The following is a 56,819-nucleotide window of genomic DNA, read 5'->3' as shown; positions in this document are numbered from 1 at the left end:
CCGGATGCCGTGGTCGCGGGCGACCTTGGGCAGCAGGGCCGTGAACCGGGGGAAGTCGACGGCCTGGATGCGCAGGGCGCCCTCGGCGTGGTCGACCTCGATGCCGGATGTCGACGGGTCGGCGATCAGCGCCGCGGCGAGGGCCCGGTCGTCGCTGGAGCGCACCAGGTAGCGGTGCGGCCGGTCGGTCATCAGGCGGCGGATCTTGCGGAAGTCACCGCTGGCCGCGTGGCGTCCGGCGACGATGACCTCGATGTGCCAGGCGAGCTGTTCGACCTCCTCGAGGATGTGCGAGGAGAACAGCACGGTGCGGCCCTCGTCGCCCATGCGGCGCAGCAGGTCCATCAGCTGCATGCGCTGGCGCGGGTCCATGCCGTTGAACGGCTCGTCGAGCAGGAGCAGCGAGGGCTGGTGGACGAGGGCGGAGGCCATCTTCACGCGCTGCCGCATGCCCTTGGAGTACGTGGCGATCTTGCGGTCCTGCGCGTAGGCCATCTCGACCGTGGCGAGCGCCTGGTCGGCCGCCTTGGCGCCGAGGCCGTGCAGTTCGGCGTTGGCGAGGACGAACTCGCGGCCGGTGAGGAAGTCGTACATCGCCTCCCGTTCGGGGACGACGCCGATGTGCCGGTAGATGGACTCGTTGCGCCAGACCTGCTGTCCGTCGAGGGTGACGGTGCCGGTGGAGGGGGCGAGGAAGCCGCCCATCATGTTGATGAGGGTGGACTTCCCGGCGCCGTTGGGGCCGAGGAGGCCGGTGACGCCGGGGCCGATCGTCATGGTGATGTCGTTGACGGCGACCACGTTGCCGAACCAGCGGGAGACGTGGTCGATGGTGAGCGTGGTCACAGTCCCACCTTCTTGTAGCGGCGCAGCAGGAGGCCGTAGGCGCCGGCGATCAGGCCCAGGGTGACGAGGACGTACACCGCGCCCTCCGCGGTGCTCGGCCCGCTTCCGCCGGGGAAGGAGGACGTGGCGCCCAGGAAGGCGGACTGCACGCCGTCGATGAGGGTGATCGGTGAGAACAGGCCGATCCAGGCGATGGCGCCGGGGCTGTCCTGGACCTCCGCGATGGCCTGGAGCGTGGAGACGGCGCCGTAGGTGATGGTCAGGACGGCGATGACGGCGGCGATGCCGAAGCCGCGGCGCGGGGTGACCGAGGCGACGACCAGGCCGAGGCCGGCGAAGAGCAGCGAGAGCAGTGCCACGGAGACGAGTCCCTGTGCGAACCCCTTGGTCTGGTCCGCGAAGTCGAGTTTGGCGAGCAGGGCGCCCACGTAGAGCACCAGCAGGGGCGCGGCGGTGAGGATGAAGAGGGCCGAGGCCAGTGCCGCGTACTTGGCTCGGACGTAGTCGGCGGTCTCGATGGGCCGCGAGAAGTAGAGCGGCACGGTCTTGAAGCGCAGGTCGCGCGAGACGGACTGGGGTGCCTGGGCGGCGACGTAGAGGCTGATGACGGCCTGGAGGACGATCGCGTAGCGCGTGTAGCCCAGGGGCAGGTCGTCGGCCTTGGTGGCGACGGCGACGGCGACCATGATGCCGGCGGGCAGGCACATCACCACGAACAGGAGCATCGGCAGGACCTTGGACTTGGCCGAGCGGCCGAGGCCGTAGGCGCCGCGCAGGGACTGCGAGTACAGGGAGCGGCGGGCGTAGGCGCGGCCGAGGCGGGGGCCGTCGTAGCTGCGGTAGCCGATGTTGTGGATGCGGGTCTGGTCGCCCGGCATCGTGGCCGGTGCGGGCAGGGGCTGTTCAGTTGCCATGTCCGACCGCCTCCTTCCGTGCTGCGTCGCTGTCCGTGAAGACCTCCGAGATGTGGTGCCTGCGCTGCTCCATGCGCACCAGGCCGAGGCCGAGGTCCGCGATCACGTCCCGGACGAGGTCGTACGTCTCGTCGCCCGACGCGCTGAGCAGCAGGACGTGGCCGGCGCCGGGCAAACCGCTGCCGTCCTCGGTGGTCACCCCGCGCGCGTGGAGCGCGTCGCGCACCGCACGGGTGCCGTCGGGGTGCTCGTCGGTGTCGGTGACCTCGATCGCGAGGGTCGTCGTGGTCTGGGTGAAATCGGTGGTGGAGCTGGAGCGCAGCAGCTTGCCGCCGTCGACGACGACCACGTGGTCGCAGGTGCGTTCCAGTTCGCCGAGCAGGTGGGAGGTGACGAGAACCGAGATGCCGAAGTCGGTGTGGACGCGGCGGATGAGGCCGAGCATCTCGTCGCGGCCGACCGGGTCGAGGCCGTTGGTCGGCTCGTCCAGGAAGACCAGTTGCGGGTCGTGGACGAGGGCCTGGGCGAGCTTCACGCGCTGCTTCATGCCGGTCGAGTAGCCGCCGATGGGGCGGTAGCGCTCCTCGTACAGGCCGACGTGGCGCAGTGTGTCGGCGGTCCGTTCGCGGGCGGCGGTCGGCGGCAGGCCGGACATGCGTGCCATGTGGACGACGAACTCGGTGGCCGAGACGTCGGGTGGCAGGCAGTCGTGTTCCGGCATGTAGCCGACCCGCTCGCGGATGTCGGCGCCCTTGGTGGCGACGTCGAGGCCGAGCACTTCGGCCCGGCCCTCGGTGGCGGGAGACAGACCCAGCAGGATCTTGATCAGGGTGGACTTGCCGGCGCCGTTGGCACCCACGAGTCCGGTCACACCGGGTCCGATGTCCACGGAGAGCCGGTCGAGCGCGGTCACCCGGGGGAACCGCTTGCTCAGGCTTTCGGTCGCGATCACAGTCACGTCCACGACAGTAGTGACGCCCGCCACTCGGGTCGTCAGACCGGAGAGCCGTCTTGGGGTCAGACTCGAGTAGTACCGGCCCGTAGGGGACGCCGTACCCGAGGGGCACGGCGCTGGCTCCGGGGCCCGCACCGTGACGCCCTATTGACGCTCGGTCTAACAACTGGGAGATTCGGCGGCGTCACGGGACGAGCGAGCAGGGCGGTCGGCGGGGGCGGCCGGGACGGGTGGCACGCAGAGCGCCTTCTGACTGGACGACGATCTGCCGCACGTGCGGCGCTGGGCGGAGGAGAGATGACGGTGCTGGACGGTGCGCGGGAGCGCTGGGTGCGCTCGGGCGATGTGGAGCTGTGCGTGGCCGAGCTGGGCGACCCGCGGCAGCCGACGGTCGTCCTGGTGCACGGTTACCCGGACAGCAAGGAGGTCTGGTCCGAGGTGGCCGCCCGCCTCGCCGGCCGGTTCCACGTGGTGCTCTACGACGTCCGGGGCCACGGCCGGTCCAGCGCGCCGAGCCCGCTGCGCGGCGGGTTCACGCTGGAGAAGCTGACGGACGACTTCCTGGCCGTCGCGGACGCGGTCAGCCCCGGCCGGCCCGTGCACCTGGTCGGTCACGACTGGGGCTCCGTGCAGTCGTGGGAGTTCGTCACGGTCGAGCGCACCGAGGGCCGGATCGCCTCCTTCACCTCGATGTCGGGGCCCTCGCTCGACCACTTCGGCCACTGGATCAACCGGCGGCTCAAGCGGCCCACCCCCCGCCGGGTGGGCCAGCTCCTCGGCCAGGGCGCCAAGTCCTGGTACGTCTACCTGCTGCACACGCCGGTGCTGCCCGAACTGGCCTGGCGCGGTCCGCTCGGCAAGCGCTGGCCGGGCATCCTGCGGCGCGTGGAGAAGGTGCCCGGCGGCGACTACCCGACCGCGTCCCTGCCCGCGGACGCCGCGCACGGGGCCTGGCTGTACCGGGACAACGTCCGGCCCCGGCTGCGGCACCCGCGCGACGACGCCTACGCCCATGTGCCCGTCCAGCTCGTCACGCCCCTCGGTGACGCGTTCCTGTCGGAGCGGCTCTACGACGGACTGGAGCAGTGGGCGCCGCGGCTCACCCGCCGCACCCTGCCCGCCAAGCACTGGGTGCCGCGCACCCGGCCGGACCGGCTGGCGGACTGGATCACGGAGTTCGTCACCACCGTCGAGGGCGGGCGGACCGAGGTGGCGGCGAGCGGCCGGCACGCCGACCGCTTCGGCGGCCAGCTGGTCCTGGTCACCGGGGCCGGCAGCGGCATCGGACGGGCGACGGCGGTCGCGTTCGCCGAGGCCGGCGCGCGCGTGGTGGCCGTCGACCGGGACGCCGAGTCCGCGGCCCGCACCGCGGAGCTGTCCCGGCTGATCGGCGCCCGGCAGGCCTGGGCGGAGACCGCCGACGTCTCCGACGAGCAGTCCATGGAGAAGCTCGCGGCCAAGGTCGCCGCGGAGTACGGCGTGGTGGACGTCCTCGTGAACAACGCCGGGATCGGCCTGTCGGGCTCCTTCTTCGAGACGACGCCGGAGGACTGGAAGAAGGTCCTCGACGTCAATCTGTGGGGCGTGATCCACGGCTGCCGCCTCTTCGGCCGGCAGATGGCCGAGCGGGGGCAGGGCGGCCACATCGTGAACACCGCGTCGGCCGCCGCCTTCCTGCCCTCCAGGGTGCTGCCCGCCTACAGCACCTCCAAAGCGGCCGTGCTGATGCTCAGCGAGTGCCTGCGCGCCGAACTGGCCGGGCAGGGGATCGGCGTCACGGCGATCTGCCCCGGCATCGTCAACACCAACCTCACCTCCACGGCGCGCTTCGCCGGGGTCGACGCCGGCGAGGAGAAGCGCCGGCAGCAGCGCAGCGCCCTGCTGTACGGGAAGCGCAACTACCCGCCGGAGAAGGTCGCCGACGCGATCCTGGAGGCCGTGGTGCACGACCGGGCCGTCGTCCCCGTCACGCCCGAGGCACGCGGCGCCCACCTCCTGTCCCGTTTCCTGCCGAGGGCATCGCGCAGGCTCGCCCGGGTGTCTCCGCCGCTGTAGTTTCCACAGGAACGCCCCCAAGGCCTGTGGACAACCTCATACGGCTGTGGATCAAACCTCGGCGGCAAATCGATCGCGTGATGCGTGTCCCTCTCGGCACGCTGGTCGTATGGACAGAGAACAGATGGACGACAGACGCACCGTGAAGGTGTCCAAGTACCTGTCGAAGCATCTGCGGCACCAGCCGGACCGGATCGGGCTCACGCTCGACGAGGCCGGCTGGGTCGAGATCGACACACTGATCGCCGCGGCGGCCGCGCACGGCTTCCGCTTCACCCGGCAAGAGCTGGACCACGTGGTCGCCACCAACGACAAACGGCGCTTCGCCGTCGAGGGCACCCGCATCCGGGCCAGTCAGGGCCACAGCATCGACGTGGAACTCGGGCTGCCCGCGGCGGACCCGCCTGCGTACCTCTACCACGGGACCGTGGCCGCCGCCCTCGACGCGATCCGCGCCGAGGGCCTGCGCCCCATGAACCGGCACGACGTGCACCTCTCACCGGACCGGGAGACCGCCACCCGGGTCGGTGCCCGCCGCGGCCGGCCGGTCGTGCTGTCCGTGGACGCCGGCGCCATGCACCGGGACGGCCATGTCTTCCACGTCAGCGCGAACGGGGTCTGGCTGACCAGGGCCGTCCCTCCGCGCTATCTGCGCTTCCCCGGAAAGCACTGACCCTCCGTGCCGCCGCGTGCGACGACGGCCGTGGCCGTTTCACGTGAAACCTGCTCGTCCGCTTAGGCTCGGTGGCATGAGTCTGCGTCTGAGCACCGTGATCCTCCCGTACCGCCGCTGGCACGACGGCGGCCGTTCGACCTGGACCCGTGCGGAGCAGCTCGGTTTCCACAGCGCGTACACCTACGACCACCTGTCCTGGCGGAGCTTCCGGGACGGCCCGTGGTTCGGTGCCGTGCCCACGCTGACGGCCGCCGCGGCAGTCACCGAGCGGATGCGTCTGGGCACGCTGGTGACCTCGCCGAACTTCCGGCACCCGGTGACGCTCGCCAAGGAGCTGATCTCCCTCGACGACATCTCGGGCGGCCGGGTCACCCTGGGCATAGGAGCGGGCGGAACCGGCTTCGACGCCACGGCGCTCGGCCAGGAGTCGTGGACGCCGCGCGAGCGGGCCGACCGGTTCGCCGAGTTCCTCCAGCTGCTCGACCGGCTGCTCACGGAAGAGGCGGTGTCGTACAAGGGCGACTTCTACGCGGCGCACGAGGCGCGCAACATCCCTGGCTGCGTACAGCGGCCCCGGCTGCCGTTCGCGGTGGCCGCCACCGGCCCGCGCGGGCTGCGGCTCGCCGCGCGGTACGGACAGGCATGGGTGACCACCGGCGACCCCAAGCTGTACGAGGACGGCACCCCGGAGCAGTCGGTGCGGGCCCTGCGCGGACAGGCCGAGAAGCTGGCCGACGCCTGCGCCGAGATCGGCCGCGACGTGGGTGAGCTCGACAAGGTCCTGCTCACCGGCTTCACGCCGGACCGCGGCCGGCCGCTGGAGTCCGTGGACGCGTTCGTGGACTTCGCGGGGCGCCACCGGGACCTGGGCTTCACCGAGATCGTCGTCCACTGGCCGATCCCCGGTTCGGACTTCGCGACGGACGACAAGGTCTTCGAGAAGATCGCCATGGAGGCACCGGCACAGCTGCGGTGACCGATGCGACCGACGGATCCCGCCGGGCCCGGCTGCCGGAAAGGGGATGGCACCGATGAGAGCCGTAGCTCACAGATGTGCGGACTCCCGCACGGGCGTGCGGGCATATGCGTGACAATGGCCGGGTGACCTCAGCGACCCGACAGCCCGAGACCCCGGCCGCCGCCGTGCGCCCGCGACTGATCGCCACCGACCTGGACGGCACGCTGCTGCGCGACGACAAGTCGGTCTCCCCGCGCACGGTCGCCGCCCTGGCGGCCGCCGAGAAGGCGGGGATCGAGGTCTTCTTCGTCACCGGCCGCCCCGCCCGCTGGATGGACGTCGTCAGCGAGCACGTTCACGGGCACGGCCTCGCCATCTGCGGCAACGGCGCCGCCGTGGTCGACCTGCACGGCGGCCCCGGCGCCCACCGCTTCGTGAAGGTCCGGGAGCTGGCCCGCGAGAACGCGCTGGACGCCGTACGGCTGCTGCGTGACGCGGCACCCGGCACGCTGTACGCGGTGGAGCAGACCTTCGGCTTCCACCAGGAGCCGGAGTACCCGAGGATGCACATCGAGGTGCCCGACACCCTCGCGTCGGCCGAGGAACTGCTGTCACCGGACGGGCACGCCGCCGCCGAGCCGGTGCTCAAGATCCTGGCCTTCCACCCCGACCTGGAGCCCGACGCCTTCCTCACGCTGGCCCGCATCGCCATCGGCGACCGCGCCAACGTCACCCGGTCAAGTCCCAGCGCCCTGCTGGAGATCAGCGGCCCGGAGGTCTCCAAGGCCAGCACCCTGGCCCTGTGCTGTGCCGAGCGCGGGATCTCGCACGAGGAGGTCGTCGCCTTCGGCGACATGCCGAACGACGTCGAGATGCTCACCTGGGCGGGGCAGTCCTACGCCATGGGCAACGCGCACCCGGACGTGATCGCCGCCGCGTCGGGGCGGACGGTCGCCAACAACGACGACGGGGTCGCGGTCGTGATCGAACGCCTCCTGGCGGAGAGGGCGTAGGAGCGGATCCGAGCCATGTGGTGACCCGGTCAGAGCCGCGCCCCGCGCTGTCTCAGCCACGGCACCGGGTCCAGGGCCGAGCCCATCTCAGGGGTGACCCGCACCTCGAAGTGCAGGTGCGGCCCGGTGGAATTGCCGGTGCTGCCCGACTGTCCGATCCACTGCCCCGCTGCGACCCGCTCCCCCTGGTCCACGGCGACGGCGGCGAGATGGGCGTACTGCGTGTAGTAGCCGCCCGGGTGCTGGAGCACGACCTGGATGCCGAAGGCGCCCCCGCACGCCACCTTCACCACCCGGCCCTCGCCGACCGACCGCACCGGTGTCCCGACCGGGACCGCGAAGTCCTGCCCGGTGTGGCGGTTCGCCCACCGCGCCCCGCCGCTGCCGAAGGACGCCGACAGCTCGTACGTCTCCACCGGTGTGACCCACGCCGGTGAGGAGCGTGTCCCCGGCTGGTCCAGGCGGACCGCGCCCGGGCAGGAGCCGGCCGCCACCGAGGCGTCCGCCTGCCCCTCCAGCCGGGCCCGCGCCGCCAGCAGTTTGCCCTCGATCTTCGTCTTGAGGTCCGCGAGCTCACCGTTCCGTTTCTCCAGCGCCTGCCAGGCCGCGGTCGCCCGGGCCTCGGCCGCGGCGAACCGGGCCTCGGCCCGCAGGCTCCGTCCGATGGCCGTGTCGACGGCCAGATCGGCGCGTCGCAGCGCGTGCTGACCACGCATCAGCTCGTCGGGGTCGTCGGTGAGGATCATCCGTGCGGTGAGCGGAAGGCCGCCTCCGCTCCGGTACTGGGCGCGGGCGATGCTGCCCAGGTCCTCGTGCATGGCGGCGATCTCCTGCCGCTGCTCGTCGAGCAGTTCCTCGTAGTGCTGGGCCTTCGACCGCTGCGTCTCGGCCTCGCGCCGGCCCCGCTCGTACTGCTCGGTGGCCTTGGCCGCCTCCTCGTACAGCTGTGCCACCCGCGTGCCGACGGCGGTGCCTGAGCCGCCGTCCCCGTCGGTGGCCCCGGTGGGGCGGGCGGCGAGCACGGCGAGTGCGCACAGCACCACCGGAACGAGCAGCGGATGGCGACGAGATGAGCGCATGGCAGCGATCGTGGCCCGGAAAGCCGCCCACGGTCCTGTTCACGTCGTACGGGCGGGGGACCGGTTGCTGCACACGGCCCAGCGTGCTTACTGCACATGGGGCAACACGCCCCTGACGCTGCCTCAGGACGGTGGCGGGTCCTGACGCCGCCTCAGTACGGGGCTTCCCACAGCACCGTCGTCCCGTTGCCGTCCGCGCCGATGCCGGGGCCGACGCGGCTGACGCCGCCGAGTGTCTCGGCGCGGCGTTCCAGATTGCGCAGGCCACTGCGCCGACCGCCCTCGGGGATGCCGACGCCGTCGTCCGCGACGGTCAGCCGGACGCCCGGCCGCCCGTCCGGCAGGGTCGCCTCCGCGTCGACGACCACGTCGATCCGGGTGGCCCGGGCGTGCCGGAAGGCGTTGGACAGGGCCTCGCGCAGGGCGGCGATGAGGTTCTTGCCGGTCAGGTCGCCGACCGCGCCGTCGACCGGGCCCACGAAGCGGTGCGAGGGCGTGAAGCCCAACGGCACGGCCGCCATGGTGATCTCGCGCAGCACCCGGGCGCGCAGCCCGGCGGGCGCCTCGGCGGGCTGCCGCAGCGCGAAGATCGCCGAGCGGATCTCCTGGATGGTCACGTCGAGTTCGTCGACGGCCCTGCCCACTCCGTCGCGCACCTCGGGCGCGAGCGGTCCGCGCTGGGCGGTCTCCAGCATCATGCCCGTGGCGAACAGCCGCTGGATCACGAGGTCGTGCAGGTCCCGGGCGATGCGGTCGCGGTCCTCGTACACGGCGAGCCGTTCCCGGTCACGCTGCGCGTCGGCCATCATCAGCGCCAGCGCGGCCTGGGCCGCGAACTGGCCGCCGAGGGCGCGCTCCGTCCGCGTGAACGGGCGCCCGCCCCGCGCCCGGGGCATGACCAGGCTGCCGAGGACCTGCCCGTCGCTGCACAGCGGCAGCAGCATGATCGGCCCGTAGGCGCGCACCGGCCCGGAGTCCAGCCGCGGGTCGCCGGCCGCGTCGTCGACGAACACGGCCCGCCCGGCGAGAAGTTCCGCGACCACGCCGTTGTCCGGCGGGATGACCGTGCCCAGGGCGTCCGTGGGACGCGGCGCCGCGACGGCGGCGATCTCCATGCCTCCCCCGTCGGCGGTCAGCAGCACGATTCCGGCGGCCGCTCCGGAGAGCCGGCGGGCCTGTTCCGCGACGACCTGGAGGGCGTCGTCGGTGTCGCCGCCCGACAGCAGCGCGGTGGTGACGGCGACCGACCCGTCGATCCAGCGCTCCCGCTGCTGCGCCGACTCGTACAGCCGCGCGTTGCCGATGGCGATACCGGCCTCCGTGGCGAGGACACGGACCATGGCGAGGTCGTAGTCGTCGAACGACTCGCCGTCCCGCTTGTCGGTCACGTAGAGGTTTCCGAAGATCTCCCCCTGCACACGGATGGGCATCCCGAGGAAGCTGCGCATCGGCGGGTGGTGCTCGGGAAAGCCGCAGGAGCGGGGGTCGCCGGTCAGGTCCGTGAGCCGGACCGGCTCCGGATCGCGGATGAGGGCGCCCAGCAGGCCCTTGCGGCCGTCGGGCAGGTGGCCGATCCGCCGGGCGGTCGCCTCGTCGATGCCGTGATGGACGAAGTCGGCGAGACCGTCACCGTCCTCGGCGACGACGCCGATGGCCGCGTACCGGGCGTCCGCGAGATCGGCCGCGGTCTCGCAGATCCTGTTCAGCGTGGAGTGCAGCTCCAGCCCGGTGCCGACCGACCGCATCGCCTCCAGCAGCTTCGGCACCCGGGCCAGGAGCTCGGCCGAGACGCCGTCGCGGGGCGGCGGGCGGCCGGGGGGCGGGGCTGAGGGCATGGACCGAGACTAATCAGACGGTTTTGTTCAGGAAAGTCGGCATAGCTGAGCATCGTGCGCGGATACGGCCGCTTGCCCGTCCGGGACGGTCCGGCGCCCGCCCCGCGTCCAGCGGTCACCGGGCTCCCACCAGCAGCTCCGACGCCGCCTCCCGCTCGGCCATCGTCCGCAGCGGTCCCTCCACGGCTGCCAGCTCCGCGTACGTGCCCCGCTGCACGACCCGGCCCTCGTCCAGCACGATCACCTCGTCCACCGCGTCCAGACCCGCCAGCCGGTGCGTGATGAGCAGGGTCGTACGGCCCTCGGTGGCGGCCAGCAGATCGACGGTGAGCGCGTCGGCGGTCGGCAGGTCGAGGTGCTCGGCCGGCTCGTCGAGCACGAGTACGGGGAAGTCGGCGAGCAGCGCCCGGGCCAGGGCCAGCCGCTGCCGCTGGCCGCCGGACAACCTGGCCCCGTGTTCGCCGACCAGCGTGTCCAGGCCGTCGGGCAGACTCTCGGCCCAGTCCAGCAGGCGGGCCCGCGCCAGCGCGGCGCGCAGCTCGGGCTCCGTGGCGTCCTTCCTGGCCAGGAGCAGGTTCTCGCGCACCGAGCTGTCGAAGAGGTGCGCGTCCTGCGCACACAGCCCGACGAGCCGCCGAACGTCGTCGCCGGCCAGGGCACCGGCGTCCGTGCCGGCCAGTGTGTAGGAGCCCGCGCCGGGGTCCAGGAACCGCAGCAGCACCTGGGCCAGCGTGGTCTTGCCGGAGCCGGACGGTCCGACCACGGCGACGCGGCGGCCCTCCGCCAACGTCAGATCGAGCCCCGCGAGGGCCTCCCGTCGCTGCCCGGGGTGGCGCGCGGCCAGTCCTTCGACGACGACCGGGAACGGTGACGCGGGCGCCTCCCGTGGCCGCTCGGGCTCACGTACGGGCTCGGGCGCGTCGAGCACTTCGTACACCCGCTCGGCGCTCCTGCGCACGCGCTGGCGGTACTGCACGGCCAGCGGCAGTCCGAGGACCGCTTCGAACGCGGCCAGCGGGGTGAGGACCACGACGGCCACGGCCACCCCGGCGAGGCGGCCGTCCGCTACCGCCTGAACGCCGGTGAGCGCGGCACCCGCGACGGTCAGCCCGGAGATCAGGGCGACGAGGCCGTCGCCCAGCGCGGTGGCCGTGGCCGCCCGCGAGGCGATCCGGGTGAGCGTGCCGTCGGCCCGTCGCGCCTCGGCGGTCCGCCCGGGCAGGGCCCCGGCGACGGTCAGTTCGGCGGTGCCGGTGAGGAGGTCGGTCACCCGGGTGGCCAGTACGCCGCGAGCGGGTGCCAGCCGGTGCTCGGCCCGCCGTGCCACGGCCCCGGTGATCAGGGGTACGCCGACTCCGGCCGCGAGCAGCCCGACGGCGAGCACGGCACCGGCCTCCGGCAGCAGCCAGGCCGTGAAGCCGACCGACGCGGCACAGACGGCCACCGCGGTACAGGCCGGCAGCAGCCAGCGCAGCCAGTAGTCCTGCAGCGCGTCGACGTCGGTGACGAGCCGGGACAGCAGGTCACCGCGCCGGCTGCGGCGCAGGCCGGCGGGGGCCAGCCGCTCCAGCCGCCGGTAGACGGCGACCCGGGTGTCGGCCAGCATCCGCAGCACGGCGTCGTGCGAGACGAGCCGCTCGGCGTAGCGGAACACGGCCCGCCCGATCCCGAAGGCTCGGGTCGCCGTCACGGCCACCATCAGATAGAGCACCGGCGGTTGCTGCGAGGCCCGGGAGATGAGCCATCCCGAGGTGGCCATGAGTCCCACGGCACTGCCGAGGGCGAGGCTCCCGAGGAGCAGCGCGAGGCCGAGCCGCCCGCGCCGGGCGGCGGACATCGCCCGGACCCGGGCGAGGACCCCGGCCGGGGAGCCGTGCGCCTGGTCCGGTGTGCCCGGACCGCCGGCCGGAGCCGGGGCAGTGGCATCCGGCACCTCCTCGGCCGGGTGGTCCACCGTGGGCCTCGGGACACCGGCGGCCGCGGGAGCGGCGACCGGGTCGTCCAGGCGCACCACGCGGTCGGCCACCTCCAGCAGGGCCGGCCGGTGCACCACCAGCAGCACGGTCCGTCCGGTCGCCAGTCTGCGTACGGCGGCCACGACCTCGGCCTCGGTCGCCCCGTCCAGGGCGGCCGTCGGCTCGTCGAGCAGCAGCACCGGCCGGTCCGCGAGGAACGCCCGGGCCAGGGCGATCCGTTGCCGCTGCCCGGCGGACAGTCCGGCACCGTCCTCGCCGAGCACGGTGCCCGTCCCCTCGGGCAGCGCGTCCACGAACTCCAGCGCCCCGGCGTCGCGCAGCGCCCGCCGCACGGCCGCGTCGTCCGCGTCGGGACGGGCCAGCCGTACGTTCTCGTCGACGGTGCCCGCGAACAGGTGCGGACGCTGCGGCACCCAGGCGACGCGGGCGTGCCACTGCGCCGGGTCGAGGCCGGTGAGATCGGCCCCGCCGATCCTGATCCGCCCGTGGGACGGACGGACAAAGCCGAGGAGGGCGTGCAGAAGCGTCGACTTGCCGGCCCCGCTCGGCCCGACGAGCGCGACCGTCTCGCCCGGCTCGACGACGAGGTCCACGTCCGACACGGCATCCGCGGCGCGCCCCGGGTAGCGCACGGTCACGCCCTCGAAGGACAGGGCGCCGTCCCTCGGCACCGGCCCGCTCCCCGACGCCGGCGCGGGTGTCTCCAGCACCGAGAAGATCTCCTCGGCGGCGGCGAGCCCCTCGGCCGCCGCGTGGTACTGCGCCCCCACCTGCCGCAGCGGCAGATAGGCCTCGGGCGCGAGCACGAGCACGACCAGGCCGTCGTACAGGGCCATGTCGCCGTGGACGAGCCGCATACCGATGGTCACGGCGACGAGCGCCACCGAGAGGGTGGCGAGCAGTTCCAGGGCGAAGGACGACAGGAAGGCGATCCGCAGGGTCCGCATGGTCGCCTGCCGGTACTCGCCGGTGATGCGTTTGATCGACTCGGCCTGCGCCTTGGCCCGGCCGAACACCTTCAGCGTCGGCAGCCCCGCGACCACGTCCAGGAAGTGCCCGGACAGCCGGGACAACAGCCGCCATTGCCGGTCCATCCGCGCTTGCGTGGCCCAGCCGATCAGCATCATGAAGACCGGGATGAGCGGCAGGGTGGCGACGATGATGGCCGCCGAGACCCAGTCCTCGGTGACGATCCGGGCCAGCACCGCCACCGGCACGACCACCGCGAGCCCCAACTGCGGCAGGTAGCGCGAGAAGTAGTCGTCGAGGGCGTCGACGCCCCGCGTGGCCAGGGCGACGAGCGACCCGGTGCGCTGTCCGCTCAGCCAGCCGGGGCCGAGCGCCGTCGCCCGCTCCAGCAACCGGCCCCGCAGCTCCGACTTCACGGCCGCACTGGCCCGGTGCGCGGCCAGCTCGGTCAGCCAGCCGACCAGAGCACGGCCGCAGGCGACGGCCACCAGCAGCGACAGCGGGGTGCGGAGTTCGGCGGCCGTCATGCCGTGCTGGAAGGCACCCACCACCGCTTCGGCGATGAGCATCGCCTGGGCGACGACCAGCCCGGCCCCGACGGCGCCCAGGACGACGACCGCCGCCAGGAAGAGCCGGGTGGCGCGGGCGTACCGCAGCAGCCGTGGATCGATCGGTTTCACGTGAAACACACCCCGCCGGACTCAGTGCGCGGCTTCGGCGATGTGCTGGGTGCCGATCCGCTTGCGGAACACCCAGTACGTCCACCCCTGGTAGAGCAGGACGGCCGGCATGGCGATCACGGCCAGCCAGGTCATGATCTTCAGGGTGTACGGGCTGGACGAGGCGTTGGTGACGGTGAGGTTCCAGTCCGCGTCGAGCGTGGACGGCATGACGTTCGGAAAGAGCGTCAGGAAGAGCATCGCCACGGCGGCCACGATGGTGACACCGGACAGCGCGAACGCCCATCCCTCGCGGCCCGCCTGGTTCGCCGCCAGCGCGACGACCAGGGCGGCGACGGCCACCACCAGCGCGACCAGGCTCTTGCCGTCGCCATTGTCGGCCTGGGTCCACAGCAGGAAGGCGAGGGCCAGCACGGCGGCGACGAGACCCACCCGCAGCGCCAGCGTCCGTGCCCGTTCGCGGATCTCCCCCACGGTCTTGAGCGCGGTGAACACCGTCCCGTGGAAGGTGAACAGAGTCAGGGTGACCAGGCCGCCGAGGAGGGCGTACGGGTTCAGCAGGTCCCAGACGGTGCCGACGTACTCCAGGTCCCGGTCGATCTTCACTCCGTGGACGATGTTGCCGAAGGCGACGCCCCACAGGAACGCCGGGATCAGCGAGGTCCAGAAGATCGCGGTCTCCCAGTTGCGCTGCCAGTGCTCCTCGGGCCGCTTCACCCGGTACTCGAAGGCGACGCCCCGGACGATCAGGCAGAGCAGGATGACCAGCAGGGGCAGGTAGAAGCCGGAGAAGAGGGTGGCGTACCACTCGGGAAAGGCGGCGAAGGTCGCCCCGCCGGCCGTCAGCAGCCACACCTCGTTGCCGTCCCAGACGGGACCGATCGTGTTGATCAGCACCCGCTTCTCGGCCCGGTCACGGGCGAGCAGCCGGGTGAGCACGCCGACCCCGAAGTCGAAGCCCTCCAGGAAGAAGTAGCCGGTCCACAGGACGGCGATCAGGACGAACCAGACGTCGTGAAGTTCCATGACTGTGCAGCTCCCTCGGCCTAGTACGAGAAGGCCATCGGCTTGTCGGCGTCACGGGCGTCGCCGCCGATCTTCGTGGGCGGGTTGAGGTCGGCCTCGGTGAGCTCGGGCGGCCCGGCCTTGACGTACTTCACCAGCAACCTGACCTCGATGACGGCCAGGACGGCGTAGAGCAGGGTGAAGGCGATCATCGAGGTGAGGACCTCGGCCGTGGAGACACCGGGGGAGACCGCGTCGCGGGTCTGGAACAGGCCGTAGACGACCCAGGGCTGACGGCCCATCTCGGTGAAGATCCAGCCCCAGGAGTTGGCGATCAGCGGGAAGGCCATCGTCCAGACCGCCAGCAGCCAGTACAGCCGGGAGAGCTTCGACCCGAGCGGCTTCTTCAGCAGCACCAGGTGGGGCACCTCGTCGTCACCGGTCCGCCAGGCCGCCGGCAGCATGAACTTCTTCCGGGTCAGCCACAGCCCCAGCAGACCGAGCGAGAAGGAAGCCATGCCGAAGCCGATCATCCACCGGAAGCCCCAGTAGGCGACGGGGACGATGGGCTTGTAGTCACCGGGCCCGAACTTCTGCTGCTCGGCCTTGTTGGTGTCGTTGATGCCGGGCACGTACGAGTCGAAGTCGCTGTGGGCCAGGAAGGACAGCAGGCCGGGGATCTCCAGGGCGACCTTGTTGTGGCCCTCGTCGACGTCGCCGTAGGCGAAGACGGAGAAGGGCGCCGGCTGCTCGCCGTCCCACAGGGCCTCGGCGGCGGCCATCTTCATCGGCTGCTGCTCGTACATGACCTTGCCGAGGGTGTCGCCGCTGATGGCGGTGAGCAGGCCGCCGACGGCCAGGGTGACCAGGCCGAGCCGGAGCGAGGTCCGCATCACGGGGATGTGCTTCTTGCGCATCAGGTGGAAGGCGGCGATGCCCACCATGAAGGCGCCGCCCGTCAGGAAGGCCGCCGAGAAACTGTGGAAGACCTGGTTGAGCGCGGTGTTCTGGGTGAGTACCTGCCAGAAGTCGGTGAGTTCGGCGCGGCCCTTCTCCTCGTTGATCCGGTAGCCGACGGGGTGCTGCATCCAGGAGTTGGCGGCGAGGATGAAGTACGCCGACAGCAGCGTGCCGATCGAGACCATCCATATGCAGGCCAGGTGGACCTTCTTCGGCAGCTTGTCCCAGCCGAAGATCCACAGGCCGATGAAGGTCGACTCGAAGAAGAAGGCGATCAGCGCCTCGAACGCGAGCGGTGCGCCGAAGATGTCACCGACGAAGCGGGAGTAGTCGGACCAGTTCATGCCGAACTGGAACTCCTGCACGATGCCGGTGACGACACCCATGGCGATGTTGATCAGGAAGAGCTTGCCCCAGAACTTCGTCGCCCTGAGGTACTTCTCCTTCTCCGTGCGCACCCAGGCGGTCTGCAGCCCGGCCGTGAGGGCGGCCAGCGAGATCGTCAGCGGAACGAAGAGGAAGTGGTAGACGGTCGTGATGCCGAACTGCCATCGCGCCAGCGTCTCCGGCGCCAAAGCCATGTCCACGTCGTCGGCCTCCTTGCATCGCCGTGGTTCCGGCAGTTTGTGCGTGTATGTGCCACCTATTGCGGGAGCAACCCGACACGCTTGTGAACGCGTTCACATTCACAAGCAATTATGACCTACAGCTTTTCGACGCCGGAAGGGGGGTCCCCTGTGACGTCAACCCCTTGGCAAGGACTTCAACATCTTGTTGAATCCGCGGCATGAACACCACGGAGACACAGGAGCAGTACGCACGGATACGCATCTCATGGCCCGCGGGTCACCTCACCGCGACCCTCGGGGACACCCCCACCACACAGGCCCTCCTCAAGGCCCTGCCGCTCACCGCCTCCGCCCACACCTGGGGCGAGGAGGTGTACTTCGACACAGGTGTGTCGGTTTCATGTGAAACGGGCGCCCGGCAGGTTGTCGAGCCCGGCACCGTCGCCTTCTGGACCGACGGCGACGCGCTGGCTCTCCCGTACGGCCCCACGCCGATCTCGCGAGGCGACGAGTGCCGCCTCGCGAGCCCGTGCAACGTCCTCGGCCGTCTCGACGGCGACCCCCGCCGGCTGGCGTCGGTGCGCGACGGCGACCCGATACGCGTGGAGGCGGTGGACGCCTGACGCCCACCGCCTCGCCGGACACCTGAGGCTCGCTGCCCCGTCAGATCTCCTTGCGGAACGCTTCCGACACCTTCAGGAAGATGTCGTTCGCCTCGCTCTCCCCGACCGTCACCCGCACACCCTCGCCCGGGAACGGCCGTACGACCACGCCGGCCCGCTCGCACGCCTCCGCGAAGGCGACCGTGCGCTCCCCCAGGCGCAGCCACACGAAGTTGGCCTGGGACTCCGGCACCGTCCAACCCTGTGAGCGCAGGCCGTCGACCACACGGTTGCGCTCGCAGACCAGCGAGCCGACCCGGCCGACCAGCTCGTCCTCGGCCCGCAGCGAGGCGATCGCCGCCTCCTGGGCGATCTGGCTCACGCCGAAGGGCACGGCCGTCTTGCGCAGCGCGGCCGCCACCGGCTCATGGGCGATCGCGAAGCCGACCCGCAGGCCGGCGAGGCCGTACGCCTTGGAGAAGGTCCGCAGCACACAGACGTTGGGCCGCTCCCGGTAGAGCTCGACGCCGTCCGGCACCTCGGGATCGCGGATGAACTCGCGGTAGGCCTCGTCGAGAACGACGAGCACGTCACTCGGCACCCGGTCGAGGAAGCGCTCCAGCTCGGCCCGCCGCACCACCGTGCCCGTCGGGTTGTTCGGGTTGCAGACGAAGATCAGCCGCGTCCTGTCGGTGATAGCGGCGGCCATGGCGTCCAGATCGTGCACATCGCCCGGCGTCAGCGGTACCTTCACGGACGTCGCACCGCTGATCTGCGTGATGATCGGGTACGCCTCGAAGGAGCGCCAGGCGTAGATCACCTCGTCGCCGGGACCGGAGGTCGCCTGGATCAGCTGCTGCGCCACGCCGACCGATCCGGTACCGGTGGCCAGGTGGGAGAGCGGGACGCCGAACCGTTCCGACAGCTCGTTCATCAGGGCCGTGCAGGCCATGTCCGGGTACCGGTTGAAGGACGAGGCCGCGGCCGCGACCGTCTCCATCACCCCCGGCAGCGGCGGGTACGGGTTCTCGTTGGAGGACAGCTTGTAGGCCACCGGCCCGTCCGCCGCGGCGGGCTTGCCCGGCTTGTAGGTGGGAATTCCCTCCAGCTCGGCGCGCAGCTTGGGGCTCGTCTCGCTCACCGCAGTCCTCCTCGTGACCACCACCGGCATCGAATACTTCTCACCTTATGAGGATTCGGCGCCGCTGCGTATAGGGGCGGTCAGACCTCCTCCGTCACATCGGCATCAGGGGCATCGGCAGACGAAGGCGCACGATTCGGGGGGCGCGCTGCACATATATCTACGCGCCGGTGGCTTGCGCCGTGGCGCGCATCCCTCGTGCAGGTGAGTTGAGACCTCTTCGCAACATCGGCCAGTCGGCAGGCCCTCTCTCGCCGACACGACAGGTACTGGGACGGGAACCGTCAACTTCCTTGTTTTCTAAGGCTGTTAATGTCTCTTGATCATGCAGAATCGTGCCTGTCAACGCGTGCATATGCGTCCGCCCTACCCCGCCGCATGAGCCCTACTATCGGCTCGCCATGACAGCAGCAGGGAAGCATCAGGTGAGCCGCGCGGAAACCTCACGCCGAGGCAGCCGGCCGGGCCGGGCCGGTATCAGAGACGTGGCCGCCGCCGCCGGAGTATCCATCACGACCGTCTCCGACGCCCTCAACGGCAAGGGCCGACTCCCGGATGCCACCCGGCGCCATGTCCGTGAGGTCGCCGACCGGCTGGGCTACCGGCCGTCGGCCGCCGCCCGTACGCTCCGCACCGGCAAGTCGGGACTCATCGGCCTGACCGTGACGACGTACGGGAATGAACCTTTCACCTTCACCGAGTTCGCGTACTTCGCCGAGATGGCGCGCGCCGCCACCTCCGCCGCGCTCGCCCGCGGCTACGCCCTCGTGATCCTCCCGGCGACCTCCCGCCACGACGTGTGGTCCAACGTCGCACTGGACGGCACGGTCGTCATCGACCCCTCCGACCAGGACCCGGTCGTCAGCGAACTGGTCCGGCAGGGCTTACCGGTCGTCTCCGACGGCCGCCCGGCCGGAGCGCTTCCCGTCACCGCCTGGGTCGACAACGACCACGAGGCCGCCGTACTCGGCATCCTCGACCACCTGGCCGCCGCCGGCGCCCGCCGGATCGGCCTGCTCACCGGCACCACGACCGACACGTACACCCGCCTGTCGACCACCGCCTACCTGCACTGGTGCGAGCGCGTCGGACAGGACCCGGTCTACGAGGCCTACCCGGCACACGACCCGTGCGCGGGGGCGGTGGCCGCCGACCGGCTGCTCGCCCGGCCCGACCGGCCCGACGCCGTGTACGGCCTGTTCGACCCGAACGGCACCGACCTGCTCGCCGCCGCCCGCCGCTACGGTCTGCGCGTCCCTGAGGACCTGCTGCTGGTCTGCTGCAGCGAGTCCACGGTGTACGCCAGTACCGAGCCGCCCATCACCACCCTGTCGCTGAAGCCCCGCCGCATCGGCACGGCGGTGATCCAGCTCCTCATCGACGCCATCGAGGGGCTCGACTCCGAGCAGACGGTCGAGCAGGTGATACCGACGGAACTGATCGTGCGGACGTCCTCGCAGCGCCGCCCGCCCCGGACGACGATCAGCCCGCCGCGGTCACCCGATCACGGGTAGAGGCCGGGACGCGGGCCCGGACCGGAGGGAAATCACACCGGGCAGGCCCCGTACGGTGAAGATCACGCCGACGTCACGGACGGGCGAAGCCCGTCCCAATCGGGGCGAAAGCCGCGGCGAACCGGAGTCCTGCTCTGATTCACCACCCCTGGGTCATCACACAGAGCGATCCGCATTCCTATGATGGGCCCACACACCGCGGGCCGCTGCGACCAGGCAGTCCGAAGCGGTGCAGATGCGGCGCGATGGTGGAGGGGTCGATGACTCAGGGGGCCGGTCAGGGACCCGAGGTGGAGCGGACGGCGACGGTGCGCGACTTCCGGGTGCCCGCGTACGTCCACGAGGCCGCTCCGTACACCGCCCTCGGCACGCACGCCGACGAGGCCGCGCCCCCCTCCGAGGAGGGGTACGAGGATGCCTATCCGGAGGGGTACACGCCCACTCAGCGCGATCTGCCCGTCATCCGTAGGGGTGACACGGTGCAGGTGGCCGTCGAGCCAGAGCCGGCCCCGGCAGCACAGCCCGCCACGGGCCAGGGGCCGCTGTTCGTCGTCGGCGACGTGCACGGCTACCTGGACCAGCTGGTCGCCGCCCTCCAGGAGAAGGGCCTGATCGACGCCGCCGGCCAGTGGTGCGCGGGCACCTCCCGCCTGTGGTTCCTCGGCGACTTCACCGACCGCGGCCCGGACGGCATCGGCGTCATCGACCTGGTGATGCGGCTGTCCGCCGAGGCCGCCGCGGCCGGCGGTTACTGCAAGGCGCTCATGGGCAACCACGAGCTGCTGCTCCTCGGTGCCAAGCGGTTCGGTGACACCCCCGTCAACTCCGGCGCCGGCACCGCCACCTTTCAGGCGGCCTGGCTGCTCAACGGTGGCCAGAAAACCGACATGGACCGCCTCCAGGACCATCACCTGCAGTGGATGGCCCGCCTCGACGCGCTCGAGGAGGTCGACGGGCATCTCCTCGTCCACTCCGACACCACCACCTACCTCGACTACGGCCGCTCCATCGAGGAAGTCAACGACACCGTCCGCGAGACGCTCACGCGCAACGACGCGGAAGAGGTGTGGGACCTGTTCCGCAAGCTCACCAAGCGATTCTCCTTCCGCGACGAGGGCGGCGCCGACGCCGTGCGCTCGCTGCTGGACACGTACGGCGGCACCCGTATCGTCCACGGCCACAGCCCCATCCCCTACCTCCTGGGCGAGGTCGGCTCCGAGGACGGCGAGGACGACACCCGTACCGCGGTCGAGGGACCCCACGTCTACGCGGACGGGCTGGCCATCGCGATGGACGGCGGCGTGACCATGGCCGGAAAGCTGCTGGTCCAGCAACTCCCGCTGGACGCCTGACCCTTCGACGGGCCGTCCGTTCCTCCGCGGCGGCCCTACAGGTCGGCACCCAATTTCTGGAAACCCCCTGTCACCGCGCGCCGTCGCCGCTCTACCATCGGCTTATCCGTAGCAGGCTCCCCTCCGTTTCTGCCCGACGGCTCGTTGGCATGCGAGCCCCAAGCCCTACGGAGCATCGGGGGATGCACATGAACAGCGTTCCGCAGCATCTGTCGAACGAGGACCGCCAGGAGTACGAGCGGGTCCTCGACGAGGCGCTGCGCTCCGCACCACACCGCCCGGAACTGGCCGCTGTCGGACAGCGGCTCAACGCCGAACAACTGCGCACCATGGCACTCAACGCCACCGCTCTGATCACGGCGGCAGCCACCACGGAGTACCAGCACTACGTGAAGGTCCGCGAGGAACTGCGTCATCCGACGCCGTCCGCCTCGTCGTCCGCGCGCGACTCCGGCTCCGACGAGCCGGGCACGGGCGCGGTGGGTCTCGCCGCCACCGTGGGGGAGGCCGCCGAGGCCGGCGCGGGCGCGGTCGCGGTCGTCGCCGTCCTGGCACCCGTCCTGGCCGGCACCGCCGCGGCGATCTTCCTGCTCGTCGGCTACATACTGAGGATGCTCGACCCGGGGCAGGCGTTCGCGCAGACCATGCTCACCACGGGATGGGTGTTCGGCGGTGTGGCCGCCGTCGCCGTCCTCGTCGCGGGGGTGGGGCTGCTGCTCACCGCGCTGCGCAACCGGCCCTCCGCCGAGTCCGGCCGCTACGGCGAACTCGACGGGGAGGTGGCCCGGGCCAGGGAAGCCTGGCACGACGCCCTGCTCGAGCGCGGCATCCTGCCGTTCCTGCGGGAGGCCCTCACCGATCCGAACGCGGCGGTCGCGCTCCACCCGACGGGACCGGCGGCGCCGGCGAGCCGGATGCCGCACCTGGGCTACGACCGTCCGGGGTTCACGAGCCCCGACGACGGCCGGGAGGGGTCGCGCCCGAGCTACTCGAGCCCGGACTACAGCAGTCCGGACTTCGGTGGCCCGGAACACCGACCGGAATAGCCACCGGCCGGGGCGGGCACGTCAGAGAATGCCCGCCCGGCCGGCGGCAGTGATCCAGGACGGGAACTCGGACAGCAGGCGGTCGTACAGCTCCTGGTCGGGGACGGTGCCGATGTCGTCGACGGCGAAGAAGCCGACATTGTCCACGCGGCGGCCGGGCAGCGTGTCGAACCGCTCCAGCACCCCGTAGTTGGACCGGCCGAGGCCCACGAACTGCCAGAAGACCGGCTCCTCCACCGCGTCCCGCAGCTCCCGCTCGATCTCGCTGTTGCGGTAGACACCGCCGTCGGAGAAGAACAGCACCAGGGTCGGTGCCTGCGCCGGGTTGTCCCGGACGTAGGCCCGGACCTCGGCGATCACCTTCTGCTCCTCGTTCTGGATGCCGACGTCCCGCATGTCGACCTGGTCGGCGTGCAGTCCCTTCTTCCTCCCCCGGCGGAAGAGCCCCACCTCCCCCACCCGCACATGCAGCCGCAGCCACTCGGGGAGGTCGCCCAGCCGCAGGTCGGGCAGCCGCGCCGGGTTCGACGCGAAGGTCCAGGCCTGCATCTCGCCGTCGTCGTCCAGTTGTGCGGCGACGGCGGCCATGCGTTCCACCACGTCGGCCACCACGCCCTTGGAGTACAGGAAGGACATGGACCCGGAGGCGTCGAGGACCAGGACGACGCGCGCGGTGACACCGGCCGCGCCGTGTTTGCGCAGGCTGACCGCGACCTGTTCCTTGCGCAGGGACAGTCGCTTGCGCATGTCGACGGGTAGGTGCTCCTCGCCCTTGGTGAGTCGGGGACCGGCCGCCGCGGCCGGCGGTGCGGGCGGCGCGGGCGGCACGGAAGGGCTCGGCGGCACCGGGGGAGCCGGCTGCGGGGGCCGGGCGTGCGGCGCGGGAGGCGTCGGGGTGGACGGGGCGGCGGTGGTCGGGGAGGGCGGGGCCGCGGTGGTCGGAGCGTCGTCGACCGTGATGCCGAAGTCGGTGGCCAGACCCGCGAGTCCGCTGGCGTAGCCCTGCCCCACCGCCCGGAACTTCCACTTCCCCTGGCGCAGGTACAGCTCACCGCCGACCATCGCGGTCTCGGTGCCGGCCGCCATGTCGAAGCGGGCCAGCTCGGCCCGGGTGGCCGCGTCCAGCAGCCGCAGCGACAGTCCCGGCACCTGGCCGAACGTCCCGCCGTCGGAGGAGGCGCACAGGGCGATGCGCTCGACGCCCGGTTCCAGCGCGTGCAGGTCCACCTCGACGGTGTCGGTCGTGACACCGGACGCAGGCCCGGAGCCGGTCTCCTTCCCCAGGTGCCGCACCGCGCCGGACGCGTGCCGGGGCTGGTTGTAGAAGACGAAGTCGCCGTCGTCCCGTACGCGTCCGGCCGAGGTGAGCAGCAGGGCCGAGGCGTCGACCTCGGGCACACCCGGCCCGGCGGACCAGCTGAGTGCGACACACACCGCGGGGGAGTCGACGGCGAGATTGGCGCCCTTGCTCAGGGATGAGGCTGTCATGGGCCCAGTCTGCCGAGATGGAGCCCCCGAGGGGAGAGGGCAGGCCCGGTGGTCCGTCCCTCCTCCCGCTCCCCCGGCCCGTCGCCGGGAGTCAGGCGCTGCAGCTCGGCACCGGTCGCGTACAAGGCGACCAGCAGCGGCCGCAGGGACCGGCCCGCCTCCGTCAGGTCGTAGCGGGTGCGTACGGGAAAGCCCCGCAGCCGTTCGGATGTCACCAGGCCCCTCTCCCGCAGTGCCGTGAGGCGCTCGCTGAGCACCTTCGCCGACAGTTCGGGGAGCAGCGTCCGCAGCTCCGTGAAGCCCCGGGGACCGCCCATCAGTTCGCGGAGCACCAGGGTGGTCCACCGGCCGGAGACCGCCGCGAGGGCGATCTCCACGGGGCAGTCGGCTTCCGGACGACGGCTCCGGCCCCGTACATCGGGCACCAACTCCTCGTCCCAGCCGTGGGTTTCTGTTTGGTGACCCGTGTCGGCGGGCTGTTCGCTTGCCACATGACGCATCCCCTCAGTGTGGCGCCGGCCACCAGCGCGGCCGAGCATCCGTACGTCTTCGCGCGAGCCTTCAACACCTTCGATCCACGGGTCCTGGACCAGGTCTACGAGCCCGGTGCCGGCTTCGTCCCCGAGCCGGGCCGGCTGGTCGCCGGACCGGACCGGATGCGGGCCAACGACGACTTCCTCCGGCTGCGCGTCCCGATCCGGGTGACGCCCCGGCACACCTACGTCGTCGGTGACCTGGCCCTGCTGCTCGTCGACTTCGTCATCGACGGCGTCGCTGCCCACGGCGGCCGGGTGCACATCGAGGGCACCGCGACGGACGTGGCCCGCCGCGGACCGGACGGTTACTGGCGCTACGCCATCGACAACCCGTTCGGAGTGGCAGGTCCGCCCGAGGCGGTCCCGGTGCCCCGCTGACGCCGGGCGGTCCCGGCGCGGGCACCGCCCGGCGTGCGGCCGGGAGCGGGTTTCAGTCGGCCAGCGGGAGATACACCCGGTTCCCGCCGGCGGCGAACTCCTTCGACTTCTGCAGCATGCCCTCGGCGATCTCGTCGGGAGACGCACCCTCGGCGACCGCACCGCCGAACCGCTCGTTGATGCTCTGGCTGATCTTCATCGAGCAGAACTTCGGCCCGCACATCGAGCAGAAGTGGGCCGTCTTGGCAGGCTCGGCCGGCAGCGTCTCGTCGTGGAACTCCCGTGCCGTGTCCGGGTCGAGAGCCAGGTTGAACTGGTCCTCCCACCGGAACTCGAAACGGGCGTCCGACAGCGCGTCGTCCCACTCCTGCGCACCCGGATGACCCTTGGCGAGGTCGGCGGCATGAGCGGCGATCTTGTAGGTGATGACGCCGGTCTTGACGTCGTCACGGTTGGGCAGGCCCAGGTGCTCCTTGGGCGTGACGTAGCAGAGCATGGCCGTGCCCCACCAGGCGATCATCGCGGCACCGATGCCGGAGGTGATGTGGTCGTACGCCGGTGCGACGTCCGTCGTCAGCGGGCCGAGCGTATAGAACGGAGCTTCATCGCAGATCTCCTGCTGAAGGTCGATGTTCTCCTTGATCTTGTGCATCGGGACGTGTCCCGGGCCTTCGATCATGGTCTGTACGTGGAAACGCTTGGCGATCCGGTTGAGTTCCCCGAGCGTGCGCAACTCGGCGAACTGCGCCTCGTCGTTGGCGTCCGCGATCGATCCCGGCCGCAGGCCGTCGCCGAGAGAGTACGTGACGTCGTACGCGGCGAGGATCTCGCAGAGCTCCTCGAAGTTCTCGTACAGGAACGACTCCTTGTGGTGCGCCAGGCACCAGGCCGCCATGATCGAGCCGCCGCGCGAGACGATGCCGGTCTTGCGGTTCGCGGTGAGCGGTACGTAGGCCAGGCGGACGCCCGCGTGGACCGTCATGTAGTCCACGCCCTGCTCGGCCTGCTCGATCACCGTGTCCTTGTAGATCTCCCAGGTCAGATCCTCGGCCCTGCCGTCGACCTTCTCCAGTGCCTGGTAGAGGGGCACGGTGCCGATGGGAACGGGGGAGTTGCGGAGCACCCACTCGCGGGTGGTGTGGATGTTGCGGCCGGTGGACAGGTCCATGACCGTGTCGGCGCCCCAACGGGTCGCCCAGGTCATCTTCTCGACCTCCTCCTCGATGGAGGACGTCACCGCCGAGTTGCCGATGTTGGCGTTCACCTTCACCAGGAACCGCTTGCCGATGATCATCGGCTCGATCTCCGGGTGATTGACGTTGGCCGGCAGCACGGCGCGGCCGGCGGCGATCTCCTCGCGGACCACCTCCGGCGAGACGTTCTCCCGGACGGCCACGTACTCCATCTCGGGTGTGATCTCGCCCCGGCGCGCATAGGCGAGCTGCGTCACCGCCGTGCCGTCCCGGCCTCGGCGCGGCTGACGCGGACGTCCGGGGAAGACGGCGTCCAGGTTGCGCAGGCCACCGCGCGGTGAGGTGTGCTTGATCCCGTCGTCCTCGGGACGGACGGGGCGGCCCGCGTACTCCTCCGTGTCGCCGCGGGCGATGACCCAGTTCTCCCGCAGCGGCGGCAGCCCCCTGCGGACGTCGGTGTCGACGAGTGGATCGGTGTACGGGCCCGATGTGTCGTAGAGCGTGACCGACTGCCCGTTGGTGAGGTGCACCTGACGGACCGGCACCCGCAGGTCGGGGCGCGAGCCCTCGACGTACGCCTTGTGCCAGCCGATGGACTTCCCGGCCTCCGCGGACTCCGCTTCGACGGAGTTGTGGGCGGAGGCAGGCGTGCGTGCGTCCTTGATGGTCATGAGACCTACTCCCTACGCCGGCATTACCCGGTAACAGGTTCAGCGGTCGACGCAGCGGTTTCCGTCTGACGACGCCTCGTGGTCAACATCACTCGACGTCGGTGATGTTTCCCGTGAAACATCGCTGGGACGGAGGTCAGCGCCCTCTCAGCCCGGTGCTCCGAGCTCCCGCGTGTACAAAGGTGCCCCCACGCTAGCGTCAATTCGGGCGCGGTGAACAGAGGGCCCCCCTCGTTCTTGCGATGATCGGTCGGTGACCACGACCCAGCACCCTCCCTACCCGCCGCACGAACCCCGCCGCGGCCCGGGCGCGCAAGCAGGCGACGGGCGTGCGGAAGGCCAGGCCCCCGCGGGCCCGTACGGTGCGGGCGGGAGACATGAGGCGGGTCACGGACACGCGTCTGGCGTCGACAGCCACGACCCCGGCTACGGACCGGGTATCGAGGCAGCGCACGGACCCGGCGGTGAGCACACCGGCAGCGGCGGGCACGGTGGCGGGCACGGGCACTCGCACGGTCACGGACCCGCGGCGCCCGTCTCACGGCATCTGCGAAAAGTCATCGCGGCGGTCCTCATCCCGTTCGCCGCGGCGGTGGTGGTCGGGCTCGCCGTGCTCTGGCCGGGCGGCGCGCCACCGCACGAGCGCACCGGCGTCGGCTTCGACCGGCAGACGCAGCAAGCCACCGTCACCGAGGTGGACAGACTGAGCTGCAAGTCCGTCAACGCCTCCGGCGTCCCCCCGACGGGGGACACCTCCACCGCCGAGGGCTCCTCCGCGGTGCAACAGGAGAACGGCGACTGCAAGCGGGCGACGATCCGCGTCGACACCGGCAAGGACAAGGGCCGCACCTTCACCGAGATCGTGCAGCCGGACCAGACACGTCAGTTGCACGAGGGCCAGAAGGTGGTGGTCGCCTACGAGCCCTCCGCGCCGAAGGACCTGCAGTACTCGGTGACCGACATCGACCGCGGGTTCCCGATGGCCCTGCTCGCCGGCATCTTCGCGCTCGCCGTCGTGGTCGTCGGCCGGCTGCGGGGTCTGATGGCCCTGGTCTCGCTGGCCATCAGCTTCCTGCTGCTGAACTTCTTCATCCTGCCCGCCATCCTGCAGGGCTCGAACCCGCTGCTCGTGGCGGTGATCGGGTCCAGCGCCATCATGCTGATCGCGCTGTATCTGTGCCACGGGCTGTCGGCGCGAACCTCCGTGGCGGTGCTCGGAACCCTGGTCTCGCTGCTGCTGATCGGCGTCCTGGGGTCGCTGTTCATCGGCTGGGCCGCGCTCACCGGCAACACCGACGACAACACCGGTCTGATCCACGGCCTGTATCCGTCGATCGACATGAGCGGTCTGCTGCTCGCCGGCGTCATCATCGGTTCGCTCGGTGTCCTCGACGACGTGACGGTCACCCAGACGTCGGCGGTCTGGGAGTTGCACGAGGCCAACCCGACGATGGGCTGGCGCGGCCTGTACCGCGCGGGCATCCGCATCGGCCGCGACCACATCGCCTCCGTCGTCAACACGCTCGTCCTCGCCTACGCGGGCGCCGCGCTGCCGCTGCTGCTGCTGTTCTCGATCGCGCAGAGCAGCGTGGGGACGGTCGCCAACAGCGAGCTGGTCGCGGAGGAGATCGTGCGCACGCTGGTGGGCTCGATCGGCCTGGTGGCATCCGTGCCGGTCACGACCGCCCTCGCGGCCCTGGTCGTCTCGGCCGACCGTCCGGCAGGGCACCCGGCCGCGCGGGACGCCGGTGCGGCACCGGGTGCGGGGCCGGCGCCGGCGCGTGGCGGGCGGGGCCGGCGCCGCAAGCGCTGACCCGCCCGGGGCGCCCCCACGGCACCGCGGGCCCTCACCTGAAGAACCGTTCCTGCAGAGGTGGGCAGCCTGACGAAGCGTTACGCCACCGTCCATGACCGCCGTAACGGTTCAGCCCGCGCTCTGCTCCTCGGCCAGGATGCGGTCAAGCGCCTCGTCGAGGTGTGCGTCGAAGTCGGCGAGCGCGCCTTCCTGTCCCAGCGGCACCAGCTTGTCGGTCCGGTCGAGGAACGCCACGAGCGGCGCCGCCGAGGAACGGAACAGCGCCTGGTCGGTGCCGACCTGGAGACGGATCAGCACCTCGGCCAGCGGCCCCGGGTCGACGGGTGCGATGCGCACGTCACCGTCGCCGCACGGCGTGCCCACCCCGTCGACCAGCAGCTCCCGGCCGAAGGCCCAGGTCACCGGGGCATCGCCAGGCAGATGGAAGGTCAGCCGCACCGCGTAGGGATCACAGGTCTGGTAGCGCAGCTCCACCGGGATACGGAAAGAGAGCTCCTCGGACACGAGAAAGCTCATCATGACCTCTGCCTGTACGGACTCGCCCATCGCCTGCCCCGTCATTCGCCGTCGCCTGTCCGGGAATCAAACCTCTAACACTGGTGGCATCTTGCTTAACGTACACACCAGATCACAAGGAGTGAGTTTTCAGATACTGATAGAGAGCGCGAGTGACCCCACGAGCCGGCCCATTTCGTTCTGCAGACGCTGTGCCGCGGTCAGCAGCCGATCGGCCTGGTGTGCGGGCAGGGAGAGGGCCATCGTGGCGGCCGTGGTGCCGATGGTGATCGGGATCGCCGCACAGACCGTCCCCAGGGCGTACTCCTGGCGTTCGGTCACCGGCGTCATCCGGCGCGTACGTTCCAGTCGTTTCATCAGGCTGGCTCCGTCACGCACCGTGTACGGCGTCACGGGGCTCACCGGATAGCGGTCGAGGTGATCGCGGCGGGCTTCCTCGTCCAGCTGCGACAGCAGGCACTGGCCGATGGCATGCGCGTGCCCGGTCTCGCGGAAGTCCGCCCACTCCTCCACCGCGGGATTGCCCGGGGTGTCGGAGACGCACATGATCTCGATCTCGCCGTCGCGGTACATGGCGTAGTAGACGGGAACGCCGATCGCGTCGCGGCAGTGCGCCAGCGCGTCGACGACCGTGCTGCGACGTTTCTGCTCGGCCCCGCTGCTGCCCAGCCGCTCGGCCGCCTCCCCGAGGAAGAACAGGCCCTTGTCACGGCGCAGATATCCCTCGTGCACGAGGGTGCGCAGCAGGTGGTACGCCGTGGGCAGCGCCAGTTTCGTCTCACGGGCCAACTGCTTGGCGGGAGCGCCGTACTCGTGCTCCGCGACGCGCTCCAGGAGGCGCATCGCGCGCTGTACCGAGCCGATGAGGGTCATCGCGGGCGGATCCGTGGACGGCGGCGCGGCGGGGGCGGGGGGTGTCCGGGGCGCCGAACGAGGCTGCACGGGCAGTGCGTGCGGCGGTACGAATGCGGTGTCAGCCGTGGCCAAGGGTCACTCCCGGAACGCGAGGAGGCAGCCCGTGCGGGGAAACACGGGTGGGGTGTACGCCGCTCGCGGGGTCGCCCCCGCGTGGAGTTCCGGACTCTAACCGCCGGTCACCGCGTGCCGACGGCCCGTCCGGGAAACTTCCCTCGCGCGAGGGAACCGGTGATTCCTGTTACCGCCACCGGTGCCCCACGGCTCTCACCAGTCGCTGCGGGACGAGGAACTCGTCATGAACTTGCGTACGACGTAGATCAGTCCGCCGACGAGCGCCACGAAGAGCAGCAACTTGAACAGCAGTCCGATCACGAAGCCGACCACACTGGCGATCAGCCCGCCGAACACGACCAGGGCGATGACCGGCACCGCGATCCACTTCACCCACCACGGCAGTCCCGTGAAGATCTCTCGCATCGCCCTCGTCCTTACCTCTCCGCCCGTTCGAGTGCCGGGTCCTTGGACGGCCCCGGGATCCCGCTGGGAATCTCCTGATGTCCTGCACTCGATGCTAGGGCCGTGAGGGCCCCGGCAGGGCCCTCGTACCCCTTGTCTCCCCCTGACCGATCCCCTAGGGAACCCCGGGGGCGTGGCTCAGCTCTCGGGCGGAGAGAACACCACGAGCACCCTCAGGTCCTCGCTGATGTGGTGGAACTTGTGGGCGACTCCGGCCGGCACGTACACCACGCTGCCGCGGGCGATCTGGGTGGTCTCCAGACCCACGGTGATCGAGGCGCGGCCACTGACCACGAAGTACACCTCGTCCTGCTCGTGCGGCTTCTGCGGGTCCGCCGTGCCCGCGTCGAGCGCGTACAGACCGACCGACATGTTCCGCTCGCGCAGGAACTGCAGATAGGCGCCGTCGTTGGCGGCGCGCTCCGCCTCCAGTTCGTCCAGCCGGAATGCCTTCATCGCCTCGTCCGCCCCTGCCTCACCGTTCGTTTCCGATCGTGTCTGCCACGATCAGACACATGAAGAATTTCCTAGTCAAGACGGTCGCCAACGCGGGCGCCCTCGCCGTCGCCGTGTGGCTGCTCGACAAGATCACCCTGACCGGGGGCAGCACCGGTGAGAAGGCCGCCACGCTGATCGTGGTCGCCCTGGTGTTCGGGCTGGTGAACATGCTGGTGAAGCCGATCGTGCAGGTGCTGACCTTCCCGCTGTTCATCCTCACCCTCGGCCTGTTCACGCTGGTGGTCAACGCGCTCATGCTGTTGCTCACGTCGTGGGTGGCCGACAAGCTCGACCTGAGCTTCCACGTCGAAGGCTTCTGGACCGCCGTCCTGGGCGGCCTGATCATCTCGGTCGTGTCCTGGGCCCTCAACGCCTTCCTGCCCGACAAGGACTGAGCCCCGTGACCTACCGCGTCTGCTTCGTGTGCACGGGAAACATCTGCCGCTCCCCGATGGCCGAGGCCGTATTCCACGCGCGCGTGGCGGAGGCCGGGCTCGAGGACCTCGTCGAGGTCGACAGCGCCGGCACCGACGGATGGCACGAGGGCGAGGGCGCCGACCCGCGCACCATGGCCGTCCTGGCGGAGAACGGCTACGGCCTCGACCACACGGCCCGCCGCTTCCAGCCGTCCTGGTTCGCACACCTCGACCTCGTCGTCGCCCTCGACGCGGGCCACCTCAGGGTGCTGCGACGGCTCGCGCCCACGGAGCGGGACGCGGCCAAGGTACGGCTGCTGCGGTCGTACGACCCCGCTGCCGAGGGCGGGGACCTCGACGTACCGGATCCCTACTACGGGGGTGCTGAGGGCTTCGAGGAATGCCTTGAGATGGTGGAGGCGGCGAGCAACGGACTGCTCGCCGCGGTACGTGAGCACATGAAGGGACGGGCGGCATGAACGATTCCGCTGTCGAACACGGGGGAGCGCCGGGCCCGGACGCGTCCGCCGGCGCCGGTGACGGCACGCGCGCGGTGCGCGCCGGGCTGCCCGAACCGCTGAAGCACGAGCCGACGCTGCCCGGCCCCGTGTTCGCCGCGCACTTCCACCTCCCGGGCGACCCCACCGGCCCGTACACCTACGGCCGCGACGAGAACCCCACCTGGACCCACCTCGAGCGCGCCATCGGTGAGCTGGAGGCACCCGGGCGGGACGACGCCGAGACGCTCGTGTTCGCCTCGGGCATGGCCGCGATCTCCTCGGTGCTCTTCTCGCAGCTGCGCGCCGGTGACGTGGCCGTGCTGCCCGACGACGGCTATCAGGCGCTGCCGCTGGTCCGTGCCCAGCTGGAGACGTACGGCATCGAGGTGCGCACCGCGCCGACCGGCGGCGACGCCCAGCTGGGCCTCCTGGACGGGGCCAAGCTGCTGTGGATCGAGACGCCCTCGAACCCCGGCCTCGACGTGTGCGACGTCCGGCGGCTCGTCGAGGCGGCACACGCGCGCGGCGCCCTGGTCGCCGTCGACAACACGCTCGCCACGCCGCTCGGACAGCGCCCGCTGGAGCTCGGCGCCGACTTCTCCGTCGCCAGTGGGACCAAGCAGCTGACCGGCCACGGCGACATCCTGCTGGGATACGTCACCGGCCGCGACGCCGAGGCCATGGCCTCCGTACGGCGCTGGCGCAAGATCGTCGGCGCGATCCCCGGGCCCATGGAGGCCTGGCTCGCGCACCGTTCGATCGCCACCCTCCAGCTGCGCGTCGACCGGCAGAACGCCACCGCGTTGAAGGTGGCCGAAGCCCTGCGGGAGCGGCCCGAGGTGACCGGTCTGCGGTATCCGGGGCTGCGCGACGACCCCTCGCACGAGGTCGCCTCGCGGCAGATGCGGCGCTACGGGTGCGTCGTCTCCTTCACGCTGCCCTCGCGCGCGCGTGCCGATCGTTTTCTCGACGCCCTGCGGCTCGTGGACGACGCGACGAGCTTCGGCGGGGTGCGGTCCACGGCCGAGCGGCGCGGGCGCTGGGGCGGCGACGCGGTACCGGAGGGCTTCATCCGCCTCTCGGTCGGTGCGGAGGATCCGGAGGACCTGGTGGCGGATCTGCTGAGCGCGCTGGAGCGGTCGGCGGACTGAGCCGCGCCGCGCAACCGCCGGACGGTGTCCGGCCGGACACCACGGACGGTCCGAGCCTCCCCCCTCGTGGCTCGGACCGTCCTTTCGGTTCTGCGCGCGAAGAACCGCGCGACCAAGGCTAGTTGACTCAGTGTCAGTGTCCAATCACAGTAGCGACAGCGACCTATCGACATATTTATAGTTGAGCGCGGCCGGGGGCGTCGGGAACGGCTGAGAAGGGGGAGGTCTTTCGTGGATCTGGCCTTGCTGCGCACGTTCGTGACCGTGCACCGGGCCGGTTCCTTCACGCGCGCCGCCGCCCTGCTCGGCCTCTCCCAGCCCGCCGTCACCTCACAGATCCGGACCCTGGAGCGGCAGCTCGGCCGGCCCTTGTTCCTGCGGCAGGCCCGTGGCGTGACCCCGACGACCATCGGCGACGAGCTCGCCCACAAGGCCGCCCCGCACCTCGACGCCCTGGTGGAGATCGCCGAGACGGGGGTCGACGACGACTCCCCGGTACGGACGCTGCACCTTGCCGGGCCGCCCGAGTTCACCGCCGAGCGGGCGCTGCCCGCGCTCACGGAGCTCACCGGCAAGGACGGACAGGGCTTCGCGCTGCGCGCCACCTTCGGAAACGCCGAGGAAGCGCTGGAGGGACTGGCCGCCGGACATCATGATCTGGCCATCGGCACCGCCCGGCCGCGCGGCGCCCTGCTCACGGCGACTCCGCTCTGCGACGAGGAGCACGTCCTGGTCGCCGCGCCCCGCTGGGCCGCGCAGACCGGCGCCGGGGAGCTCCACCGCACCTCGGCACCGGACCTGGCGCACGTGCCCGTCGTCGAGGTGCACGAGTCGCTGCCCCTCGTCACCCGGTACTGGGCATCCGTCTTCGACACCTGCCCGGCCGCCCCGGGCACCGTCGTCGTTCCCGACCTGCGCGCGGTGCTCACGTGCGTGATCGCGGGCGCCGGGCTCGCGGTGCTGCCCCGCTACCTGTGCGCGGATGCTCTGGCACGCGGGGACGTCGTCGCCCTGCACGATCCGGCGGTGCCACCGCTGAGGACGTACTTCCTGGTGGTGCGCACCGGCACCCTGGCGATGCCGCACATCGCCCGGGCCCATGAATGGCTGCTGCGCGCGGCGGGGGACTGGAACTGAGCAGCAGTGCTCGCCACGATGTTTCACGTGGAACCAGCCGGGCCACATTTCTCCCATGACCGTCCGACCCGTGGTCAAGCGCACCGCCCGCGCCGTCCTCCTGGACGGCGGCGACCTGATCCTGATCAAGCGCACCAAGCCCGGTGTCGATCCCTACTGGGTCACTCCCGGAGGCGGGGTCGAGCCGGAGGACACGACTGTTGTCGACGCCCTGCATCGCGAGGTGTACGAGGAGCTGGGCGCCAAGATCACCGACGTGGTCCCCTGCTTCGTGGACACCGTGGAGCACATCGGTGAGGACGGTGGGGCGACCGGTGTGAAGGTGCAGCACTTCTTCGTCTGCCACCTGGAATCCATGGATCCGGCCCTGCGGCACGGTCCCGAGATCGACGAGCCCGCCGGTGAGTACGAGATCGTCCGGGTGCCGTTCACCCGGGTCGGCATCGCCTCCGTCCACCTCGTACCACTGTCGTTGCGGCACTATCTGGACGGCAACATCGAGGGGGTGCGCGCGATGCACGCCCCTGATCTCGGCTGACGTCCACGGCACCGGCCCGCGGAACGCGAGACGTCCATCAGGTGCCGCGGCGCCGTACGCTCTGCCATGACATGGCCAAAAGGTCATGCGTCCCACCGCAAAGAGGTGGACGCGGACGGCTCTTGTCGGCCAGCCTGACCTGCGTGGTGACTCCTTCCCTCTCCTCTCTGCCGATCCGCCGTCTGACGCTTCGCGATCTCACCGCCTGCGCCGACTTGTCCGAGGACCGGGGGTGGCCACGCGAAGAACACAAGTGGGGCTTCCTTCTCACCGCCGGGCAGGGCTACGGCATCGACGACCCCGATGGCGGTCTCGTCAGCGCCTGCACCGTCACCGAGTACGGGCCGGTCGAGCGGCCGTCCCTCGCGGCCATCGGCATGGTGCTGGTCGCCGAACGACATGCCCGCCAGGGCGTGGGACGCCGGCTGATGCGCCACGTGCTCTCGGCGCAGGGCACCACCCCCCTGACGCTGCACGCGACCGCGAACGGCCGCCCGCTCTACGAGGAGCTCGGCTTCAAGCGCACGGGCCGGGCGGAGATGCTGCGGGGGCGCTTCACCCCGGGCGGGTCCGAGCCGGGGATCGCCACACGGGCGGCCACCGCGGAGGACCTCACCGCCATCCTCCGGCTCGACGAGGAGGTCTTCGGCACCGACCGCACCCACATCATCACGCGCCTGCCTGCCTTCGCCGACCAGCTGCGCGTGGCCGAGGAGGCGGGCCGGCTCATCGGCTACGCCGCCGCCTGGCCCAACATGGACACCCACGTGGTGGGCCCGCTGATCGCCCGCGACACCGAGACGGCCAAGGCCCTCGTCACCTCTCTCGCCGCCGGCACCGACCGGCCGCTGCGCACCGACATCGACGTACGGCACGAAGAGCTGCTGGCCTGGGCGAACGAGCGCGGGCTCGCCTCGGTGGCCACGAACGCGGTCATGACGTACGGGATCACGGAGCTGCCCGGGGATCCGAGCCGGCGGTTCGCTCCCCTGACCGTGGCGGCGGGCTGACCTCTGCGCCGCACGGCGGCGCGGGCCGTCAGGCGCGGGCGTCCACTGCGGCTGTGGCCAAGGGGTGCCTCCTGCTCCGGCGCCCCGCCACCGGCCCCGATCGCGCCGATCAGCCGGCCGGGAGCCCCCGAACTGGCTCCCAGGTCCGCGCGGTGAAGACGTTCAAGGCACCGGGTGCCCGCATGACCAAAACCGGCGCGGACCGTGTCCGCGCCGGCTCTCCCTGCGTAGGGTGCGGGCATGGGAGATCTTGAAATACGCCGTACCACCGAGGACGACATCCCCGCGGTCGTCGCGATGCTCGCCGACGACCCCCTGGGCGCCCGGCGCGAGTCACCGGACGACCTGAGTCCCTACCTCGCCGCCTTCGAACGGCTCCGTACCGATCCCCACCAGCACCTGGTCGTCGCCGTCCGCGAGGGCCGCGTCGTGGGCACGCTCCAGCTGACCATCGTCCCCGGGCTCTCCCGGCGCGGTGCGACCCGCTCGATCATCGAAGGCGTACGTATCCACGCCGACGAGCGGGGCGGCGGCCTGGGCACCCAGCTCATCGAATGGGCCGTCGCCGAGTCCCGTCGGCAGGGATGTCACCTGGTCCAGCTCACCTCCGACAAGACCCGCGCGGACGCCCACCGCTTCTACGAACGCCTCGGTTTCTCGGCCTCGCACACGGGCTTCAAGCTCGAGCTCTGATGTGGTGCGCCCGGGATCGGCGAGCTGTTTCACGTGAAACAGCGCGTGCCTCGACCGTCGGCGACGTCTAGCCGATTCCGCGCCACCCTTCCGGGTCCACGCCTCCCGGCACGGAGGCCCCTTCGTCATAGGGCCGGCGCGTGAAGACGAACGACCCGAGATCCAGATGGCTCACGGTCCCGTCCGGGCGCCGCACGGCCCGCAGCAGTTCACCGGCGTAGTAGCCCTCCAGCCCCGTCCAGGTGCCGTCGCCGTTCGCCCGGAAGCGCGAGCGGCGGCCCTGGCCCGACAGCGGCTCCAGCGAGACTCCCCCAGCGGATGTCAGCCGCAGCGCGAAGGCATGGGTCCCCCAGTACCAGGGCCCGGCCAGTTCCAGCACGGAGGCGTCGACGTCCGGGAACGGCCGCCACGGCTCCGGGATCCGCGGCTCGGCCTCCGCGACGATCCGTACGAGGTCGGCGCCCACCCCGGCCGTCAACGGCCCGGAGGTGCAGTTGGTCAGCACGACCGCCGCCACGTCGTCCTCGACGCCGATGGTGAGGTTGGCCAGAAAGCCCGGCAGGGAGCCGGAGTGGCCGACGAGCAGCCGTCCGTTCCGGTACTGGATCTGCAGCCCCAGTCCGTACGTCACACCGTCCGCGACATCCGCGGCCTCGGCCGGCGCCGCGGGCGTCCGCATCTCCCGTACCGTCTCGGCGCTCAGCACCTTGTCGTCGCCGTTCGCCAAGAAGGCGGCGAACCGTGCCAGGTCCCCGGTGGTGGACCAGAGCTGACCGGCCGGAGCCATCCGTCCAAGGTCCTCGACGGGCTCCGGCAGCATCACGTCGGCCCACGGATGCACCGCCCAGCCGCCGGCGTGAGGTGCCTGCGGACGCGTGGTCGTACGGTCCAGTCCAAGCGGCTCCAGGATCTCCCGCCGCAGCACGTCCTCCCACGGCGCTCCGCGCAGTCGCTCGACCAGCGCGCCGAGCAGGGTGTAACCGGGGTTCGAGTAGTGGTGCCGACGGCCCACCGGATGCAGAAGAGGCTGCTTGCCCAGCACATCGGCCAGCTCGGGGCGCAGGGAGCCGGGAGTCCGTTCCCACCACGGCGCAGGAGACTCAGCGGCCAGCCCACCGGTGTGCGCGAGGAGTCCCGCGATGGTGGCCTCCCCCGCTCCCGTGCCCGGCAGGTGCTGCTCCAGCCGGTCTCCGAGGTCGAGCACGCCCTCGTCACGCAGCCGCAGGACCAGAACGGCGGTGAAGGTCTTGGTGATCGAGCCGATCCGGTACTGCACGTTCTCGTCCGGCCCGTGCCCGTCGACCGACGTCCGCGCCCCGTGCCACACGGTCCGTCCGCCCCGCACCACCGCAGCGACGAGCGACGGTGTCCGCCCTTCGGCCTGGGCGACGGCGATCCGGTGCAGCAGCGCGCGGCGAGTGGCGGGAAGCAGCTCTTCCTCAGGTGTCGTCATGCCCCCAGTCCACCGGGCCGCGCCCCCCGCGTCGAGCCGTTTTCCCCTGGCCCACGGGTCAGGTCTGCGCCATGTCCACGAAACGCGAGTAGTGGCCCTGGAAGGCGACCGTGATGGTCGCCGTCGGACCGTTTCGGTGCTTGGCCACGATCAGGTCCGCCTCGCCCGCGCGCGGCGACTCCTTCTCGTAGGCGTCCTCGCGGTGCAGCAGGATCACCATGTCGGCGTCCTGCTCGATGGAGCCGGACTCACGCAGGTCGGACACCATCGGTTTCTTGTCGGTGCGCTGCTCGGGACCACGGTTCAGCTGGGAAAGCGCGATGACGGGGATCTCCAGCTCCTTGGCCAGGAGCTTGAGGTTACGGGACATGTCCGAGACCTCCTGCTGACGACTCTCCGCACGCTTGGACCCGCCCGACTGCATCAGCTGGAGGTAGTCGATGACCACCAGCTTGAGATCGTTGCGCTGCTTGAGCCGACGGCACTTGGCACGGATCTCCATCATCGACAGGTTCGGGGAGTCGTCGATGTACAGCGGCGCGGCCGAGACGTCCGGCATCCGGCGGGCCAGACGCGTCCAGTCGTCGTCCGTCATCGTGCCGGAGCGCATGTGGTGCAGAGCGACGCGGGCCTCGGCGGACAGCAGACGCATCGCGATCTCGTTGCGTCCCATTTCGAGCGAGAAGATGACGCTCGGCAGATTGTTCTTGATCGAGGCGGCCCGCGCGAAGTCCAGCGCAAGCGTCGACTTGCCCATCGCGGGACGGGCGGCGATGACGATCATCTGGCCGGGGTGCAGGCCGTTGGTGAGCGAGTCGAAGTCGGTGAATCCCGTGGGCACACCGGTCATCTCGCCGCTGCGCGACCCGATCGCCTCGATCTCGTCGAGCGCGCCCTCCATGATGTCGCCGAGCGGCAGGTAGTCCTCGCTGGTGCGCTGCTCGGTGACGGCGTAGATCTCGGCCTGGGCACGGTTGACGATCTCGTCCACGTCGTCGTCGGCCGCGTATCCCATCTGCGTGATCCGGGTACCGGCCTCCACCAGGCGGCGCAGGACGGCACGCTCGTGCACGATCTCCGCGTAGTAGGCGGCGTTCGCGGCCGTGGGCACGGTCTGGACGAGCGTGTGCAGATACGAGGCACCGCCGACCTTGTTGATCTCACCGCGCTTCGTGAGCTCGGCGGCGATCGTGATGGGGTCGGCCGGCTCCCCCTTGGCATAGATGTCGAGGATCGCCTGGTAGATCGTCTCGTGGGCCGGCTTGTAGAAGTCGTGGCCCTTGAGGATCTCGACGACGTCCGCGATGGCGTCCTTGGACAGCAGCATGCCGCCGAGGACGGACTGCTCGGCCTCCAGGTCCTGCGGAGGCACCCGCTCGAAAGCGGAGGGTCCCGCACCGTCCCACGCACCGTTGTCCCGGCCGCGCTCGTGCTGGTCGTCACGGGTCCTGGGACTGTCACCTCGACGGCGGGAAGCAGGCAGACGATCGCTGGGACCGCTGTCGGCCCACGGGTCGTCCAAGGGCTCGGAAATACTCACCGAGCCACCTCCTCCCGTCCGCCGAGCGGACCTCGCCGTGCCCGTCATGTCTACGGCACGGCACTGACAAATAAGACGCCCAACTCCGGTTCTGAAGCGTCGGGTTTGTGAGGGTTCACAAGCCGTCGGACGGAGCAGGCGCCGGACCACCGTAGGCCCGCGGGCACCGTCAGCCAATCTGGTTATCCACAGGCCATGTGGACGACTGGCCAGATGCTGTGGACAACTCCTCGAAAGCTGTGCACGACCCGGTGGACAGCCCTGTGAACAAGCCCTCTCTGTGACCACAAGCACCCTCTTGACCTGCGACTTCACCATCCACGGGCTGTGCAGAAGAAAAACTTTCCCAGTCGGATCAAGATCACTTCCAACCGTACACAAGAGCACACCGGACGAGAGCATAAGTAAGGGGTCATAAAGCTTTGCATCTCTTACCTGTGGACGATTAGATTGGTGCTCATGACACAGGCCCCCGCGCGCTCCCGCACTGCCCGACGCCGGCACGACCGAGAGATCGTCGCGCTGGCCGTCCCGGCCTTCGGCGCGCTCGTCGCCGAGCCCCTCTTCGTCATGGCCGACAGCGCCATCGTCGGCCATCTCGGTACGGCACAACTCGCCGGACTCGGCATCGCCTCGGCCCTGCTGACCACAGCCGTCAGCGTCTTCGTCTTCCTCGCCTACGCCACCACCGCGGCCGTCGCCCGGCGCGTCGGGGCGGGCGATCTGCAGTCCGCCATCCGGCAGGGCATGGACGGCATCTGGCTGGCGCTGCTGCTCGGTGCCGCCGTCATAGCCGTCGTCCTGCCCACGGCCCCGTCCCTGGTCGACCTCTTCGGCGCCTCCGACACCGCCGCCCCGTATGCCGTCACCTATCTGCGGATATCCTCGCTCGGCATCCCGGCCATGCTCGTCGTACTAGCCTCGACCGGCGTCCTGCGGGGACTGCAGGACACCCGGACCCCGCTCTACGTGGCCGTCGCGGGCTTCGTCGCCAACGCCGTTCTCAATGTCGGCCTCGTCTACGGCGCCGGCCTCGGCATCGCGGGCTCCGCCTGGGGCACCGTCATCGCCCAGCTCGGCATGGCCGCGGTGTACCTCTGGGTGGTCGTCCGCGGAGCACGCCGACACGGTGCGTCCCTGCGCCCGGACGCCGCCGGCATCAGGGCCTCGGCACAGGCCGGGGTGCCGCTGCTCGTTCGCACCCTCTCCCTGCGCGCGATCCTCATGATCGCCACAGCCGTGGCGGCTCGTCTCGGGGACGCCGACATCGCGGCCCATCAGATCATCCTGTCCTTGTGGAGCCTGCTGGCCTTCGCCCTCGACGCGATCGCCATCGCCGGGCAGGCCATCATCGGGCGCTACCTGGGCGCGGGCGACACGCGGGGTGCCCGGGAAGCCTGCCGCAGGATGGTCGAGTGGGGCATCGCGGTCGGATTCCTCCTCGGGCTGCTCGTGGTGCTGGCCCGGCCGGCGTTCCTGCCCCTGTTCACCGGTGACTCCTCCGTCAAGGACGCCGCACTGCCCGCTCTGGTGATCGTGGCCCTCTCCCAGCCGATCTGCGGCGTGGTCTTCGTCCTGGACGGTGTCCTGATGGGCGCGGGAGACGGTCCGTACCTCGCCTGGGCGATGCTTCTCACCCTGGCGGTCTTCACTCCTGCTGCGCTTCTCGTCCCGACGCTCGGCGGCGGGCTCACTGCACTGTGGGGGGCCATGACGTTGATGATGACAATGCGCATGCTGACGCTGTGGTGGCGTACGCGCTCGGGCCATTGGGTCGTCACCGGCGCGACGCGCTGACCGTTTCACGTGAAACACGCGGTTTCACGTGAAGCATGCGGCCCCACGAGCCCAGCGCATCGGCTGCCATGACAATGGGGCCGCACTCCCGACCGGGAGTGCGGCCCCATCTCATCGCTTCAGCGAGAGCCAGGCTCAGGCGGAAACAACCTCGATGTTGACCGTGGCGGCAACCTCGGGGTGCAGACGCACGGACGTCGCGTGGGCGCCCAGGGTCTTGATCGGCGAGCCCAGCTCGATGCGGCGCTTGTCGACGTCGGGGCCACCGGCAGCCTTGATCGCCGAGGCGACGTCGGCCGGGGTGACGGAACCGAAGAGACGACCGGCGTCGCCGGAGCGGACGGCCAGACGGACCTTCACACCCTCGAGCTGGGCCTTCACCTGGTTGGCCTGCTCGATGGTCTGGATCTCGTGGATCTTGCGAGCACGACGGATCTGCTCGACGTCCTTCTCGCCACCCTTGGTCCAGCGGATCGCGAACTTCCGCGGGATCAGGTAGTTACGAGCGTAGCCGTCCTTGACGTCGACGACGTCGCCCGCGGCGCCGAGGCCGGAGACCTCGTGGGTGAGGATGATCTTCATTAGTCGGTCACCCTTCCCTTATCGCGCGGTGGACGTGTAGGGCAGCAGCGCCATCTCACGGCTGTTCTTGACGGCCGTGGCGACGTCACGCTGGTGCTGCGTGCAGTTGCCGGTCACGCGGCGGGCACGGATCTTGCCGCGGTCGGAAATGAACTTCCGCAGCATGTTCGTGTCCTTGTAGTCCACGTACGTGACCTTGTCCTTGCAGAAAGCGCAGACCTTCTTCTTCGGCTTGCGCACAGGCGGCTTAGCCATGATGTTTCTCCTGTGTGATCAAGAAGTGTGGGTAGAGCCCGCCTAGAAGGGGGGCTCGTCCGAGTAGCCGCCACCGCTGCCGGAGCCACCGCCCCAGCCGCCGCCACCGCCGCCGCCCTGGTTGCCACCGGCGGGAGCGCCCGTGGCCCAGGGGTCGTCGGCGGGCGCGCCGCCGCCCTGCTGGCCGCCGCCGGGGCCGCCGCCCCAGCCGCCGCCACCCTGGCCGCCACCGCCGCCGTAACCGCCCTGGCCGCCGCGACCCTGGCCCGAGGTCTTGGTGACCTTGGCCGTGGCGCTGCGGAGGCTGGCGCCGACTTCGTCGACGTCCAGCTCGTAGACCGTGCGCTTGACGCCCTCACGGTCCTCGTAGGACCGCTGCTTCAGCCGGCCCTGCACGATGACGCGCATGCCTCGCTGGAGCGACTCGGCGACGTTCTCCGCCGCCTGGCGCCAGACCGAGCAGGTCAGGAAGAGGCTTTCGCCGTCCTTCCACTCGTTCGTCTGACGGTCGAAGGTGCGGGGGGTCGACGCGACACGGAACTTCGCGACGGCCGCACCGGACGGGGTGAAGCGCAGCTCGGGGTCGTCGACAAGATTGCCGATGACCGTGATGACGGTCTCGCCTGCCATGGGGGAACCTCTCGGCGGGTTTGCTGCTGGCTGCTTGTGGAGCTACTCGAATCCCGGGATCTGCTGAGCGGAAGGGCTCAGCGGGTCTCGGGACGGAGGACCTTGGTCCGGAGGACCGACTCGTTCAGGTTCATCTGGCGGTCGAGCTCCTTGACGACCGCAGGCTCGGCCTGCAGGTCGATGACCGAGTAGATGCCCTCGGGCTTCTTCTTGATCTCGTACGAGAGACGACGACGGCCCCAGGTGTCGACCTTCTCGACCTTTCCGCCGCCGTCACGGACGACAGAGAGGAAGTTCTCGATCAGCGGGGAGACAGCGCGCTCCTCGAGATCGGGGTCGAGGATGACCATCACCTCGTAGTGACGCATGTGGAACCCACCTCCTTTGGACTCAACGGCCACGGTCGTTCCGTGGCAGGAGGGTTGCGATGCGTTGTGCACCGGCATCAGCGAGTAAAGCAGGACCCACTGACAATCGGGTCTCCTCCGAGGAGGTGGCCCGGCCGGGGGCCGGCAGCAGACACCAGTGCAGAAGGTACAGAGTACCCGGCCGGCGGCTTGCGGTTGAAATCCGCCCGTGAGGGGACGCAATCTGTACACATCGGAAGTGCAGGGCGAAGACAGACTGCCTTCGGCTGGAGGTTCTCCATGGCACAGATCATGCGACCCGCCAAACCCAGGACCGGCCTGCTGGCCACCGACGGCAAACCGCACCCGCTCCAGGACACGCTGATGGCCGTGACCCTGGTGCTCGGAGTGCTCTCCCTCGTGACCGCGGGCTTTCCCGGGCTTCACCTCGTGACCTCCTGGGCCGGGCTGGCCGGTGTCCTGATCGGTGGATATGGCCAGTTCATCTCCGAGACGACCCGAGAGCGTTTCGGCCTGGTGCTGGGGATCGGCGCCTCCGCGATCGGCCTCTACTTCGGCATGGCCCACGGCGGGCTGTTCGGCTCCTTCGGCGGGTTCGTCGGCGGCTGACCCACGGACCGCGCCGGCCCTCGGGACGGCGCGGTCCGGCCGGTACGCCGGACGGGGCGCTCACAGGGCGCAGTAGGCTTCGCGCGAGAGCCGGAGCCCCTGTACCCATGGGGACACACCAGCCCGAGGAGCGCCCCGAATGAGCCTGACCCTGAGGACCATCAGCCGCGAGCAGCATCTGGCCTACATCCAGAGCCTGCCGGCGGCGAGTCACATGCAGGTCCCGGCCTGGGCGGACGTAAAGGCGGAATGGCGCTCGGAGAACCTCGGGTGGTTCGACGACCGGACCGGTCAGCTGGTCGGTGCGGGCCTTGTGCTGTACCGGCAGCTGCCCAAGATCAAGCGTTACCTCGCGTACCTCCCCGAGGGCCCGGTCATCAACTGGTTCGCGCCGAATCTCCAGGAGTGGATGGAGCCCATGCTGGCGCACCTGAAGCAGCAGGGCGCCTTCTCCGTGAAGATGGGCCCGCCGGTGATCATCCGGCGCTGGGACGCCGCGTCGATCAAGAAGGGCATCCAGGACCCCGACGTCAAGCGGCTGCGCGACATAGAGGCCGATCACATCGAGCCGCGCGCCTTCGAGGTGGCCGACAAGCTGCGCCGCATGGGCTGGCAGCAGGGCGAGGACGGCGGGGCCGGCTTCGGTGACGTGCAGCCCCGCTACGTCTTCCAGGTGCCGCTGGCCAACCGGTCCCTGGAAGAGGTCCACAAGAACTTCAACCAGCTGTGGCGCCGCAACATCAAGAAGGCCGAGAAGGCCGGCGTCGAGGTCGTCCAGGGCGGTTACCACGACCTGGAGGAGTGGCAGCGCCTGTACGAGATCACGGCGGTGCGCGACCACTTCCGGCCGCGCCCGCTGTCCTACTTCCAGCGCATGTGGGCGGCCCTCAACAACGAGGACCCCAACCGCATGCGGCTGTACTTCGCCCGCCACAACGGGGTGAACCTGTCGGCGGCGACGATGCTGGTCGTCGGCGGGCACGTCTGGTACTCCTACGGCGCCTCCGACAACATCGGCCGCGAGGTCCGGCCCTCGAACGCGATGCAGTGGGCGATGCTGCGCGACGCCTACGCCCTCGGGGCCACCGTCTACGACCTGCGCGGCATCTCCGACTCCCTGGACGAGAGCGACCACCTCTTCGGTCTGATCCAGTTCAAGGTCGGCACGGGCGGGCAGGCGGCCGAGTACCTCGGAGAGTGGGACTTCCCGCTGAACAAGCTGCTGCACAAGGCGCTCGACATCTACATGTCGCGCCGCTGACCCACGCTCCCCGCTCCAGTAGCGTCGGGAGAGGCTTTCACAGCTCCGACGAGTTTCCCTCACCACTGACACACCGCAGCCACGAGAAAGGTTCCAGGTCCGGCCATGGCGCTCACGCTCTACGTCGACACCGCGCGCTGGCGGGCGCACCACAAGCACGTGCAGGAGCAGTTCCCCGGGCTCGTCCCGGTCTGCAAGGGCAACGGCTACGGCTTCGGGCACGAGCGGCTGGCGGAGGAGGCCACGCGCCTCGGTTCCGATGTCCTCGCCGTGGGCACGACGTACGAGGCCGCCCGGATCAAGGACTTCTTCGGCGGCGATCTGCTGGTGCTGACGCCGTACCGGCGCGGCGAGGAGCCGGTGCCGCTGCCGGACCGGGTCGTGCGCTCCGTGTCCTCCATCGACGGCGTGTACGGCCTGGTCGGCGCGCGGGTGGTCATCGAGGTGATGTCCTCGATGAAGCGGCACGGCATCAGCGAGCAGGACCTGCCGCAGCTGCACGCCGCCATAGAGAACGTCCGGCTGGAGGGCTTCGCCATCCATCTGCCGCTGGACCGCACCGACGGCTCGGACGCCGTCGAGGAGGTCATCGGGTGGATGGACCGGCTGCGTGCGGCCCGTCTGCCGCTGCACACGATGTTCGTCAGCCACCTCAAGGCCGACGAACTCGCCCGCCTCCAGCAGCAGTTCCCGCAGACCAGGTTCCGCGCGCGCATCGGGACGCGGCTGTGGCTGGGGGACCACGAGGCCACCGAGTACCGCGGTGCCGTGCTGGACGTCACCCGCGTGGCCAAGGGGGAGCGCTTCGGCTACCGGCAGCAGAAGGCGGCCTCGGACGGCTTCCTGGTGGTCGTGGCGGGCGGTACGTCCCACGGCGTGGGTCTGGAGGCGCCGAAGGCGTTGCACGGTGTCATGCCGCGCGCCAAGGGCGTCGCCCGGGCGGGCCTGGCCACGGTCAACCGGAACCTGTCGCCGTTCGTCTGGGGCGGCAAGCAGCGCTGGTTCGCGGAACCGCCGCACATGCAGGTGTCGATCCTGTTCGTGCCCTCCGACGCACCGGAGCCGACGGTCGGTGACGAGCTGGTGGCACATCTGCGGCACACCACCACGCAGTTCGACCGCATCGTCGACCGCTGAGGATCGCGCGGAGCGAGAGCCCCGAGACCGGCGAAGGGCCGTGCACGGTTACCCGTGTACGGCCCTTCCCACATCCCGGTGTCCGGAGGGCTGTCGTCGGGCTGCTCGCCGACGCCGGTTCGCTCAGAGCGAACCACCCGGCTGCCGTCCCGAGCCCCACTCCACCCGGGGGCCTTCGAGGTGAGCCGCGTGCTGCGGCGAACGCGCCGCGGGACCGAGGACGAAGACGTCCTCGGCGCCGTCGAGCACTCCGCCCGAAGGGTCGTCGTCTCCGGTCCGCCGGACCGGGTCCCGGTCCGGCATGAGGATGTCGCGGACGACCATGACGCACAGGTACAGCGTCCCCAGCAGGTGGAGTCCGATGGCCCAGTGATAGCCGTCCGTCGGCAGGCCCTTGTGGGCGTCTCCGCTGGTGGTGTAGGCGAGGTACATCCAGATGCCCAGGAAGTAGGCCACCTCGCACACCTGCCAGATCAGGAAGTCCCGCCACTTCGGCCGGGCCAGCGCGGCGAGCGGCACCAGCCACAGGACGTACTGCGGCGAGTAGACCTTGTTGGTGAGGATGAACGCCGCGACGATGAGGAAGGCGAGCTGGATGAACCGCGGACGTCGCGGGGCCGTCAGCGCGAGTGCCGCGATGGCGCCGCAGCACAGCAGCATCAGGAGCATGGCGAGCGTGTTGACGGTCTCGGTGCTGGGCGGGTCGTCCGTGTTCCGGACGATGATCAGCCAGAAGGACCCGAAGTCGACGCCGCGTTCCTGGCTGAACGTGTAGAACTTCGACCAGCCGTCGAAGGCGAAGAGCATCACCGGCAGGTTCACCACGAGCCAGGCGACGGCCGCGCCCCCCAGAGCCTTTCCGAACTCCCGCCACTTGCCCGCACGCCAGCACAGCACGAACAACGGGCCGAGGATGAGGAAGGGGTAGAGCTTGGCGGCCGTGGCCAGCCCCAGGAGCACGCCGAAGGCCAGTGCCCGCCCCCGCGACCACATCAGGATCGCCGCGACCGTCAGGGCGACCGCCAGCAGGTCCCAGTTGACGGTCGCGGTCAGCGCGAAGGCGGGTGCCAGTGCGACCAGCAGACCGTCCCAGGGGCGCCTGGTGTGGATGCGGGTGACGCAGACGGCGATGACGGCCGCGCACACCAGGAGCATCCCGGCATTGACCATCCAGTACCACTGTTCCTGGTCCTGGATGGTGCCGCTGCCCGGCGTGAGCCAGGACGCCACCTCCATGAACACGCCGGTCAGCACCGGATACTCGAGGTACTCCATGTCGCCGGGGAGCTTGTCGAAGTAGGGCACGAGCCCGTCGACGAACCCACGGGCCTGGTAGAGGTGCGGGATGTCCGAGTAGCAGGCATGCGTGTACTGGGAGCTGGCACCGAAGAACCAGGCGCCGTTGTAGCAGGGCGCCTTCTGGACCAGGCCGAGGGCGAACATGCCGATCGCCACGAGCGCGATCACCCGCACCGGCGTCCACCAGGACGTCCCGAGCAGGGCACGCCGGCCGAGAGGACCACCGATCAGCTCACTGCCTGCTGCTGCGACCGCGTCCTCCCTGCTCGGGGGCACCCGATCCGGTTCGTGCACGCGCGCTGGCGTCGATTCTGCACTGGGCATGGGGCACATCCTGCCGTACATGTCTGGGAACGCGACGGGGCCGCCGCACCCTGAGGGGTGCGGCGGCCCCTGTTTCACGTGAAACAAGCGCGTGTTTCACGTGAAACACGCACGCCGGGCATGTCGGCGGCTATCCGCTCGAACCCCAGATGGTGCCTCCTGGCCCGTTTCCGTTGCCGTTGCCGTTGCCGCCGCTGTCACCCGTGCCGTCCGTCGCACTGGCCGAGGGTGAGGGCGACGGCTCGCCGTCCCCGCCGGCGGTGTCATTGCCGCCGTTCTGGTTGCCGCTGTTATCGCCGTTCTCGCATTTCCAGTCGAAGACACCGCAGGTGACGGTCGGTGAGGGCGAGGGACTGGTCGGGGTCTGGCTGGGTGTCGGACTCGGTGACGGGCTCGACTTCTCCGTCTTGGAAGGCGTGGGGGTCGGGCTCGGCGGCGGGGTGTCGTTGATGACCTCACCGATGGGTTCCGGGGTGGGGAACTTCTTCGCCGGCTGGCCCTTCAGGGCCTGTTCCATGTAGTCGTGCCAGATCTCCGACGGGAACGACGCACCGTGGATCTTGTCCTGATCACCCGTTCCGTACATCTCCAGGAACGTGCGGTTCTTGATGGACTCGTCGTCCGGGTAACGGAACATGCTGATCGCGGTCGACAGCTGCGGGGTGTACCCGACGAACCAGGCGGACTTGTTGCCGTCCGTGGTACCGGTCTTGCCCGCCACCTCACGGCCCGGCAGCTGGGCGTTGGACCCCGTACCGTCCTCGACGACGGTCTTCAGGACGTCCGTGACGTTGTCCGCGACCTTCGCAGTGAAGGCCTGCTCGGTCGTGCCCTGGTGCGTATGGATCGTCTCGCCTCCGTGCACCACCTTGGTGACGGAGAAGGGATCACGCTGCTTCCCGCTGGCCGCGAAGGTGGCGTACGAGCCCGCCATACGGATCGCGCTGGGATCCGAGACGCCGATGGAGAACGACGGGTAGTTCGTGCCCGTCAGGCTCTCCGACTTGAGGCCTGCGGCGACCGCGGCCTCCTTCACCTTGTCCAGACCGACGTCCATGCCGAGCTGCACATAGGCGGAGTTCACCGACTCCCGCATGGCCTCGCGCAGATCGATCTTGTAGTCCGGCGGGTCACCGAGCGAGTCCTTGCCGTCGTTCTCCTGTCGCCACTGCTCGCCCTTCTCGTTCGTCCAGATCGACCCGTTGTAGTTCTTGATCTTGAGGTCGTTCTGGCCGCTGTAGAGGCTCTTCGGCGAAACCACGGTGCGCTCGTCCTGCGGCTGGTCCTCGGGCCCGTCGGGATCACGCACGCCCCACTTCATCGCCGCCGCGAGCACGAACGGCTTGAACGTCGAACCGACCTGTGCACCGGTCACGTCGGCGTTGTTGGTGAAGTGCTTGGTCGCGTCGGCACCGCCGTAGATGGCCTCGATGGCGCCCGTCTCAGGATTCACGGACGCCCCGCCGAACTGGACGTGAGTGTCGGTCTTGGGACGCTCGTCAGGCTTGATGTTCGCCTTGTAGACCTTCGTGACCGCGGTTTCGAGAGCCTCGACCTTCTTCTGGTCGAAGGTCGTGTGGATCTCGTATCCGCCCTGGTCCAGCTGGTCTCGTGTCGCGATGCCATCCTTGATCACGGACGCCCTGGCGAGGTCGACGAGGTAACCGATCTGGCCGCCCAGCTGGGTGTTCGACCGGGGGTTCTGCACCTTGGGGAGCTCGGTGTACTTGCCCCGCTCCGCCTGGTCCAGATGCCCGTACTCGACCATCTTGTCCAAGGTGTCCTGCATCTGCCTCAGGGCACGCTTCCCGTTGGCCTCCGGGGTGGCACCCGGGTCGATCGACGTGGCACCCGCGGGGTCGTAATAGGTCGCACCCTTGAGAACGGCCGACAGGAGAGCGCATTCGCCGGGGTTCAGGTCCACGGCGTCCTTGTCGAAGTACGCCCGCGCCGCGGCCTGGATGCCGTAGGCCCCGCGGCCGTAGTAGGCCGAGTTCAGATAGCCCTCGAGGATCTCGTCCTTGTCGACCTCGGCGCCCACCTTGACCGAGACGAGGATCTCCTTGACCTTCCGGGAGATCGTCTGCGACTGGTCCTCCAGCATCGCGTTCTTGACGTACTGCTGGGTGATGGTGGAGCCACCCTGCGTCTCGCCGCCCCGGGCCATGTTGAACACGGCGCGGGCGATGCCCTTGGGATCGATGCCGCTGTCGGAGTAGAACGTCCTGTTCTCCTGGGAGATGACGGCGTTCTGCATCGCCTTCGGGATCGACGACAGCTTGACCACCTGACGGTTGCGCTCACCGCCGGTCGCGACCATCACTTCACCGTTGGACCAGTAGTACACGTTGTTCTGCGCGGTCGCCGTCTTGGCGACGTCCGGGATGCCCACCATGGCGTAGGCGATGCCGGCGGCGGCCACCAGACCGCCGAAGAACGCGATGCACAGACCCGAGACGAGCTTCCAGGACGGCACCCAGCGCTGCCAGCCGTCGCGGTCGCCCCGCGGATAGTCGATCATCCGCTTCTTTCCGGAAGCCGCCGCTCGGCCCCGGCCGGCGCCGCTCGCGGCGGCGGCGCCACCTGCCCGCCGGCCGCCACGGGCCGGCTCGGCCGCCCTGCGGCGACCGCCTCCATTGCGTTGTGACGCGCGCCGGGCCTCGGCACGACCCCCGTAGGGGCGCTCCTCGTCCTCCGGACCGTACGAGCCGGACGGAGACCCTGTGGCGCCTCGCGGTGCCGCACGGCGGCCGGAGGACGAGCCGGACTGGCCGCGTCGGGCCGCGGCACGTCCGCCTCCCTGCGGCTGCGGCGGTTTGCGACGGTGCTCGCTCATCGAACGACTACTCCTCGGGCAGGCGCACCTTTGCGCGCCTGGAAAAGGCGGCTGGTTTCCGGTCCCCCCGAAGTACGGATGCGGCCCCTACCGCATTCACCCGTACTGCACCGGGGACGAGGACGCCCCCACGCGTCACATGGTTCCCGGCAGTTTGCATGGCGCACAGACTACGCATCCCCAAAACCCCCGAGGTCCGAAGTTCACCTCAAATCAGGCAACTTGCTCACGAGGAAACGTGGATGTGATCCCGTTCACCGCTGCGCCTCTTGTCCCATGCGGAAGGTCGTTCTATCGTCGGGATGTATCGAGTCGATACATCAGCGCGGCATAAGGACGAGAGGAGGCGACGATGAGCCGGCGTTCCGGCATCCTCGAGTTCGCCGTACTCGGCCTGCTCCGCGAATCCCCGATGCACGGCTACGAGCTGCGCAAGCGGCTCAACACGTCACTCGGTGTGTTCCGGGCGTTCAGCTACGGGACGCTGTACCCCTGCCTCAAGACGCTGGTCGCCAACGGCTGGTTGATCGAGGAGCCGGGGAACGTCGGCGAGGCCGCCGCCTCCCTCACCGGGCGGCGCGCCAAGATCGTCTACCGGTTGACGGCCGACGGTAAGGACCACTTCGAGCAGCTCCTCTCGCAGACCGGCCCCGACGCGTACGAGGACGAGACCTTCGCCGCTCGCTTCGCGTTCTTCGGGCAGACGTCGCGTGATGTGCGCATGCGCGTGCTCGAGGGCCGGCGCAGTCGGCTCGAGGAGCGCCTGGAGAAGATGGGGGCCTCCCTGGCCCGCACCCGGGAGCGCCTCGACGACTACACGCTTGAGCTCCAGCGCCACGGAATGGAGTCCGTGGAGCGCGAAGTGCGCTGGCTGAACGAGCTCATCGAGAGCGAGCGGGCGGGGCGGGACCTGCGAGGTTCCGCCGCCGAGGGGACCGCTCAACAGGACACGACATCTGGAGCGACGGGCGGCCTGCCCCGGCCGGGGGACGACCCCCGGCCGGATACGCCCGGCGACACCGCCACGTGAGCGCCCAGTCAGGGCCTCACTCGTACACACAGGGAGCAACCGGAATGGGTTCGGTTCGCGTAGCCATCGTCGGTGTGGGCAACTGCGCCGCATCGCTGGTGCAGGGCGTCGAGTACTACAAGGACGCCGACCCGGCGGCCAAGGTCCCGGGCCTGATGCACGTCCAGTTCGGCGACTACCACGTCCGTGACATCGAGTTCGTCGCCGCCTTCGACGTGGACGCCAAGAAGGTCGGCCTGGACCTCGCGGACGCCATCGGCGCCTCCGAGAACAACACCATCAAGATCTGCGACGTACCGAACAGCGGTGTCCAGGTCCAGCGCGGCCACACGCTCGACGGTCTCGGCAAGTACTACCGGGAGACCATCGAGGAGTCCGCCGAGGCCCCGGTCGACATCGTCCAGGTCCTGAAGGACAAGCAGGTCGACGTCCTCGTCTGCTACCTGCCCGTCGGCTCCGAGGATGCGGCGAAGTACTACGCCCAGTGCGCCATCGACGCCAAGGTCGCCTTCGTCAACGCCCTCCCGGTCTTCATCGCCGGCACCAAGGAGTGGGCGGACAAGTTCACCGAGGCCGGCGTGCCGATCGTCGGTGACGACATCAAGTCGCAGGTCGGCGCCACCATCACCCACCGCGTGATGGCGAAGCTGTTCGAGGACCGGGGCGTCATCCTGGACCGCACGATGCAGCTGAACGTCGGCGGCAACATGGACTTCAAGAACATGCTCGAGCGTGACCGCCTCGAGTCCAAGAAGATCTCCAAGACGCAGGCCGTCACCTCCCAGATCCCCGACCGGGACCTCGGCGAGAAGAACGTCCACATCGGTCCGTCCGACTACGTGGCCTGGCTGGACGACCGCAAGTGGGCCTACGTCCGCCTCGAGGGCCGCGCGTTCGGCGACGTCCCGCTGAACCTGGAGTACAAGCTCGAGGTCTGGGACTCCCCGAACTCGGCCGGTGTCATCATCGACGCCCTGCGCGCCGCGAAGATCGCCAAGGACCGCGGCATCGGCGGCCCGATCCTGTCGGCGTCGAGCTACTTCATGAAGTCCCCGCCGGTCCAGTACTTCGACGACCAGGCCCGCGAGAACGTCGAGAAGTTCATCAAGGGCGAGGTCGAGCGCTGAGCGCGCCCGGCTGAAGTCCGCTGAAGGTCCCTGGGTCGCATGACCCGGGGACCTTCGCGTATGTGAGGCTGTGCCCCATGGCCGTCGTCCGTGACCTGCGCGTCCTGCTGCGCCTGCGGGGTTTCCGGCGCCTGCTCGTCGTACGTCTGCTCTCCCAGGGCGCCGACGGCGTCTACCAGGTCGCGCTCGCCACCTACGTCGTCTTCTCACCGGAGAAGCAGACCTCGGCCGCCGCGATCGCCTCCGCCATGGCGGTCCTGCTGCTCCCGTACTCGCTGGTCGGCCCCTTCGCCGGCGTCCTGCTGGACCGCTGGCGCCGCCGCCAGGTCTTTCTGTACGGCAATCTGCTGCGCGCCCTGCTCGCCTCGGTGACCGCGGTGCTGATGGTCGCCTCCGTCCCGGACTGGCTCTTCTACGTCTCCGCCCTGTGCGTCACCGCCGTCAACCGCTTCGTCCTCGCGGGCCTGTCCGCGTCGCTGCCACGCGTGGTCGACGCGGAGCGCCTGGTGATCGCGAACTCGCTCTCCCCGACGGCGGGCACCCTCGCGGCGACGGCAGGCGGCGGTCTGGCCTTCGTCGTGCGCCTCCTGGTCGCGGACTCCGACGCCGCAGTGGTGCTGCTCGGGGCCGTCCTGTACCTGTGCGGCGCGCTCGCGTCGCTGCGGATGGCGGCGGAACTGCTGGGCCCCGACCGGGCACTGGTGCGGCCGGATCTCGCGTCGGCGCTCGCCGGCACGGCTCGGGACCTGGTGGCCGGAGTACGCCATCTCCTCGCGCCCGCGCGCCGGGGAGCGGCCTGGGCGCTCGCCGCCATGACGCTGATGCGGTTCTGCTACGGCGCCCTGCTCGTCCTCCTGCTGATGCTGTGCCGGTACGCCCTGACGTCGGACGCGGACGAGGGGCTCGCGCTGCTGGGACTGGCCCTGGGGGTCTCCGGCGCGGGCTTCTTCGCCGCGGCGGTGATCACCCCCTGGGCGGCCGGGCGGCTGGGCCCCGGCCGCTGGATGGCCGTGTGCGCGGGGATCGCCGCGGTGCTGGTCCCGGCCCTCGGGCTGCCGTTCGCCACCGCGCCCCTGCTCGCCGCGGCGTTCGTGCTGGGACTGACGACCCAGGGTTCGAAGATCGCGACCGACACGATCGTGCAGTCGTCGGTCGACGACGCCTTCCGTGGCCGGATCTTCTCCGTTTACGACGTGCTGTTCAACGTCGCCTTCGTCGGCGCGGCAGGGGTGGCCGCGCTGATGCTGCCGCCGGACGGCCGGTCGGTGCCGCTGGTCGCCACTGTCGCCGCTGTCTACGGAGCGGTTGCAGTCGCTATGGCCCGTTTTGACGCCCAGTAAGTGTCACATCAATGCCACAGAGCCCCAGCGGGCTACAGAGATGTCAGTGGGGCCCGGTAACTTACGTGCGTCTTACTCGCGCCATGTTCGCGTCATGCACCCATGTTTAGGGGGACCCCCAGTGACTACTCCGCCGCCTCAAGGCAACCCATTTGCGCAGGGCCAGCCGCAGGCCCCGCAGCAGCCCCAGGGGCAGAACCCCTTCGCGCAGGGACAGCCGGGCTTCCCCCAGCAGCCCGGCCAGCCCGGCTTCCCCCAGCAGGGTGCACCGTACGCGCCGGTTCCCCCGCAGCCGGCCCAGCGCAAGGTCAGCTTCAAGACGATCAAGAACATCGCCATCGCCGTGATCGTCGTCGGCGTGGCCATCGGCGGTTACGTGGCCAGCCGCGATGACGCCGACACGGCGGCGGTCGGGGACTGCATGCACCGCGGCAGCACCAATGACGACGACCCGGACCTCGAGGTCGTGGACTGCGCGGACGCGAAGGCCCAGTACGAGGTGCTGGCCAAGATCGAGGGCTCGTTCCTCACCGACACGATGGCGCAGAGCAAGTGCGAGGCCGAGGCCAAGGACTTCCAGTACGTCTACACCGAGAGCGGTGACGGCAAGGACTTCCTGCTCTGCCTGAAGGACTACAAGAAGTAAGGCAGACGCCTCATATGTCGTGAGGGGCGGTGTTTCACGTGAAACACCGCCCCTTCGTCTGCCCAGGTCATGTTTCACGTGAAACGTGACCTGGTTCCACGGCTCACGACTCCTGGTCGGCCCACCACTTCTTGAGCGCCTCGACCGCCGCCTCGTGGCCCATGGGCCCGTTCTCCAGGCGAAGCTCCAGCAGGAACTTGTACGCCTGGCCGACAACCGGCCCCGGCCGGACACCCAGGATCTCCATGACCTGGTTGCCGTCCAGGTCCGGGCGGATGGCGTCCAGCTCCTCCTGCTCCTGGAGCTTCGCGATCCGCTCCTCCAGCCCGTCGTACGCCCGCGAGAGCGCGGCAGCCTTGCGCTTGTTGCGGGTCGTGCAGTCCGAGCGGGTCAGCTTGTGGAGACGGTCGAGCAGCGGGCCGGCGTCCCGGACATAGCGGCGGACCGCCGAGTCCGTCCACTCGCCCGTCCCGTAACCGTGGAAGCGCAGGTGCAGCTCGACCAGGCGCGAGACATCCTTCACCAGGTCGTTGGAGTACTTGAGCGCGGTCATGCGCTTCTTCGTCATCTTGGCCCCCACCACTTCGTGGTGGTGGAACGAGACCCGGCCGTCCTTCTCGAACCGGCGCGTGCGCGGCTTGCCGATGTCGTGCAGCAGGGCGGCCAGCCGGAGGACCAGATCGGGACCTTCGGACTCCAGGGCCATCGCCTGCTCCAGGACGATGAGCGTGTGGTCGTAGACGTCCTTGTGCCGGTGGTGCTCGTCCCTCTCCAGACGCAGGGCGGGCAGCTCGGGCAGGACACGCTCGGCGATGCCGCTGTCCACGAGCAGGGTCAGTCCCTTGCGCGGGTGAGCGGAGAGGATGAGCTTGTTCAACTCGTCCCGGACCCGCTCGGCGGAGACGATCTCGATCCGCTCGGCCATGTCCTTCATGGCCGCGACGACCTCGGGGGCCACCGTGAAGTCGAGCTGGGCGGCGAAACGCGCGGCCCGCATCATCCGGAGCGGGTCGTCCGAGAACGACTCCTCGGGCGTGCCGGGAGTGCGCAGCACACGGGCCGCGAGGTCGTCGAGGCCGCCGTGCGGGTCGATGAACTTCTTCTCCGGGAGCGCGACGGCCATGGCGTTCACGGTGAAGTCCCGCCGGACGAGGTCCTCCTCGATGGAGTCGCCGTACGACACCTCCGGCTTGCGCGACGTGCGGTCGTACGCCTCCGAGCGGTAGGTGGTCACCTCGATCTGGAAGCCGTCCTTTTGCGCCCCGACCGTGCCGAACGCGATCCCGACGTCCCAGACGGCATCCGCCCACGGCCGCACGATCTTCAGTACGTCCTGCGGCCGGGCATCGGTCGTGAAGTCCAGGTCGTTGCCGAGCCGGCCGAGCAACGCGTCCCGGACCGAGCCGCCGACCAGGGCGAGAGAGAACCCGGCCTCCTGGAAACGGCGGGCGAGGTCGTCGGCGACAGGCGCTACCCGCAGCGGTTCGCTCACCGCGCGAGGCTGCGCCTGACTCATGGCACTGGGGTTGACTTCGTTGGCGTTCGGCACAACAGAACAGGGTACGTGGCCCGGGCGGACCCGGTCGCCTCCGTTGTCCGCGCACCCGGCCGCCCGCCTTTGTCGGCCCGCTCCTCTATATAGGGGCACATACGGGGCAGCCCGCCTCGCGACGGATCTTGTGGCGTACTCCGCGGCACTTCCCCTCCGCGCGCATCGTTACCATGCGTGGACGCACATTCCGACGACCACTGACACGACGAGGGACGGGCGAGCGCGTGGCCGAGGCGGCAGACTTCCAGGGGACCAGTCCCTCACCTGCCCGCCGGTGGCTCCGGCGCACCGCGGCACTGCTCGCCGGTGCGCCCCTGCTGACCGGCCTGCTCCAGCTGCCCGCCGGCTCCGCGTACGCCGACGGGCAGGCGGCCGTGAAGGCCGTCTCGAAATCCGGCGCGGTGGCCGTCGCCGTCGACTCACTCACCCCGTCCGCCCCGACCGAGGGGGACACGGTGACCGTGTCCGGCACCGTGACCAACAACGGCAAGCAGCCGGTCACCAAGGCCCATGTCGGACTGCGTGTGGGCCCCGAGATCAACACCCGCTCGTCCGTCGACGCCGTCGCCAAGGACGGTACCGATCTGTCGGGATCCGTGCCTCCGGAGATCGACGACAAGTACACGGCGAAGTTCTCCCAGCTCGCCCCCGGCGTCGCCGAGCACTTCAACATCTCCGTCCCGGTCGACGACCTGGACCTCGGCGAGGACGGCGTCTACGAGTTCGCCGTCTCGCTCTCCGGGCAGACTTCAGCAGAGCCGTGGGAGCAGGTCCTCGGCATCCAGCGCACCTTCCTGCCCTGGAAGCCCGGCGCGGCGGACCCGAAGACGAAGACGACGTATCTCTGGCCCCTCGTCTCGACCACCCACATGGCCGCCGAGACGGGTCCGAACGAGGAGCAGACACCGGTCTT

The 56,819-nt window shown here is 70.2% G+C and carries 51 protein-coding genes (2 of these 51 cut by a window edge); 26 read left to right on the top strand and 25 right to left on the bottom strand.

All coding sequences use genetic code 11. From position 1 onward, the window contains the following. The 3 genes in view from ACIRG6_RS18445 to ACIRG6_RS18435 are tightly spaced (each overlapping or abutting the next) and all read right to left on the bottom strand, a layout consistent with a single transcriptional unit that may run on beyond the window. Nucleotides 1-846, bottom strand: partial view of an ABC transporter ATP-binding protein gene (locus ACIRG6_RS18445; RefSeq protein ID WP_318213532.1) — the 5' portion only. 66 nt of this gene lie to the left of the window's left edge; 846 of the gene's 912 nt are visible here — the first part of the coding sequence; the start codon lies at nt 844-846; the stop codon falls past the left edge of the window. Next, complete coding sequence (locus ACIRG6_RS18440; RefSeq protein WP_403323550.1) at nt 843-1,760, bottom strand: ABC transporter permease; 918 nt, start codon at nt 1,758-1,760, stop codon at nt 843-845. Before ACIRG6_RS18440 ends, ACIRG6_RS18445 begins: the two co-directional genes overlap by 4 nt. Next, nucleotides 1,750-2,712: an ABC transporter ATP-binding protein gene (locus tag ACIRG6_RS18435; RefSeq protein WP_239771129.1), complete on the bottom strand. Its 963-nt coding sequence runs from the start codon at nt 2,710-2,712 to the stop codon at nt 1,750-1,752. The genes ACIRG6_RS18440 and ACIRG6_RS18435 overlap by 11 nt, the downstream gene beginning before the upstream one ends. A gap of 300 nt (nt 2,713-3,012) precedes the next feature. Here ACIRG6_RS18435 and ACIRG6_RS18430 point away from each other — a divergent pair, with 300 nt between their 5' ends. From ACIRG6_RS18430 to ACIRG6_RS18415, 4 genes are all read left to right on the top strand, one after another. After that, nucleotides 3,013-4,770 (top strand): SDR family oxidoreductase, encoded by a 1,758-nt coding sequence (locus tag ACIRG6_RS18430; RefSeq protein WP_403323548.1) that lies wholly within the window; start codon nt 3,013-3,015, stop codon nt 4,768-4,770. Between the two features lie 124 nt (nt 4,771-4,894). Further along, nucleotides 4,895-5,443, top strand: coding sequence for an RNA 2'-phosphotransferase (locus tag ACIRG6_RS18425; RefSeq protein WP_364675648.1), 549 nt, complete (start codon nt 4,895-4,897; stop codon nt 5,441-5,443). Nucleotides 5,444-5,519: 76 nt separating this feature from the next. Further along, on the top strand, nt 5,520-6,422 hold the full coding sequence (locus tag ACIRG6_RS18420; protein WP_364675307.1) for an LLM class flavin-dependent oxidoreductase: 903 nt from the start codon (nt 5,520-5,522) through the stop codon (nt 6,420-6,422). Between the two features lie 107 nt (nt 6,423-6,529). After that, nucleotides 6,530-7,417: an HAD hydrolase family protein gene (locus ACIRG6_RS18415; RefSeq protein WP_318213536.1), complete on the top strand. Its 888-nt coding sequence runs from the start codon at nt 6,530-6,532 to the stop codon at nt 7,415-7,417. Nucleotides 7,418-7,446: 29 nt separating this feature from the next. On the opposite strand, the gene ACIRG6_RS18410 is transcribed toward ACIRG6_RS18415, so the two are convergent. The 5 genes from ACIRG6_RS18410 to ACIRG6_RS18390 form a co-directional block, all read right to left on the bottom strand. Continuing rightward, the gene (locus tag ACIRG6_RS18410; RefSeq protein ID WP_403323545.1) at nt 7,447-8,496 is read right to left on the bottom strand and encodes a peptidoglycan DD-metalloendopeptidase family protein; all 1,050 of its coding nucleotides are present in this window, start codon (nt 8,494-8,496) and stop codon (nt 7,447-7,449) included. A gap of 152 nt (nt 8,497-8,648) precedes the next feature. Further along, entirely contained in the window at nt 8,649-10,331 is a 1,683-nt protein-coding gene (locus ACIRG6_RS18405) for a GAF domain-containing sensor histidine kinase (RefSeq protein WP_403323544.1), read from the bottom strand. 115 nt (nt 10,332-10,446) lie between these two features. Continuing rightward, entirely contained in the window at nt 10,447-13,956 is a 3,510-nt protein-coding gene (gene cydD / locus ACIRG6_RS18400) for a thiol reductant ABC exporter subunit CydD (RefSeq protein ID WP_403323543.1), read from the bottom strand. Between the two features lie 21 nt (nt 13,957-13,977). Then, nucleotides 13,978-14,982, bottom strand: a complete 1,005-nt coding sequence (gene cydB / locus ACIRG6_RS18395) for a cytochrome d ubiquinol oxidase subunit II (protein WP_403323540.1) — start codon at nt 14,980-14,982, stop codon at nt 13,978-13,980. Nucleotides 14,983-15,002: 20 nt separating this feature from the next. Next, on the bottom strand, nt 15,003-16,508 hold the full coding sequence (locus tag ACIRG6_RS18390; RefSeq protein ID WP_318213541.1) for a cytochrome ubiquinol oxidase subunit I: 1,506 nt from the start codon (nt 16,506-16,508) through the stop codon (nt 15,003-15,005). A gap of 200 nt (nt 16,509-16,708) precedes the next feature. On the opposite strand from ACIRG6_RS18390, the gene ACIRG6_RS18385 reads away from it, so the two are divergent. Then, nucleotides 16,709-17,113 (top strand): cyclophilin-like fold protein, encoded by a 405-nt coding sequence (locus tag ACIRG6_RS18385; protein WP_403323538.1) that lies wholly within the window; start codon nt 16,709-16,711, stop codon nt 17,111-17,113. Nucleotides 17,114-17,153: 40 nt separating this feature from the next. On the opposite strand, the gene hisC is transcribed toward ACIRG6_RS18385, so the two are convergent. Further along, nucleotides 17,154-18,233, bottom strand: coding sequence for a histidinol-phosphate transaminase (gene hisC, locus ACIRG6_RS18380; protein ID WP_392127401.1), 1,080 nt, complete (start codon nt 18,231-18,233; stop codon nt 17,154-17,156). Between the two features lie 401 nt (nt 18,234-18,634). On the opposite strand from hisC, the gene ACIRG6_RS18375 reads away from it, so the two are divergent. The 3 genes from ACIRG6_RS18375 to ACIRG6_RS18365 all read left to right on the top strand — a co-directional run bounded on the left by ACIRG6_RS18375 (nt 18,635) and on the right by ACIRG6_RS18365 (nt 22,145). After that, nucleotides 18,635-19,747, top strand: a complete 1,113-nt coding sequence (locus tag ACIRG6_RS18375; protein ID WP_350717015.1) for a LacI family DNA-binding transcriptional regulator — start codon at nt 18,635-18,637, stop codon at nt 19,745-19,747. A 245-nt stretch (nt 19,748-19,992) separates the two neighbouring features. Beyond that, on the top strand, nt 19,993-21,099 hold the full coding sequence (locus tag ACIRG6_RS18370) for a metallophosphoesterase (RefSeq protein WP_364675327.1): 1,107 nt from the start codon (nt 19,993-19,995) through the stop codon (nt 21,097-21,099). 182 nt (nt 21,100-21,281) lie between these two features. Continuing rightward, on the top strand, nt 21,282-22,145 hold the full coding sequence (locus ACIRG6_RS18365; protein ID WP_364675331.1) for a hypothetical protein: 864 nt from the start codon (nt 21,282-21,284) through the stop codon (nt 22,143-22,145). A gap of 21 nt (nt 22,146-22,166) precedes the next feature. Here ACIRG6_RS18365 and ACIRG6_RS18360 read toward each other — a convergent pair whose 3' ends face one another. Beyond that, nucleotides 22,167-23,633 (bottom strand): VWA domain-containing protein, encoded by a 1,467-nt coding sequence (locus ACIRG6_RS18360; RefSeq protein ID WP_364675333.1) that lies wholly within the window; start codon nt 23,631-23,633, stop codon nt 22,167-22,169. Then, nucleotides 23,630-24,133: a winged helix-turn-helix transcriptional regulator gene (locus ACIRG6_RS18355; RefSeq protein WP_403323534.1), complete on the bottom strand. Its 504-nt coding sequence runs from the start codon at nt 24,131-24,133 to the stop codon at nt 23,630-23,632. Before ACIRG6_RS18355 ends, ACIRG6_RS18360 begins: the two co-directional genes overlap by 4 nt. Here ACIRG6_RS18355 and ACIRG6_RS18350 point away from each other — a divergent pair. Next, on the top strand, nt 24,125-24,547 hold the full coding sequence (locus tag ACIRG6_RS18350; RefSeq protein ID WP_403323532.1) for a YybH family protein: 423 nt from the start codon (nt 24,125-24,127) through the stop codon (nt 24,545-24,547). The two genes, ACIRG6_RS18355 and ACIRG6_RS18350, sit on opposite strands and share 9 nt — an antisense overlap. Nucleotides 24,548-24,599: 52 nt before the next feature. Here the strand turns inward: ACIRG6_RS18350 and thiC are convergent, their stop codons facing one another. Further along, nucleotides 24,600-26,411 (bottom strand): phosphomethylpyrimidine synthase ThiC, encoded by a 1,812-nt coding sequence (thiC, locus tag ACIRG6_RS18345; protein WP_364819606.1) that lies wholly within the window; start codon nt 26,409-26,411, stop codon nt 24,600-24,602. Between the two features lie 253 nt (nt 26,412-26,664). Between thiC and ACIRG6_RS18340 the strand changes: the two genes are divergently transcribed. After that, nucleotides 26,665-28,224, top strand: coding sequence for a YibE/F family protein (locus ACIRG6_RS18340; RefSeq protein ID WP_364675344.1), 1,560 nt, complete (start codon nt 26,665-26,667; stop codon nt 28,222-28,224). Nucleotides 28,225-28,335: 111 nt separating this feature from the next. On the opposite strand, the gene ACIRG6_RS18335 is transcribed toward ACIRG6_RS18340, so the two are convergent. From ACIRG6_RS18335 to ACIRG6_RS18320, 4 genes are all read right to left on the bottom strand, one after another. Next, nucleotides 28,336-28,773, bottom strand: coding sequence for an SsgA family sporulation/cell division regulator (locus ACIRG6_RS18335; protein ID WP_364675346.1), 438 nt, complete (start codon nt 28,771-28,773; stop codon nt 28,336-28,338). Between the two features lie 99 nt (nt 28,774-28,872). Then, nucleotides 28,873-29,616, bottom strand: coding sequence for an IclR family transcriptional regulator (locus ACIRG6_RS18330; RefSeq protein ID WP_403323529.1), 744 nt, complete (start codon nt 29,614-29,616; stop codon nt 28,873-28,875). Between the two features lie 309 nt (nt 29,617-29,925). Continuing rightward, nucleotides 29,926-30,138 (bottom strand): DUF5326 family protein, encoded by a 213-nt coding sequence (locus ACIRG6_RS18325; RefSeq protein ID WP_189230210.1) that lies wholly within the window; start codon nt 30,136-30,138, stop codon nt 29,926-29,928. A gap of 177 nt (nt 30,139-30,315) precedes the next feature. Next, complete coding sequence (locus ACIRG6_RS18320; RefSeq protein WP_364675352.1) at nt 30,316-30,633, bottom strand: cupin domain-containing protein; 318 nt, start codon at nt 30,631-30,633, stop codon at nt 30,316-30,318. Between the two features lie 59 nt (nt 30,634-30,692). On the opposite strand from ACIRG6_RS18320, the gene ACIRG6_RS18315 reads away from it, so the two are divergent. From ACIRG6_RS18315 to ACIRG6_RS18285, 7 genes are all read left to right on the top strand, one after another. Next, nucleotides 30,693-31,070, top strand: coding sequence for a phage holin family protein (locus ACIRG6_RS18315; RefSeq protein WP_239770905.1), 378 nt, complete (start codon nt 30,693-30,695; stop codon nt 31,068-31,070). Nucleotides 31,071-31,075: 5 nt separating this feature from the next. Continuing rightward, nucleotides 31,076-31,570, top strand: a complete 495-nt coding sequence (locus ACIRG6_RS18310) for a low molecular weight protein-tyrosine-phosphatase (RefSeq protein WP_364675355.1) — start codon at nt 31,076-31,078, stop codon at nt 31,568-31,570. Next, entirely contained in the window at nt 31,567-32,742 is a 1,176-nt protein-coding gene (locus ACIRG6_RS18305; protein ID WP_350717039.1) for a cystathionine gamma-lyase, read from the top strand. The genes ACIRG6_RS18310 and ACIRG6_RS18305 overlap by 4 nt, the downstream gene beginning before the upstream one ends. A gap of 231 nt (nt 32,743-32,973) precedes the next feature. Beyond that, nucleotides 32,974-33,879, top strand: a complete 906-nt coding sequence (locus ACIRG6_RS18300) for a LysR family transcriptional regulator (protein WP_403323526.1) — start codon at nt 32,974-32,976, stop codon at nt 33,877-33,879. 55 nt (nt 33,880-33,934) lie between these two features. After that, nucleotides 33,935-34,417 carry an NUDIX domain-containing protein gene (locus ACIRG6_RS18295; RefSeq protein WP_225634712.1) on the top strand — a complete coding sequence of 161 codons (483 nt, stop codon included), beginning with the start codon at nt 33,935-33,937 and terminating at the stop codon, nt 34,415-34,417. A gap of 143 nt (nt 34,418-34,560) precedes the next feature. Continuing rightward, the gene (locus tag ACIRG6_RS18290) at nt 34,561-35,427 is read left to right on the top strand and encodes a GNAT family N-acetyltransferase (RefSeq protein ID WP_364675359.1); all 867 of its coding nucleotides are present in this window, start codon (nt 34,561-34,563) and stop codon (nt 35,425-35,427) included. Between the two features lie 240 nt (nt 35,428-35,667). Beyond that, on the top strand, nt 35,668-36,120 hold the full coding sequence (locus tag ACIRG6_RS18285) for a GNAT family N-acetyltransferase (RefSeq protein ID WP_318213557.1): 453 nt from the start codon (nt 35,668-35,670) through the stop codon (nt 36,118-36,120). A gap of 67 nt (nt 36,121-36,187) precedes the next feature. Here ACIRG6_RS18285 and ACIRG6_RS18280 read toward each other — a convergent pair whose 3' ends face one another. Then, complete coding sequence (locus ACIRG6_RS18280; RefSeq protein WP_364675365.1) at nt 36,188-37,573, bottom strand: serine hydrolase domain-containing protein; 1,386 nt, start codon at nt 37,571-37,573, stop codon at nt 36,188-36,190. 58 nt (nt 37,574-37,631) lie between these two features. Beyond that, on the bottom strand, nt 37,632-39,113 hold the full coding sequence (gene dnaB, locus ACIRG6_RS18275) for a replicative DNA helicase (RefSeq protein ID WP_403323522.1): 1,482 nt from the start codon (nt 39,111-39,113) through the stop codon (nt 37,632-37,634). A gap of 459 nt (nt 39,114-39,572) precedes the next feature. Here dnaB and ACIRG6_RS18270 point away from each other — a divergent pair, with 459 nt between their 5' ends. Further along, nucleotides 39,573-40,910 (top strand): MATE family efflux transporter, encoded by a 1,338-nt coding sequence (locus tag ACIRG6_RS18270; RefSeq protein ID WP_364675368.1) that lies wholly within the window; start codon nt 39,573-39,575, stop codon nt 40,908-40,910. Between the two features lie 135 nt (nt 40,911-41,045). Here the strand turns inward: ACIRG6_RS18270 and rplI are convergent, their stop codons facing one another. From rplI to rpsF, 4 genes are all read right to left on the bottom strand, one after another. Continuing rightward, the gene (rplI, locus tag ACIRG6_RS18265) at nt 41,046-41,492 is read right to left on the bottom strand and encodes a 50S ribosomal protein L9 (protein ID WP_239770891.1); all 447 of its coding nucleotides are present in this window, start codon (nt 41,490-41,492) and stop codon (nt 41,046-41,048) included. An 18-nt stretch (nt 41,493-41,510) separates the two neighbouring features. Beyond that, nucleotides 41,511-41,747, bottom strand: coding sequence for a 30S ribosomal protein S18 (gene rpsR / locus ACIRG6_RS18260; protein WP_003949403.1), 237 nt, complete (start codon nt 41,745-41,747; stop codon nt 41,511-41,513). 42 nt (nt 41,748-41,789) lie between these two features. Then, nucleotides 41,790-42,377 (bottom strand): single-stranded DNA-binding protein, encoded by a 588-nt coding sequence (locus ACIRG6_RS18255; RefSeq protein ID WP_189230197.1) that lies wholly within the window; start codon nt 42,375-42,377, stop codon nt 41,790-41,792. A gap of 77 nt (nt 42,378-42,454) precedes the next feature. After that, nucleotides 42,455-42,745 carry a 30S ribosomal protein S6 gene (gene rpsF / locus ACIRG6_RS18250; protein ID WP_189230196.1) on the bottom strand — a complete coding sequence of 97 codons (291 nt, stop codon included), beginning with the start codon at nt 42,743-42,745 and terminating at the stop codon, nt 42,455-42,457. A gap of 279 nt (nt 42,746-43,024) precedes the next feature. Here rpsF and ACIRG6_RS18245 point away from each other — a divergent pair, with 279 nt between their 5' ends. From ACIRG6_RS18245 to ACIRG6_RS18235, 3 genes are all read left to right on the top strand, one after another. Then, entirely contained in the window at nt 43,025-43,354 is a 330-nt protein-coding gene (locus ACIRG6_RS18245) for a hypothetical protein (RefSeq protein ID WP_364675373.1), read from the top strand. 139 nt (nt 43,355-43,493) lie between these two features. Beyond that, nucleotides 43,494-44,615: a peptidoglycan bridge formation glycyltransferase FemX gene (gene femX / locus ACIRG6_RS18240; RefSeq protein WP_189230194.1), complete on the top strand. Its 1,122-nt coding sequence runs from the start codon at nt 43,494-43,496 to the stop codon at nt 44,613-44,615. Between the two features lie 105 nt (nt 44,616-44,720). Continuing rightward, complete coding sequence (locus ACIRG6_RS18235) at nt 44,721-45,752, top strand: alanine racemase (protein ID WP_161166484.1); 1,032 nt, start codon at nt 44,721-44,723, stop codon at nt 45,750-45,752. 123 nt (nt 45,753-45,875) lie between these two features. On the opposite strand, the gene ACIRG6_RS18230 is transcribed toward ACIRG6_RS18235, so the two are convergent. Next, nucleotides 45,876-47,375, bottom strand: a complete 1,500-nt coding sequence (locus ACIRG6_RS18230; protein WP_403323518.1) for a glycosyltransferase family 87 protein — start codon at nt 47,373-47,375, stop codon at nt 45,876-45,878. A gap of 130 nt (nt 47,376-47,505) precedes the next feature. Beyond that, a complete protein-coding gene (locus ACIRG6_RS18225; protein ID WP_403323517.1) occupies nt 47,506-50,211 on the bottom strand; it encodes a transglycosylase domain-containing protein in 2,706 nt (901 codons plus the stop codon). Between the two features lie 352 nt (nt 50,212-50,563). Here ACIRG6_RS18225 and ACIRG6_RS18220 point away from each other — a divergent pair, with 352 nt between their 5' ends. The 4 genes from ACIRG6_RS18220 (at nt 50,564) to ACIRG6_RS18205 (ending at nt 54,354) form a co-directional block, all read left to right on the top strand. After that, nucleotides 50,564-51,241, top strand: a complete 678-nt coding sequence (locus ACIRG6_RS18220; RefSeq protein ID WP_318213563.1) for a PadR family transcriptional regulator — start codon at nt 50,564-50,566, stop codon at nt 51,239-51,241. Nucleotides 51,242-51,285: 44 nt separating this feature from the next. After that, nucleotides 51,286-52,368, top strand: coding sequence for an inositol-3-phosphate synthase (locus ACIRG6_RS18215; protein ID WP_364675383.1), 1,083 nt, complete (start codon nt 51,286-51,288; stop codon nt 52,366-52,368). 77 nt (nt 52,369-52,445) lie between these two features. Beyond that, the gene (locus ACIRG6_RS18210; protein ID WP_403323514.1) at nt 52,446-53,708 is read left to right on the top strand and encodes an MFS transporter; all 1,263 of its coding nucleotides are present in this window, start codon (nt 52,446-52,448) and stop codon (nt 53,706-53,708) included. A gap of 121 nt (nt 53,709-53,829) precedes the next feature. Then, nucleotides 53,830-54,354, top strand: a complete 525-nt coding sequence (locus ACIRG6_RS18205) for an LppU/SCO3897 family protein (protein ID WP_403323512.1) — start codon at nt 53,830-53,832, stop codon at nt 54,352-54,354. A gap of 103 nt (nt 54,355-54,457) precedes the next feature. Here the strand turns inward: ACIRG6_RS18205 and ACIRG6_RS18200 are convergent, their stop codons facing one another. Beyond that, complete coding sequence (locus ACIRG6_RS18200) at nt 54,458-55,903, bottom strand: CCA tRNA nucleotidyltransferase (protein ID WP_403323511.1); 1,446 nt, start codon at nt 55,901-55,903, stop codon at nt 54,458-54,460. A 227-nt stretch (nt 55,904-56,130) separates the two neighbouring features. On the opposite strand from ACIRG6_RS18200, the gene ACIRG6_RS18195 reads away from it, so the two are divergent. Further along, a protein-coding gene (locus tag ACIRG6_RS18195) for a DUF6049 family protein (protein WP_365020354.1) crosses the window boundary here: on the top strand, nt 56,131-56,819 show its 5' portion. It continues 1,702 nt past the right edge of the window; only the first 689 of its 2,391 coding nucleotides appear in the window; it begins with the start codon at nt 56,131-56,133; the stop codon falls past the right edge of the window.

It is taken from the genome of Streptomyces flaveolus (assembly GCF_044765825.1).
In the GTDB taxonomy this organism is placed as follows: Bacteria; Actinomycetota; Actinomycetes; order Streptomycetales; family Streptomycetaceae; genus Streptomyces; species Streptomyces flaveolus.
This window is presented reverse-complemented; position numbering and strand designations above follow the sequence as displayed.

Coding starts and splice junctions, on each gene's coding strand:
- ACIRG6_RS18440 (WP_403323550.1), bottom strand. CDS start 1,760: ATGGCAACTGAACAGCCCCTGCCCGCACCGGCCACGATGCCGGGCGAC.
- ACIRG6_RS18430 (WP_403323548.1), top strand. CDS start 3,013: ATGACGGTGCTGGACGGTGCGCGGGAGCGCTGGGTGCGCTCGGGCGAT.
- ACIRG6_RS18425 (WP_364675648.1), top strand. CDS start 4,895: ATGGACGACAGACGCACCGTGAAGGTGTCCAAGTACCTGTCGAAGCAT.
- ACIRG6_RS18420 (WP_364675307.1), top strand. CDS start 5,520: ATGAGTCTGCGTCTGAGCACCGTGATCCTCCCGTACCGCCGCTGGCAC.
- ACIRG6_RS18415 (WP_318213536.1), top strand. CDS start 6,530: ATGCGTGACAATGGCCGGGTGACCTCAGCGACCCGACAGCCCGAGACC.
- ACIRG6_RS18410 (WP_403323545.1), bottom strand. CDS start 8,496: ATGCGCTCATCTCGTCGCCATCCGCTGCTCGTTCCGGTGGTGCTGTGC.
- ACIRG6_RS18405 (WP_403323544.1), bottom strand. CDS start 10,331: ATGCCCTCAGCCCCGCCCCCCGGCCGCCCGCCGCCCCGCGACGGCGTC.
- cydB (WP_403323540.1), bottom strand. CDS start 14,982: ATGGAACTTCACGACGTCTGGTTCGTCCTGATCGCCGTCCTGTGGACC.
- ACIRG6_RS18385 (WP_403323538.1), top strand. CDS start 16,709: ATGAACACCACGGAGACACAGGAGCAGTACGCACGGATACGCATCTCA.
- ACIRG6_RS18375 (WP_350717015.1), top strand. CDS start 18,635: ATGACAGCAGCAGGGAAGCATCAGGTGAGCCGCGCGGAAACCTCACGC.
- ACIRG6_RS18370 (WP_364675327.1), top strand. CDS start 19,993: ATGGTGGAGGGGTCGATGACTCAGGGGGCCGGTCAGGGACCCGAGGTG.
- ACIRG6_RS18365 (WP_364675331.1), top strand. CDS start 21,282: ATGCACATGAACAGCGTTCCGCAGCATCTGTCGAACGAGGACCGCCAG.
- ACIRG6_RS18360 (WP_364675333.1), bottom strand. CDS start 23,633: ATGACAGCCTCATCCCTGAGCAAGGGCGCCAATCTCGCCGTCGACTCC.
- ACIRG6_RS18350 (WP_403323532.1), top strand. CDS start 24,125: ATGACGCATCCCCTCAGTGTGGCGCCGGCCACCAGCGCGGCCGAGCAT.
- ACIRG6_RS18355 (WP_403323534.1), bottom strand. CDS start 24,133: ATGCGTCATGTGGCAAGCGAACAGCCCGCCGACACGGGTCACCAAACA.
- thiC (WP_364819606.1), bottom strand. CDS start 26,411: ATGACCATCAAGGACGCACGCACGCCTGCCTCCGCCCACAACTCCGTC.
- ACIRG6_RS18335 (WP_364675346.1), bottom strand. CDS start 28,773: ATGGGCGAGTCCGTACAGGCAGAGGTCATGATGAGCTTTCTCGTGTCC.
- ACIRG6_RS18330 (WP_403323529.1), bottom strand. CDS start 29,616: ATGACCCTCATCGGCTCGGTACAGCGCGCGATGCGCCTCCTGGAGCGC.
- ACIRG6_RS18325 (WP_189230210.1), bottom strand. CDS start 30,138: ATGCGAGAGATCTTCACGGGACTGCCGTGGTGGGTGAAGTGGATCGCG.
- ACIRG6_RS18320 (WP_364675352.1), bottom strand. CDS start 30,633: ATGAAGGCATTCCGGCTGGACGAACTGGAGGCGGAGCGCGCCGCCAAC.
- ACIRG6_RS18315 (WP_239770905.1), top strand. CDS start 30,693: ATGAAGAATTTCCTAGTCAAGACGGTCGCCAACGCGGGCGCCCTCGCC.
- ACIRG6_RS18305 (WP_350717039.1), top strand. CDS start 31,567: ATGAACGATTCCGCTGTCGAACACGGGGGAGCGCCGGGCCCGGACGCG.
- ACIRG6_RS18295 (WP_225634712.1), top strand. CDS start 33,935: ATGACCGTCCGACCCGTGGTCAAGCGCACCGCCCGCGCCGTCCTCCTG.
- ACIRG6_RS18285 (WP_318213557.1), top strand. CDS start 35,668: ATGGGAGATCTTGAAATACGCCGTACCACCGAGGACGACATCCCCGCG.
- ACIRG6_RS18280 (WP_364675365.1), bottom strand. CDS start 37,573: ATGACGACACCTGAGGAAGAGCTGCTTCCCGCCACTCGCCGCGCGCTG.
- ACIRG6_RS18270 (WP_364675368.1), top strand. CDS start 39,573: ATGACACAGGCCCCCGCGCGCTCCCGCACTGCCCGACGCCGGCACGAC.
- rplI (WP_239770891.1), bottom strand. CDS start 41,492: ATGAAGATCATCCTCACCCACGAGGTCTCCGGCCTCGGCGCCGCGGGC.
- rpsR (WP_003949403.1), bottom strand. CDS start 41,747: ATGGCTAAGCCGCCTGTGCGCAAGCCGAAGAAGAAGGTCTGCGCTTTC.
- ACIRG6_RS18255 (WP_189230197.1), bottom strand. CDS start 42,377: ATGGCAGGCGAGACCGTCATCACGGTCATCGGCAATCTTGTCGACGAC.
- rpsF (WP_189230196.1), bottom strand. CDS start 42,745: ATGCGTCACTACGAGGTGATGGTCATCCTCGACCCCGATCTCGAGGAG.
- ACIRG6_RS18245 (WP_364675373.1), top strand. CDS start 43,025: ATGGCACAGATCATGCGACCCGCCAAACCCAGGACCGGCCTGCTGGCC.
- femX (WP_189230194.1), top strand. CDS start 43,494: ATGAGCCTGACCCTGAGGACCATCAGCCGCGAGCAGCATCTGGCCTAC.
- ACIRG6_RS18235 (WP_161166484.1), top strand. CDS start 44,721: ATGGCGCTCACGCTCTACGTCGACACCGCGCGCTGGCGGGCGCACCAC.
- ACIRG6_RS18230 (WP_403323518.1), bottom strand. CDS start 47,375: ATGCCCAGTGCAGAATCGACGCCAGCGCGCGTGCACGAACCGGATCGG.
- ACIRG6_RS18225 (WP_403323517.1), bottom strand. CDS start 50,211: ATGAGCGAGCACCGTCGCAAACCGCCGCAGCCGCAGGGAGGCGGACGT.
- ACIRG6_RS18220 (WP_318213563.1), top strand. CDS start 50,564: ATGAGCCGGCGTTCCGGCATCCTCGAGTTCGCCGTACTCGGCCTGCTC.
- ACIRG6_RS18215 (WP_364675383.1), top strand. CDS start 51,286: ATGGGTTCGGTTCGCGTAGCCATCGTCGGTGTGGGCAACTGCGCCGCA.
- ACIRG6_RS18210 (WP_403323514.1), top strand. CDS start 52,446: ATGGCCGTCGTCCGTGACCTGCGCGTCCTGCTGCGCCTGCGGGGTTTC.